Below are 56,587 nucleotides of genomic sequence, written 5' to 3' on the forward strand. Positions count from 1 at the left end.
GTTGACCGGAAACAGTTCGGGACTTTTGCCCGGTCGCTGCTTAAAGACTACTTTGCCCATGCACTTATATACTGCTTGCAAAGCAAAGATAATCAATTAATTAGAGGCTATCCAGACTTTTCGGACAGCCTCTTTTGTATATGCCTCTGAATTTGTGATTGGCTTATGAGGCTTCCAACTCTTCTTTTCGCTTTTTCAAAGCTGTAAGTTCATCGCGCAGGCGGGCAGCTTCTATAAAATCCAATTCTCTGGCTGCGCGCTCCATATTTTTTTGTGTTTGTGCAATCAGTTTTTCCAATCCTTTGGCATCCATCATAGCTACAATAGGCTCTGCTGCAATGTTGAAGCTGCCTTCGTCCGGCTCGATGTAAAAGTGTTTCCCTTCTTTGCCCTGTTTTTTCGAGTCGGCTACCTTGGTTTGCTTAATAATTGCCTCCTTAGATTTGCTGACAGTCTTAGGCGTAATGCCGTGTGCTTCATTGTATGCCTGCTGGATGCTTCGCCTGCGATTGGTTTCGTCAATTGCCTGTTGCATGGAATCCGTAATAGTATCGGCATACATGATTACTTTCCCCTCGGCATTGCGTGCAGCTCTGCCAATTGTCTGAATGAGTGAGCGCTGGTTGCGTAGGAAACCTTCCTTGTCTGCATCCATAATGGCAACCAACGATACTTCGGGCAAATCAAGCCCTTCGCGCAGAAGATTGACCCCTATCAGTACATCAAAAACACCCAGCCGCAGCTCGCGCAGAATTTCTACGCGGTCAAGTGCTTTCACTTCCGAGTGAATATAGCGGGTTTTAATCCCCATTCGGCTCAGGTATTTGGTGAGTTCTTCTGCCATTCGTTTGGTAAGCGTTGTTACCAGTACTCTTCCTCCGCGTTTGATGTGTTCATCAACTTCTTCCAGCAAGTTGTCTATCTGATTTTGCGAAGGGCGTACGCTGATTTCAGGGTCTAATAATCCGGTAGGGCGAATAATTTGCTCAACCACTACACCTTCGCAGACTGCCAGCTCATAGTCACCCGGGGTAGCGCTTACATAAATGACCTGATTAATTTTTTCCTCAAATTCATTGAAAGTAAGCGGGCGATTGTCCAGAGCGGAAGGCAGCCTGAAACCATAATCCACCAAAGTAATTTTACGCGAGCGGTCGCCTCCCCACATCGCCCGAATTTGCGGTACGGTAACGTGGCTTTCATCTATCACTATCAGATAGTCATCGGGAAAATAATCTAACAAACAAAAAGGGCGAGTTCCCGGCGGGCGGCGGTCAAAATAGCGCGAATAGTTTTCAATGCCGGAACAGTAGCCGAGTTCGCGCATCATTTCTAAGTCGAACTCAGTTCTTTCCTGAATGCGCTTCGCTTCTATGTACTTATGCTCCGACTCAAAAAATTTGATTTGAGCCACTAAATCATCTTGTATTTCTTTGATAGCTGTTTGCAAAAGGTCTTTACCCGTAACAAACAGATTGGCGGGAAAAATTGTGATTTTGAACTCGTCAGAAATTTTGCTGCCACTTTCGGGGTCAATCCGCTGAATGCTTTCTATCTCATCGCCCCAGAATAAAATTCGGTAAGCGAAGTCCGCATACGCGGGGAATATGTCCACCGTATCACCTTTGACACGAAACGTGCCGCGCTTAAACTGTACCTCCGTGCGATTGTAAAGGATATCTACCAGTTGGAACAACAGGCGATTGCGCGAAATAACCTGCCCTCTGGTAAGTTGAATCAGATGTTTACCAAACTCATAAGGATTGCCTATGCCGTAAATACAAGAAACCGAAGCTACGACAATCACATCATTTCGGCCTGACATCAGGGCAGAAGTAGCGCTAAGACGCAGTTTTTCTATCTCCTCGTTAATAGACAGGTCTTTTTCTATGTAGGTATTGGAGGTCGGAATGTAGGCTTCCGGCTGATAATAGTCGTAATAAGAGATGAAATATTCTACCGCATTATTGGGAAAAAATTGCTTTAACTCCCCGTATAACTGTGCGGCAAGCGTTTTATTGTGGCTCAACACAAGTGTAGGGCGATTGGTTTGGGCAATTACATTGGCAATGGTAAACGTTTTACCCGAGCCCGTAACTCCTAACAGAATTTGTGCCCGCTCGCCGGATTCTATGCCGGCAACTAATTGTTGAATGGCTTTGGGCTGGTCGCCGGTAGGCTCATACTCGGATTTGAGTTGAAATTGCATAGTGCAAATTAAAAGTTTTCACGTTTTTAGGAGCGAAATCTTTGGGATTAAAAATTATTTTATAGATTTGCCGACAACTCAATAACAGAAAATTAAGCAAAAGCGAACGCGAAACTTTCAAATTACCGTTACTATGCTTAGTTTTGTGTGGAATTACAATTAATAAACTTAAGAAAAACACTTACAATCCATGAAAAACGGTTTGAAAAAAGTTACTCTGTTGGCAGCCCTTGCCGTTGGTGCCTTCACTTTTGGCGCTAATGCACAAGACGCTTCTACACCTGAGAAGCAAAGCAGCTTTATTTTAGGGGTACGTACCGGCGTTAACGTGAACGATTTCTCAGTTTCTGGTACAACAAAATCTACTACTGCTCTGGCTGGTGCTCAGGCAACGGTATTTGCAATGTACAATGTAAACAGCTGGGTAGGCATGTCTCTTGAGGCAGGTTTCTCTCAGAGTGGTGCAGCTCGTTTTACTCCTGGTGCAGGTCGTGTAACTGCAACTCCCGGTGGTACTACTACAGTAGTTTCAGGTAACCTGAACGACTACCGCCTGAGCAACGTACAGGCTAACCTGTTGTCTTACTTCAAGCTCCCTGTACTGTCCGTATATGAGCCTAAAGTATTCATTGGCCCTTCTTTTGACTTCAACGTACACGCTACTAACAACGTAGAAGGTTACCGTTTCGGTTCTCCTACCAAGTATCGCGTTGATGCTACTAACCAATTCAAAGCTATGGATATCGGTATGATTATCGGTACCGGTGTTGATTTCGACCTGAAGTGGGCTACTTTGATGCTGGATGCACGCTATCGTCATGGCTTCACTGATATCAACAACGCTTATGGTCAATCTGCAAACTGGATTGGCAACACTGATGGCAGCGGCTATCCTTTGAGCCTTGGCAACCAAGATATTCGTACTCGCGGTTTGAGCTTCCAAGTTGGTTTGGGCTTCAAACTCTAATCTGAGTAATTAAGAATAACTGAAAAGGGGATTGGCTTAGGTCAATCCCCTTTTTAATTTTTATTACCATTTTGCCTATGGGAGTTATACCTTCATGGAAAATCAATGCAGCCCGCTGGATTCGGGCAATTGAGCAGAATGAAATTGTCAGTCGCCGGTTAGCTACTAATCAGGCAATTATTGATGCCATCCTGTCGCTTCAGCCCAAGTCTGTATTAGATATGGGCTGTGGCGAAGGCTGGCTTGTGCGCGCATTGACGGCACATCATATTCAATCGGCAGGAGCGGACGCCGTTGAAGAACTGATAGATTATGCTGCTGCCAAAGGCACGGAGCAATACTTTGTTGCCTCTTATGAAGAAATTTTGCAGGGCAAATTACACGGGCACAGGTTTGATGTGCTTTCATTCAATTTTTCACTTTTTGAACAAGAACTGACAGCCAATATGCTGGCTTTTGCCTCCAATCTCTTGCATGATGAGGGATATATCGTTATACAAACGCTGCACCCAATCAACATGCCACCGGAACAACCGTATGTAAGCCATTGGGAGGAAGACAGCTGGCAAGGATTGAGCACGGGGTTTGACAGCCCGCACCGATGGTATTTTCGCACAATAGCCGATTGGGTGGATGTTATTACCACCGGTGGATTCCAATTGGTAAAAGTAGCTGAGCCTCTGCATCCTCAAACGCAAAGGCCACTTTCACTCATATTGACAGGAAAATATCTTAAACAATAATTGTATATACAACTATTTGTTATACTTTCGCGTATAATCGGTTGGCAGCAATGGCTTGCAGCGAAAAGTCGTACTTTTACTGCATCAATACCAATTCATACAATACATGGATAACATAATGGTGCATATCGGGCGCGACTTGTATCGCACCCTGTTGAGTAATGGCAGACACGAAGTCATCGCCGATGAACCGCCCGAATTTGGCGGAACTGATTTGGGATTCAGCCCCAGTGAGTTGTTGCTTAGCTCTTTAGGGGCATGTACCGGCATCACGCTGCGGATGTATGCCGACCGCAAGGGCTGGCCATTGGAAGAGATAAAAATTTCGCTCAGTTTTGATTACGACAAGGCAGCAGGAAAGAGTATTATCGGCCGTAACATTGAGCTGACAGGCGAGCTGGACGAAGAACAACGCAATCGGCTGCTGCAAATTGCTAATGCCTGTCCGATTCATAAAACCTTACAAAATCCGATTGAGATTAATACGCAACTCACAAAACTATGAATCAGCAAGTGCTTGGTTTACACCATATTACGGCCATATCGGGCAATGCACAACGCAACTATGACTTTTATACGAAGGTTATGGGGCTGCGTTTCGTCAAAAAAACAGTCAATTTTGACGACCCTTTTACCTACCATTTCTACTATGGCAATTACGATGCTTCGCCCGGTACTATCCTGACGTTTTTCCCATGGTCGGGCATCAGCAAAGGCAAGCGCGGTGTAGGGACTGCCTCTGAGATAGGTTTTGCAGTGCCGGAAGGGAGTTTGGGCTTCTGGAAAGCACGTTTGGAAAAAGCAGGCATCATATTTAACAATCCTGCCAAAAAATTTGGTGAAGAATACCTGACTGCCTTAGACCCCGACGGTCTGAAATTGGAACTTACGGTAGTTAAAACATCCGCCACCGACAGCCGTGTACCTTTTGAAACGCCTGAAATAGACGCTACAAAGGCAATCAGAGGATTTCATAACACAACATTGACATTGCGCAATATCAAACATACGGCAGATGTACTGACAGATATTATGGGTTACAGGTTGTCAGAGCAGCATGTCAATCGCTACCGCTTTGTAACCGATGCCGTGGCTGATGCAGCGGTAATAGACTTGGTGGAAGCGCCCGGGGAAGCGCAAGGCGTAGTGGCAGGAGGTTCTATTCATCATGTGGCGTTTCGCGTAAAAGATGACGCGACGGAAATGGCGCTCCGTGAAAAAATTGCGGCTAAGGGTTTTAATATCACCCCACAAATTGACCGCATGTATTTTCATTCGCTGTATTTCCGCGAGCCGGGAGGCGTACTCTTTGAAATTGCCACCGATAACCCCGGCTTTACGGCAGATGAGCCTTTGGAGGCTTTGGGAACGGCATTGAAACTGCCACCTCAGTATGAGCCGCGTCGTGCGCAGATTGAAACCGCACTGCCCCAACTGATTCTCTGATTATTGCACCAGATAAGGCGCTTCCATCAGTTGATTGCCTTGTGGTGTATGCAGGGCATAGGTAAAGCCTTTTTGCAGCGCATAAGCCCCTGTTTGTCCTTGCAGGTTGATGGCAAGAAAACCCGCCTGAATGTCTTTATAGTTAGGGTTCTTTTGTATGAGGCGCTCTACGGCAAGTTTACAGGCTTGCTCGGGCGTATTTCCTTGCCGCATTAATTCCACAATCAGGTGAGCAGCAGCAATGCGCACAATGGATTCGCCAAGCCCTGTGGCTGTGGCAGCGCCAACGTCCCCATCTACGAAAAGTCCGCCGCCGACAATGGGCGAATCACCGACGCGCCCGTGCATTTTATAGGCCAAACCGCTGGTAGTACATGCGCCTGCCAATTTGCCGCTGTTGTCTAACGCCAGCATACCGATAGTATCGTGGTTTTCGGCATTGATGCGGGGCTTGTATTCTTTCTTTTCCAACCATTTTTCCCACGCAGCTTTGGCTTGGTCGGTCAGCAGGTTTTCCTTTTTGAAACCGTTATCAAGGGCAAATTGCAGTGCACCTTCGCCAACCAGCAGCCAGTGAGGGGTTTTGTCCATTACCAATCTGGCAACGGAAATGGGGTGCATGATGTGTTCTAAGCAGGCGACAGCTCCGCAGCGGCTGTTATGATCCATAATGGCGGCATCCAGCGTTACGCGCCCGTCGCGGTCGGGCAGGCCGCCGTAGCCGACGCTATCTACCTTGGGGTCTGCCTCCGTGATGCGCACTCCGGCCTCCACAGCGTCCAGCGCAGAGCCGTTATTACCTAAAAGTTTCCAAGCTTCGGCATTGGCCGGCAATCCGTGGTCCCAAGTGGAAATTACGACAGGCTTAATAACAGCCGAAGTGTTTTGTTTGGCTTCCCGATTATCGGTCGTACAGCCTGTACCTATGGCTACACTGCTCAGAGCGGTCAGTTGCAGAAAATTACGGCGGCGCATAAATCAGTCATTTTGCGCCAAAATAAGCATTTATTTATTCTCCCACGTGGTGTCAATGATGCGTGCACGGCTTTTGCCCGGCTTTATCCGAAAATTTTTCCATTTAAACAGTTTCATGGGTTGTGAAATAGCCAGAAAAGCACCGCCGATAATGGCTGACTCGCGTTGGTCGTACATGCGCGTAGGAATCAAGTCGGCAACGGCTGCCGCAAAAAGAAACCCACAGCCAACAAAAACTGCCTGATTGGAAAGCATGGGAATGTGTTTCCTTGGGAAATGAAATGATTGAAAATCGCGCAGGGGGATAGCCTGTTTGCTTTGCACCAAATAAACGGCAGTGTCTTTTTCCCATATTTCACCGATGTAATCGCGCGTTTTTCTTTTTTCTCCGACTAATTTGAAGTAAATTTCACTTCCTTCCGGCAGGCGAATGCGCTTAGCGCTGTATCGGTCGAGCATAATGTACTTACCCGACACAGTGCCGAGTTTTTGTGCAGCCACAGGCAGCGCCAATCCTGCCAACCCAATGGTTAAAACAATCCTGCCAATCAACAGCTTTAATTGTGATGAGAGCTTCATAGGTCAAAAATAAATGAAAACCCAATACGGGCTATGCGAAAACTAATCTTCATTTTCTTGTACGTAGGGATGGCTGCTACTGTTCAGGGGCAATATGCCCTGATTGGCGATGCAGCCTACATGAATAACGACTGCATCCAACTTACGCCCGATGTTGCTTACAGCGAAGGCATAGCCTATTACAAAACCCGCCTGAACTTGCAAAATTTCTTTCAGGTTGATTTTGACATTTACTTAGGCAATAAAGATGAGGGCGCAGACGGCATTACTTTCGTGATACACAACGACAGGCGCGGATTTGAGGCGTTCGGCACTTGGGGCGAGTGCATGGGCTATGGCAGGTGGAGTAAGAACTACCGCGCAGGGGCTTACATTGCCCCATCCGTTGCCGTAGAGTTTGATACCTATGAGAATTGGCGACAAAACGACCCGCCGCACGACCATGTGGCCTATTTAGAAGACGGCACGAATTATCACGAAACCTACTGGCACGATAATAACCTTGAATTTAATTTGGAAGATGACATGCTGCACAGTTTCAGCTTCCGATGGGAGCCTGATAAGCAGCGGATTACAGTTTGGTTAGACGGCGAAATCGTACATCAAGGCATCCGCGACCTGATTAACGGCGTTTTCGGCGGAGAAACCCGCGTTATCTGGGGTTTTACTGCCTCCACAGGGCGCGCCAGCAACCTGCAATACTTCTGCCTGCGAAATTTGGCGTTAAAGGATTAATGATAAACAAATTCCCCGTAGGGGCTGCGAACCGTTACCTGCGCTTTTTCGGCGGCTTCTACGCGACCGATGATTTGTGCCTGAATACCAAATGATTGTGAAATTTGGATGACGGTTTCGGCGAACTGTTCCGGCAGGTAGAGTTCCATGCGATGCCCCATGTTGAACACGCGGTACATTTCGCGCCAATCCGTACCGCTTTCCTGTTGAATCAGTCGGAAAAGCGGCGGACATTCAAAAAGGTTGTCTTTGATAACGTGCAGTCGGTCAATAAAGTGCAGCACTTTGGTTTGTGCGCCGCCGCTGCAGTGTACCATGCCGTTGATGTGCGGGCGCAATTCGGCCAGCACTTGGCTGATAACGGGCGCATAGGTGCGGGTAGGGGAGAGCACCAACTGCCCAATGTTCACGGGCACATCTTCAAAGCACTCAATTAGGCTGCGGCTGCCGCTGTAAATCAGGTCGGCAGGGACTTGCGGGTCGTAGCTTTCAGGGTATTTTTCAGCCAGCAGTTTGTGGAAAACATCGTGGCGGGCAGAGGTCAGTCCGTTGCTGCCCATGCCGCCGTTGTAGCGGTCTTCGTAGGTTGCCTGCCCAAAAGAGGCAAGCCCGACGATAACGTCTCCGGCTCGGATGCGGTCGTTGCTGATAACATCGCTGCGCTTCATGCGGGCGGTAACGGTGCTGTCCACAATGATGGTGCGCACAAGGTCGCCCACGTCTGCCGTTTCGCCGCCGGTGCTGTAAATGCCGATGCCGTGGCTGCGCAGCATTTCCAATACTTCTTCCGTGCCGTTGATAATGGCGGCGATAACTTCGCCCGGCACCAAGTATTTGTTTCTGCCAATGGTAGAGGAAAGCAGGATGTTATCCGTTGCGCCTACGCAAAGCAGGTCGTCTAAGTTCATCACAATGGCGTCTTGCGCAATGCCTTTCCATACCGAAAGGTCGCCCGTTTCGCGCCAATAGACATAGGCAAGCGAAGACTTGGTGCCTGCGCCGTCGGCGTGCATAATGTTACACCATGCCGGGTCGCCACCCAACAGGTCGGGGATGATTTTGCAAAAGGCTTTCGGATATAAGCCCTTGTCTATCAGTTTGATAGCATTGTGCACATCTTCTTTGCCCGAAGAGACACCGCGCATGGCGTAACGGTCTTGCATGAATAAATTGCTTGGCTGTACTGTTATAAATCCAGTGTATATACAAGATTCTTTGTGCACTTTGCGTCAAACCTTTGCGCTCTTTGTGGTACAAAGGTAAACCGCAATGTGCGCTGAGTGTCAAACACAAAGGACACAGAGACTCATTTGCTAAACTTAATTTTAGCCACTATTTCATGTTGTGGAAAACGGCGGTAACGTCGTCTTCCTGTTCAAATTTGTCCACAAGTTCTAAAATTTCTTCTGCCTGTTCGTCGGTAACTTCGGCGTAAGAGGTCGGGATGCGCTGCAATTCTGCCTTGATGATAGGGATGTTGCGCTCTTCTAAGGCTTTTTGCATGGCACCAAAGTCGGTAAATGAGGTTTGCACAATGATTTTGCCGTCATGTTCGTACACTTCTTCGGCGCCGAAGTCAATCAGTTCCAACTCCAATTCTTCCAGATTCAGCCCTTCGGCATTCAATTCAAAAATGCCTTTGCGCTGGAAAATGAAGTCTAACGAACCTGTTTTGCCCAATGAGCCGCCCGAACGGTTGAAGTGCATACGTACCATTGCCACGGTGCGAGTAGGGTTGTCGGTAGCAGTTTCTACGACAATTGCCACACCGTGCGGGCCGTAGCCTTCATATACTACCTCTTCAAAGTTGCCTTCGTCCTTAGAAGAAGCCCGTTTAATGGCCGCTTCTATGCGGTCTTTGGGCATGTTGGCGTTTTTGGCGTTCTGAATAATCAGGCGCAACTTAGTATTAATTTCAGGGTCGGGGCCGCCGGCTTTTACCGCCATCGCGATTTCGCGTCCGTAGCGCGTAAATGTTTTGGACATCCAGTCCCAGCGTTTTTCCTTTTTGCCTCTTCGGGCTTCAAATGCTCTTCCCATGATGTTATATTGCGTTGTGTGATTTGGCGTATATGCGTGTATTTAAGGTGCAAAAGTAATAAAGGCTTACTGTTTACCCAGTTTTTGAATTTCCGATGCCGTAAGCCCTGTAACCTCACTGATTTCGGCAGGTGTGAAGCCTTTGGCTAACATGCGTAGGGCAACAATCTTTATACCCTCTTGTAAGCCCTCTTCCCGTGCCGTGTCTAAACTGTTTTTTACATCGCGGTAATATTTGAGACTGTCCTCATAGGCTTCGCGTTCTTCGGGGTTGAAGCGGGCAATTTCGGCAGCTTCAAACAGTCGGTCAAATACTTTATCCTGCAAACGCTGCGGGCGGTTTTGCAGTTCTGCCAAATGCCGCAAGAGGTAAAACCATTTGTCTTCCAAGGTTTCCAATTCTTCTTCCGTTTTTCGGAAGTTGGGCATTTGCAAATAAACAAAAGTCAGTTTGTCGTAGAACACCGTTTTTTGTTCGGTATCCATGAGTTTGACCTGTACTTTGACTTTGTCGCGGTCTTCGTCGTCAAAACAGAAGTCCAGCACGGCGACGGTATAAACGGCTTTCAATTCGTAATTCCAATCGCCTTGCTGTGCCTGTTCCTGAATGGGAAAAGTAGCGTAGAACAGTGTTCTGTCCTTAAAAAAGGACTGCTTGGCTTTTTGCAGTTCTACGATAAACTTTTCGCCGCGTTCATTTTCGCAGTACAGGTCATAAATGACTTTACGGTCAAGGTCGGTTTGCCCCAGATGCTCGGTGCGCAGGTAGTTAATCACACTAATCTGATTATCAGGCAGAATCTGGTTTAGGAAACTGATGAGCAATTCTTTGTTCTGTTCATTGCCAAACAGTTTCTTAAAACCAAAATCCGTGAAGGGGTTCAAATAGCGTGCCATCGCTGCTTGGGGGATTACAACTTCTCAAATACGCGGGCAAACGAAACGGCATGTCCGATTTCATCGCGCAGAGCGGCAATAGGCACGCGGCGTTGCGCGGCTGTGTCGCGGTCGCGGATGGTTACGGTGTCATCTTCCAGCGTTTGGTGGTCAACAGCGATACAGAACGGCGTACCAATCAAATCCTGACGGGTATAGCGCTTACCGATGCTGTCTTTTTCTTCGTACACTACGCGGAAGTCGGTTTTCAGGGCTTTGTAAATCTGCTCTGCTTTTTCGGGCAGCCCGTCTTTTTTGGTCAGCGGGAATATTGCCGCCTTCACGGGCGCAATGGCAGGATGCAGTTTGAGGAAGGTGCGCTCTTTGCGGTTTTCACCTTCGCCCGTTACCTCTTCGGTGTAGGCATTGCAGAGGTGCATGAGGAAAATGCGGTCGGCACCTACCGAAGTTTCAACTACATAGGGGATGTAGTTTTGGTTGATTTCGTTGTCAAAATACTGCTGTTTCTTTTTGGAAAGCTCCTGATGGTTACGCAGGTCAAAGTCGGTACGGCTGTGGATGCCCTCAATTTCTTTGAAACCGAAGGGGAATTGGAACTCAATATCCAGCGCAGCGTTGGCATAGTGCGCCAATTTTTCGTGGTCGTGGTATTTCAGCTTGCTTTCCGGAATGCCAAGGGCTTTGTGCCACTTCATGCGCATTTCCTTCCAGAAGTTATACCATTCCATCTCCGTGCCCGGGCGCACGAAAAACTGCATTTCCATTTGCTCAAATTCGCGCATACGGAAAATGAACTGACGCGCAACAATCTCATTGCGGAAAGCCTTGCCGATTTGCGCAATGCCGAACGGGATTTTCATGCGTCCTGTTTTTTGCACGTTCAGGAAGTTTACAAAAATACCCTGTGCGGTTTCGGGGCGCAGGTAAATGGTGTTGGCTTCATCGGCTACCGAACCGATTTGGGTAGAGAACATGAGGTTAAACTGACGTACCTCTGTCCAGTTGGCAGTGCCCGAAATGGGGCATTTAATGCCTTCGTCGGTGATGAATCGGTGCAGCCCCGCGAAGTCTTCGGCAGCCAGCAGGCGGTTCATTTCGTCCAGAACGGCCTGTGCTTTGTCGGCTTTGCCTTCGGCAGCCAACTGGTCGGCGTATCCTTCAATGAGGTGGTCTACGCGGTAGCGCTTTTTGGAGTCCTTGTTGTCAATCATGGGGTCGTTGAAGCTGGCCACGTGCCCGGAGGCTACCCATGTGCTGGGGTGCATGAAGATGGCCGCATCAATGCCCACAATATTTTCATGGATTTGCGTCATGGTTTTCCACCACAACTGTTTGAGGTTGTTTTTCAGTTCTACGCCGTTTTGTCCGTAGTCATAAACAGCCTGAAGTCCGTCGTAAATTTCGCTGGACGGAAAAACAAATCCGTATTCTTTGGCGTGTGCGATTATCTTTGGAAAAACGCCTGCATTTTCTATAGACATAGTGTTGATTGCCTGTAAATTAGGTCTTATGCTTGATTTTCAGGCAGCAAAGTTAGCAGAAAAATGCAGGATTCGTTTTAGACAGTTTGCATTTGGAAAATTTCTCCCAATTTGGCAATGGTGTAGTCAATCTCTTCCTTGGTGTTATACTTGCTGAAAGAGAAGCGCACGTTGCCTCTGCCTGCCGTATTGGGCAAGGCGGCGAGCACATGAGAACCTACGCTGCTGCCACTTGAACAGGCACTGCCACCCGAAGCCGAGATGCGATGGATATCCAAGTTGAACAACAGCATATCGTTAGCCTCTGATGGCGGAAAGCTGACATTCAATACAGTGTAAAGGCTGTTATCAACATCTCCCGAAGTACCATTGAATTGTACGTCATCAAAAGTAGCTTTCAGGCGCTCTATCATGTAGGCTTTCAGCCCCTTAATGTAGCTGGCGTACTCATCTAATTGCTTATAGGTGAGTTCTATGGCTTTTGCCATACCTACAATGCCGTACACGTTTTCAGTGCCGCCGCGCATGTTGCGCTCCTGTGCGCCGCCTGTAACAAACGGATGGATTTTTTTGTCATTGCGTACATACAGGAAGCCGACTCCTTTGGGGCCGTGAAATTTGTGTGGCGCGCCTACAATGCTGTGTACTTTAATTTTCTGCAAATCAATGCGATAGTGCCCTACGGTCTGTACGGTGTCGGAATGAAAGAATGCGCCGTATTGTTCGCACAACTCGCCGACTGTTTCAATCGGCAAAATGTTGCCGATTTCATTATTGCCGTGCATGAGCGATACCAAGCTGTTGGGATTGGCTTGCAGCAGTTCTTCCAGATGGTTTAAATCTATGTTGCCTTGTGCATCGTGCCTTACAATGCTTAGGCGAACCACATTTTGTTTGGCCAACTCTTCCAGCGTATGTAAAACCGCATGGTGTTCCAATCGGCTGGTAATGGCATGTTGGATACCATGCGTTTGAATAGCGCAACGAATGGCAGTATTGTCAGACTCTGTGCCACCGGACGTAAAAAATATTTCGGAAGGCGAAGTATTGAACGTAAGAGCAATTTTTTTGCGCGCCTGTTCAATGGCTGCGCGTACCTTGCTCCCATGTGAATGGATGGAAGACGGGTTGCCGAAATGCTCCAACATAAATGTTGTCATGGCTTCATATACTTCACGGTCTAACGGCGTGGTGGCGGCATTGTCTAAGTAAACATGCATCTTTCAAAATATTTTAGTTGGCTTTATAGGCGATAAATTCTTTGATGTCGCTGATGATTTTGTTAGCAAGAAAATCGGCAGTCGCCTGCGATTCCGACTCGGCATAAATGCGAATGATAGGCTCTGTATTGGATTTGCGCAAATGCACCCATTCGCGGTCAAATTCAATCTTCACTCCGTCAATCAAGTTGATGGGCTGCTTGCTGTATCGCTCTTGTACTTTGGCAAGGATGGCATCTACATTGATTCCATTGTTGAGTTCTATCTTATTTTTTGAAATGTGATAGTTTGGATAGGTAGCCCTTAACATTTTGGCAGATTTGCCGAATTTGGCCAAGTGTGTCAGGAAAAGGGCAATGCCTACGAGTGCATCTCTGCCATAGTGAAGTTCGGGATAGATAACCCCCCCGTTTCCTTCGCCTCCGATAATGGCGTTGTGCGCCTTCATGGCTGCAACTACGTTTACTTCGCCAACGGCTGCTGCAAAATACTGTCCTCCCCTTTTTTGGGTGATATCGCGCAGGGCACGAGTAGAGGAGAGGTTGGAAACCGTATTTCCGCCTCCGTTTTGGCTCAGCACGTAGTCTGCTACTGCTACCAGCGTGTATTCTTCGCCAAAAGGTGTACCGTCTTCGCAAATAAGCGCCAACCTGTCCACGTCGGGGTCTACTACGATTCCAAGGTCGTAGTTCCCTGCTTCTAATTTGTTGCAAATGTGTGTCAGGTTTTCGGGCAGTGGTTCGGGGTTATGCGGAAACATGCCGTTGGGTTCGCAATAGAGTTTTTCTATTTTTTGAACACCCAATGCTTCCAATAACATGGGGACGGCAATACCGCCGGTAGAATTAACGCCATCTACCACAATTTCAAAGTTGGCGGCTGCTATGGCTGCTTTGTCCACCAAAGGCAAAGCCACAATTTTTTCTATGTGTTTTTGCAGGTATGTATGGTTCAGCGTGTAGCTGCCCAAACTGCCCGCGCGTGCATAGTCAATATTGTTGTTTTCGGCAATTGCCAGCACCTCTGTACCGTCTTCCGATGAAATAAATTCACCTTTGCTGTTTAACAGTTTCAGTGCATTCCAGTTGCCGGGGTTGTGGCTAGCTGTGATAATCATGCCTCCGCCTGCCTGTTCCTCCTGAACGGCAATTTCTACCGTAGGCGTTGTGGACAGTCCTAAATCTATTACATCTATACCCAGACTTTGCAAGGTAGAAACGACTAATCGGTTAATCATTTCTCCTGAGGTACGTGCATCTCTGCCCACTACTACTTTGTGTTCCGTGGAGTGCTTCATTACCCAAGTGCCAAATGCAGCAGTGTAGCGAACTACGTCCGGTGGGGTCAGCGATTCTCCCGCTCTACCGCCTACAATTCCTCTGATTCCCGATATTGATTTTATAAGTGCCAATTCTTTCTTCAATTTTGAAACACAAAATTAGCGGTTTTTTGCTATGGAATGGGCTGAAATATTTCGGGGAATAATAGGATTTTTACAATAGCGGCGGCTCTTCAAATTCCGGCAGTGCATCTATGGCACGCGGTGTATCTAAGAAGAAACCTGCCTTAATGCGGTCGCAAGGATACCCGAACAGGCATTTGTCTTTGATAAGTCTTGCCACTTCTTCGGGCACCATGGTTTCCCAGCCCTCTTGTGCCTGTTTAATCATTGCCAATACGTGGTCGGAAATGATATGCAGGTTCTTCAAATTCGCATTTTTGATGTCGCGGATGCGCTGGTTAGCCATCAGGTGTGTAAACAAATGGCGTTGCGATTCGGCGAGTTGGAAGTTTTCGCAGGTATGCAGCACCTTGGTTTCCTGATTCAGGAAGGGGTACACGTAGAGTCGTACATTCTTTTTGAACAGTGTACTGAATGCTTCCAAAATTCCTCCCGGCAATTGCTCATACAAACTTTCGTCAAAAATGTTTTGCAGGTTGTAGATGCCCAAAATAACACCTATTTGCTGCTTGGTTTGTGTTGCCAGATAGCCAACCAATCGGTGGTAGCGCTGATAATTGGAAATCAGTACGGTAAGTCCTTGGGAGCAAAGAATATCTACGCGGTCGAGAAAGTCTTTTTCGTCAATATCGGGGTCGGCTGCCTTTAAATCTTGCAGGGTCAGTTCGGCTATTTTCAGGGTGTTGTCGGGTTGTACGCCCTGTTCGTGGATGAACATCTGATAGCCCGTTTCGAGCATGTCCATATTGACGTGCGTCAGCGGGCGGAAGCGGCCGCGCAGTACAAGGACGTTTTTCTTGTAAAATGCTTCGGAGGCTTGCAGCACGTTGCCGTCGGGGCCGAAAAGCGCTGCTTCGGTCAGTCCGTGCTGCACCAATTGCAGACTCAGCAGGCGGTTGTCCACGTGCTTGAAGTTAGGCCCTGTCAGGCGGAACATATCTACCTCTATGCGGTCGCGGTGCAGGTTGTCCATCAACGACTTAACCATTGCTTCGGGGTCGTCGTGCAGGTAAAAGCAGGCATACAGCAGATTTACGCCAATAATGCCCAAGGCTTGCTGTTGCAGCAAAGCGTCGTTATCGTGCATTTTTACATGGATGACGGCATCGTTAGGGGTGCTGCGCGGTGAGAGTTGGAATCTTACACCAATCCAGCCGTGTCCTTGGTTGCTTTTCTGGTAGTTGAGCGCTTCAACAGTATTGGCAAATACAAAAAAGTTAGTGTGGTCGCCGCGTTTTTTGTCGAGACGCTCCACTAACAAATTGTACTCATGTGTAAACATTTTATTCAGTCGCGACTCGCACACATAGCGCCTGTCTTCGCCGTAAATGGCATTACTGAAAGTCATATCGTATGCCGACATGGTTTTGGCAATAGTGCCCGAAGCTCCGCCCGCTTTAAAGAAAATGGAGGCCACTTCCTGCCCTGCGCCAATTTCGGCAAATGAGCCGTAAATACGCCTGTCTAAATTGATTTTCAGCGCTTTCTGGCGCGTTCCCAACAAGGTTTCGTCAATCATGTGTATTTATAGTCTTTGGAACTATGGTAAGTGTTGCTGTGTTATTTTTGCAATTAAGTTGCACCAAGGGTGAATCAAAAAAAAGTGGCAACGCTGTAGTTGCGGCTTAAAATTACACCCTTTTGCCGACATAGCGGCAGGCAACAGTATAACTTTACAGCCGTTTAATTATTAACGTTCCATTGTCCAAACCATTATTTCACCATGAAAAAATTTATTCCGGTGCTTTTGCTGGCAGTTTTTACGGTTTGGGGGTGTGATACACCCCAGCCTGCGGTCAGCAATCAAATTGCACTCAATTTAGCTATGCAGTTTGACGGGCAGCCCTTGGTACTTGCCGACAAGCAGTATCAAAATGCAAATGGCGATTTGTTTACCGTTGAGCGGTTTCAGTTTTATCTGAGCAATGTCAAGTTTAAAAATTCTATCACACGCGATTCGTTTGCTGTGCCCAACAGCTATCATTTGGTGGTGCGCAAAGAAAATACTCATTTGTTTGAATTACCTTTTGAGGTGCCGGCAGGTAAATACGACATGGTGGAATTTGCCGTTGGGGTAGACCCTAAACGCAACCTCTCAACCGACCAAGTAGGCGACTTAGACCCGTCTAACAACATGGCATGGGATTGGAACACGGGTTACAAATTCGTATTATTGGAAGGCCGCCTGTTTCCTCCTTCAGGCAGCCCGCGCGGGCTTGTATTCCATATAGGCGGCGATGAAAACTACCGCATCATCCGCTTGCCGTTGAGCACTACGATTGACACCCGCAACCGTGCGCAAAACAATATAGCCATAGACGTAGAAGTGAGTGCCATGTTTAATGCACCGAATGTGATTAATCTCAACAGGCAAAGCACCGTGATGATGGGGCCAATTGCGACACAAGTAGCCAACAACTACGCCGCCAATATGTTCCGCATTCGGGCGGTGAATCCTTAGATGACAGGTTGTGCCGAAATACGAAAAACCCGACAGAAGCAAAAAGTTCTGTCGGGTTTTTTTAATCAAATAAACAGTAAGCGGTTGCAAACTTACCTGATGGGACGTTAAGAATTGTCAGTTTATTGTATAATTTTTGCAGGTCATACAAAAACCCGACAGATTTTTAAAACCTGTCGGGTTTCAATTGCCTTTCTCAGCAAATTATATAATTTTTTTGCAAATGGCTTGTGCTTCCGTGCAATCAACTGTAAAAGTCATTACAAAGTGCAATCAGCTTGCTGCGGATGACACAATTTTTTGCTGATTTTTAATTCGCAGTCCGCATTCCGAAATTTACCTCTGATTGCTTGATTCATTACGTCAGCATACCGCCGTTCACCTGCAATACCTGCCCGGTGATGTAGCGGGATAAGTCGGAGCCAAGGAATACGGCACAGTCGGCCACTTCCTCGGGAGTGCCGCCGCGCTTCATCGGGATGGCTTCTTTCCAACTTTCCACTACTTTGGGGTCTAACTGCGCGGTCATTTCTGTTTCAATAAAGCCCGGCGCAATGGCATTGCAGCGAATATTGCGTGAACCGAGTTCCAAAGCTACCGATTTGGTAAAGCCGATGATACCGGCTTTGGAAGCCGCATAGTTAGCTTGGCCGGCGTTACCTTTGATGCCTACAACAGAAGTGATATTGATAACAGAGCCGAATTTTTGCTTCATTAGGTGTTTGGTAGCTGCTTTGGTGAGATTAAATACCGATTTGAGGTTGGTATTGATAACTGCATCCCATTGCTCTTCGCTCATGCGCATCAGCAGGCCATCGCGTGTGATACCGGCATTATTGACCAGAATGTCCAAAGTGCCGAAGTCGGCAATGAATTGTGTTATCAGTTGTTCGGCAGCCTGATGGTCGGAGGCATCGGAGCGGTAGCCGATGGCTTTTACGCCCAATGCTTCCAGTTCTTTTTGCAGCGCTTCGCCTTGTGCCACGCTGGAAAGGTAGGTAAAGCCTACGTTGGCACCTTCTTGCGCAAAGCGGATTGCCATAGCGCGTCCGATACCCTTAGAAGCGCCCGTAATCAGCGCATTTTTGCCTTTAAGTAAACCCATAATTTCGCTAAAAATAGAGTGTTTGCAGGTGCGATTTTACGCACGAATTTCGAGAAATCAGCAATTTTTATACAACGGCCAGTAAGTTATTCATCATCAGGCAAATGCCAAACAACGCGTGGGACATTGCGGTTATAGTACAAATAACCGGCTAATGAAAATGAAAAACATGCCCTTTTACAATGAAACAGAACGATTGTTTCACTACGTCAGCACACACAATTTCAATGACCTCGCCGAGCTTTGCGATGACGATTTCGGCATTGTGGATTTAGGCCCGGAAGGCAATAATGTGATGATTCGCACACGTGCCGAATGGGAAAATTGGTTTAAGACGCTATTTGCCCAGTTGGATGCCATGCAGGCAGAAACTTTTACCGACATATTGGACTACAAAGCCCTGCAAGACGGTAATCTTGGCTACTCGGTAGTAGAATTTTGTCAGCACCTGAAAACGGCCGATAAACACGGGCGCTTTTACTGCGTGGTAACTATCATCTGGAAAGCCGTTGGCAGCGGTTGGAAAGAATCAAGATGGCATGTTTCGCTGCTCCGCACCGAGTGGGAATAATTGCTTATTTTGCATTCATGTTACGATGCTTTTTGTTTTTATTCATTGGTAGTGTGCTGCCTTTTTTTGCGGCAGCGCAATCACTACCTGCCGATTGCCGCCAATTGATAGTTGTACAAACCGACGGTTGGCACAAGATAACGGCCACACTGACGCGTTACCAACGTACCGATGAACGCTCCGGATGGGTACAGACAGGCAAACCCTATCGGGTAGCCATTGGCAAAAACGGCATTGCATGGGACGGCAGGCAGCCTTTCAGCCCCAAAGACAAAACAGCGCCTATTAAAAAAGAAGGCGACGGCAGGTCGCCCGCAGGTATTTTCCCATTGCTGTATGCCTATGGCTACGACCAGCCACAGCCCTCATGGGAGTTTCCGTATATGCGTGTAAACGAACAAACGCTCTGCATAGACGACCCTCAGTCGCGTTATTACAATCAGATTATCAGCCGCGACAGTATTGCAAAAGCCGACTGGAAAAGCCATGAAGATATGCGGCGCAAAGATGAACTTTACCGCTTTGGCATTGTTGTAGGCTACAATACACAACCCGTACAGCCGGGCAGCGGCTCTTGCATTTTTATGCACCTCAGCGCCGGAACACCGCAAAATCCGAAAGGTACGGCAGGCTGCACGGCCATGCTGCGCGAGGAAATGCTGCAATTGCTAAACTGGCTGAAAGCAACCCATAAACCCATGCTGGTGCAAATGCCTGTGGCTGAATGGGTTGCCATCAAAAACAACCTGAATATACGTTAGTGAGCTTTTTAAAATCATCAGGAATGCGTTAATTTGAGCATTAACCCAATATCCTCAGATTATTTGCTACCTCAAAAAGCCTTCTTGTTTCTTGCTCTTTGCTGCCTTTGCGTTTTAGGATGTGCTCTGCCCGGCATAGCATACAGCCAAAACTTTGCCGATAGCCTCCACCGTATCTTGCAGCAACAGTTGTCCGATACCACTCGGGTAAATGTACAATTGCGACTTGCCAAGTTTTACTGGTACAGGCAGCCCGACTCTGCCGAATATTATACCAATTTGGCATCAAACCTTGCCCGAAAAATCAATTACAAAAGAGGTGAAGCGCTTGCCTACAACAGCATAGCTGCCATTCGCCTGCTGAACGGTGAAGACCCGAGCGCATTGGAATATTTTTTCAAAGCACTTTCCATCAGGCAGCAACTCAACGATAAACGAGGCATTGCCTCTTGTTTGAGCAATATAGGTTTTGCCTACCTGCAACAAGACAATATTTCGCTGGCGCTGGACTATTTGCACCAAGCACTGGCCATTAATCGCAAATACGGCTACACTGAGGGGTTAGGCTATACGAAGAACAATCTGGGCGAAGCAAAATTTAAATCGCACGAATACGACTCGGCAGCGTGGTATCTCTACGGTGCGCTTGCCATGTGGCAACAGGTTAATAACGACCAAGCGCGGATTATTACCGAAAACAATATCGGTTTTATCCACTTGCACAACAACAACATAGACAGCGCAAGGTATTATTTTGAAAAGGCCATTCGGGTGGCGGAACAACTGCAAGACAAGCGCGCCCGTTCGCGCTCGCTGATAGGCTTGGCAAGCATTGCACAGCAACAAAACCGACAACAAACAGCCATTCAACTTGCTGAAGATGCCTATCAAACCGCTAATCAGATTCATGAAGTGCGCCATGCCATACAGGCCGCCGAGTTACTGGCCAATGCCTACGAACAAATCGGCGATTTGGCCAATGCCATCAAGTACCTGAAAATCGGTGCCACTGCCAACGACGAAGTTCTGCGCATGGAAAAAAACAATAAAGCCCTTGCGCTTTCCTATGAATACGAAAAAAAGGCGGCCGAGAAAGAGTTAGAAAAAGAATTTGCCAATGCCAAAGCCCAGCGCTATGCCATTATGTTATTGGTTGTCTTTCTGATAGCCGTTATTTTAGTAGCCTTCATACTTTGGCAAAGAAGCCAAACAGCAACCCGCAACAATGCTGTTTTGCAGCAAAGCCATCAACAGATTTCGGAGTTGAACGCACAGTTACAGCAAGCGCTTACCACTGCCGAGCAACAATCCCATCGGCTGCAAGCCATAGACCAAACCAAGAATAAACTTTTTGCCATTATCAGCCACGATTTGCAATCGCCTATCAACAGTCTTTATTCCATTCTGCTGATGCTTGACAACAAAGAAATCAAGCCTGCGGAAATGAAAGTACTGCTCAAACATTTGAAAAACAACATTAAAGGACTTTCCGAAACAATGGAAAACCTGTTGGCTTGGGCAAAAGTACAAATGCGCGGTCAGGAAACACAGCTTTCGGAAGAATGTGTAAATGTGCATGAAACCGTACAGTTGCAGTTGCAACTGTTTGCCGAATTGCTGAAACGTAAAAAAATACATGTGAATAATTGCATTCCCGCCGAACTGTCCGTCAGAATAGAACCTGAGCATCTGCGTATCATACTGCGCAACCTGATTGGCAACGCAATTAAGTTTACCCATGCCTTCGGTGAAATTATGCTGTATGCCAAATCAGGCGAAGATCGCAAATCTGCCACCATATTTGTTCAGGATAACGGCATAGGCATAGCCGAAGAAAAACAGGCCACCGTTTTTGGTGATATTGCCCGCCTGCCCCGCCGCGGTACGGCAGGAGAGTCGGGCAGCGGGCTGGGTTTGGCATTTTGCAAAGAACTCGTTGAAAAAAGCGGAGGAACTATCGGCTTCTACTCCGTACAAGGCAAGGGCAGTACATTTTATATCTCCCTGCCATTCGTTTGTACAGCCGCCCCATCGGCAGAGTACCAACAAAGCAGCACGCCCGTGCGACAAAAATCATAGCTTTTCATCAAACAATTTCCTCAAAAGGCTTGTTCTAAGGTAGATGGAATGATACGGAGTAACACGTTTTCCGTAAACTTTCAACAAACTTTAACTATTTAACAACCAGCAGCTTATCGCAGATAAGCCATGTTATCTACCATATACCCGATATGAACGTGAGCAGTTACTCTATCAAAGATTTGGAAAACCTGACCGGTATCAAAGCGCATACCATCAGGATGTGGGAGCAGCGATACGGGATTCTTAAACCGGACCGAACCGATACCAATATAAGGCTGTATGGCGCATCAGAACTGAAAATGATGCTCAATATTGCTTTGCTGAACAATCACGGCATTAAAATATCTAAAATAGCCCAAATGAGCTATGAGGAAATTTGTGCCAAAGTAATGGAAACCATCCATCAGGCAGGCAATTTTGAAAATCAGATTAATGCCCTGACGCTTGCCATGATAGATTTGGACGAGGCACAATTTGAAAAAATCATGGCTACCAACATCCTGCAATACGGATTTGAGAAAACCATGATTAATATCATTTACCCGTTTCTCATCAAAATCGGTACACTTTGGACTACGGATGCCATCAATCCGGCTCAGGAGCACTTTATTACCAACCTGATTCGTCAGAAAATCATTGTTGCCATTGACGGCCAATTTGAACCGCGCCCGAACCAAAAGAAATTCATGCTGTTCCTTCCCGAAGGAGAGTTGCACGAAATCAGCCTGTTATTCAGCTACTACATCATCAAATCGCGCGGCCACAAGGTGATTTATTTGGGACAAAGCACCCCGCTAAGCGATTTGGCACAGGTGTATGACATCCACAAACCCGATTATATTTTAACCATTATCACTTCCGTTCCACCCGAAGACGATGTGCAGTCCTACGTCAATCTGCTTTGCAAGCGCTTCCCTGATGCGCATTTGCTGCTAAGCGGTTATCAGATAGTCGGACAGGACATCCAAACATCGGACAACGCCACCATCATCAATCAGATTAAAGACCTGATTGACCTGATTGACGGGTTGAAGTATGCAACCGCCTAATAGGCAAATACAGGCATAGGCACACCTTTAACCGTTGCTAATTTGATTTTGAACAAATGCCCACTGTTTGGGTATTGTTTCTTTTGGTCTTCGGTTAAGCCAATGGAGGCTGTGGTAATGTATAATTCATCCAATTGCTCGCCGCCAAAAGTACAGGACGTAACGCGCCATGCGCCGGGTGTATGTACTTTCATCAGCGGTTGGCCTGTTGCAGGATTGTAGCGCATAACTCCGCTGCCCTCCCACAGCGCAACCCATATCATGCCTTCCGAATCAATCGCCATGCCGTCGGGGTGCCCCATACTTTGGGGAATGCTGACGGCAACTCTGTTAAATTGGATATCTGCCGTTGCAGCATTGTAGTCATAGGCACGCACCTCGCCGGTGGGGGTATCAATGTAGTACATCCGTGAGGCATCGGCCGTCCAAACAATCCCGTTGGAAATACCTACGCTGTCAATTTTTTTGGTGATTTTACCGTCAGCTTCCAGACAATACAGTGCACCATGTCTGCCTGATGCGTTAATGGCCATCGTACCTGCCCAGAGCCTGCCTTGCGGGTCGCATTTGCCGTCGTTAAACCGATTGTCGGGCTTGTCTTTTTCGGGGGCAGCCAGTAGGCTAAATGTTTGCTTTTCAATATTATAGCGAAAAATGCCGTCTTGCAGCGCAACTACTGCGTTCCCTGTTTTGTCGGGAACGACCGTGCCTATTCTGCGCCCCATGTCGTAGGTTTGCAGGCTGCTGTCGGAGGGGTTAAAAACATGCAGTTTCCCTTTTTCAATATCAATCCACCATAGTTTTTGTTGCTGCCCATACCAGTAAGCCCCTTCACCCAACAATGCCCCTGCCGGCAGTACAACGGCGGCATCTACAACAGGATAGCTTGTTTCCGTATTCATTGCCAAAGCCTCATCAGATTGTTTGCTGTTGTCCGAGGGTGTAGTACAAGCTGCCAATAACCCTGCAAGCAACAGTTGCGTAATAGCATAAAGAAAAGTATATTTTCGCATAGTTGTAACGTAACCTAAACTGAGTTAATCGCATTCAATCTACAAAAATCCGGTGAACATTTTAGAAACAAACCAATTAGTCAAACGCTACGCAGGGCACACAGCCTTACAAGATGTGAGCATTGCTGTTCCGGAAGGTCAGATTTATGGGCTGCTGGGGCCAAATGGTGCAGGAAAAACCTCACTGATTCGGATTATCACGCAAATTACGGCACCCGATGAAGGCACTGTCAGTTTCATGAATGAGCCTTTGGCGCCTGTCCATCATCAGAAAATCGGTTATTTGCCCGAAGAGCGCGGGCTATACCGCAAATCCAAAGTAGGGGAGCAACTGATGTATTTGGCACGCCTTCGCGGCATGAGCGAAAGTGAAGCCCGTCGGCGCATCCGTGCATGGTTAGAGCGGCTCAATCTGATGGATTGGGCTGCCAAGAATGTGGAAGACCTTTCCAAGGGTATGCAACAGAAGGTGCAATTTATTGCTACCGTTGTGCATCAGCCGCCGCTGATTATTTTGGATGAACCTTTCTCGGGTTTTGACCCCGTAAACTCTAACCTCATCCGCGATGAAATTCTGGAATTGCGGCGGCAGGGCAGCACTATCATTTTCTCAACCCACCGCATGGATACCGTAGAAGAACTCTGCGATTATGTGGGCTTAATTAACCGTTCCCGAAAGGTATTGGAAGGCAAAAAAACAGATATCAAGAATGCCTACAAAACCCATACATTTATTGTAGAAACCGATGCGCCCATTGCCCTGACAGAGAACGGCTATGAAGTGTTGCAATCGGAACCGACCGAAGACGGTATCTATCGGCATTTGGTGAAGATTCATCAGGGAACTAACAACGGGCTTTTACAGGCATGTATAGCTCAGTCAAACGTGGTTTCTTTCAGAGAACAGATACCCGATATGCACGAAATTTTTATCCGCGTAGTAGCGGCTCACAGCAACTAAAACCCTGAACCTGACTTATGAACAACATATGGTTGATTGTGCAACGGGAATACCTGATTCGCGTGCGCAAAAAAAGTTTTCTGATAATGTCTATTCTCGGCCCGATTCTGTTTGGGGCTATCATGTTTGTACCTGCGCTGATTACCGTTTTCGTATCGGACGACGAAAAGCGCATTGCAATTGTTGATGAGAGCGGCCTGTTTCGCGACAAGTTTGAAAGCAGTAAATCACTGATTTTCAGTGTGGTTCCTATCAACATAGATGAGGCAAAAACTGCCCTGAAAGAGAAAAAATACGACGGCGTTCTGCTGATTCCCGATATTGACCTCAGTAATCCGCAGGGCTTTACCTATTTTTCGGAAGAGAGTTTAGCACCCATGACCAAGGCTAATTTGGAACGCACCATTCGGCAGGAGATAGAAGAACTCCGCATGATGCGCTCCGGCATTAAACAGGAGCAATTAGATAGCATTCGCGCCAAGGTTGATATTACCACCATTAAAATCGGCGAAGAAGGCGAAAAAGCCAGCAGTTCAGGCGCGGCCATGGTGATTGGCTATGTGGGCGCATTTTTTATTTACATCTTCATTTTCCTTTACGGCTCTCAAATTATGCGGGGAGTAATGGAGGAAAAAACCAACCGCATTATTGAGGTGCTGATTTGCTCGGTTCGCCCCTTTGACCTGATGATGGGCAAAATTATAGGCATCGGAGCAGTTGCGCTCACACAGTTCCTGATATGGGTGGTGCTGAGTTTGGGTATTACAACCGGCGTTTCAATGGCTTTTGGTTTGGATAAAGTGGCAGAAGCCCGTGCAAAAGGCCAAATGGAGCAATTGCAGCAAAACCCTGAAATGGCGAATGCGGTGGAGGTAAGCAATGCAATGGATGCCATTGCTTCCATCAATATGCCTGTTACGATAGCGGCTTTTCTGTTCTTCTTTTTTGCGGGCTATCTGATGTATGGTGCCATGTTTGCCGCTATCGGTGCGGCGGTGGACAATGAAACTGACAGCCAGCAGTTTATGCTGCCTATTACCATCCCGCTGATTTTTGCCATTATTTCACTTTCGGCAGTTATTGCCAATCCTAACGGGCAACTGGCTTTTTGGCTGTCGGTTGTGCCGCTGACTGCTCCCGTAGTAATGATGGCACGTGTACCGTTTACGGGAGCCAATTGGGAGTTATTTCTGTCTATGGGTATTTTGATTGCCTCTTTCATAGGCATGGTTTGGCTGGCAGGCCGCATTTACCGTGTCGGCATCCTTATGTACGGGAAAAAGCCCACTTATAAGGAAATCGGCAAGTGGCTTTTCTACAAGGCATAGGTTTTCTCTGATTTTTGCGCTAAAATAGCACTATGAAAATAGTGCTATTTTTTATTGCTTTTGTATGGTTTTCTGTGCCTTTACAGGCGCAACATACTGCATCGGCCGACAGCAGTACGGCAGTGCAATTGGTGGATTTTGCGGAAAACTTTCTGGGCGTGCCTTATCGGTATGCGGGCAAAACACCCCAAGCATTTGATTGCTCGGGTTTTGTGCAATATGTCTTCAGCCGTTTTGGGGTTTCCATGCCAGCTTCTTCTTCGCTCTACGCCCATTTGGGAAAGGAAATACCGCTTTCAGAAGCACGCCCGGGCGATATTTTGGTTTTTACGGGTACAAATTCTGCCATTCGCAGCCCCGGGCATGTAGGTATTGTTACTGCTTCCGACGGCCAAAATCCGTGTTTTATTCATGCCTCGTCTGCACCCAAGACCTATTGCGTAACCCGTAATTATTTAACTGACGGCCACTATCGCAAGCGTTTTCTGAAAGTAATACGGGTTTTGCCGTAAGCAAAAAAAGAGCTCACATTTCTTTGAAAAAAATGTGAGCTCTCACAGGCAAAAACTTCTAAGGCCGCTGTGTATTTGCGGTGTGCTACATGATATCGCGCAGCACCTGCAAGGCTTCATTCAGGTACACATCTTTTTTCAGCGTACCAATCCACTCCTTGTTTTTGCGGATGCGGGTAGAGTCCAGATTAATTTCGGGTAGGTCTGCTTTGGCGTTGATAAATTCCAAATCGGAATTGAAGCGCAGGTTAGCATCTGCTTTGCGGGCTTCTTCGCGGTCTTTGGCCTGTTGCGCACGGAATTTTTCCAAATTTAAAGACACCTCTGTTTCATCGCGCAGGCGTTTGAGTCGGTTAGCTGTTTGCTCAATCAGCGAGAATTGCGGGTTTTTGGCAACGCGTTCTTTGCTGTTGTTTTTGGCTTTGGCAAACTTGGCTTCATTTTCAATAAGTGCCTTATATTTCAGCGGTGCAATCTCATCGGGAGGCAGCGGATATAATTCCTGTTTCTCTCCTATTTTCAAGTAGCTGTAATTATCGGGCAATACAATGTCTGGTATGACACCTTTCAACTGGTTGGTTGTGCCATTGACGCGATAAAACTTCTGGATGGTAAGCATCAGCGAGCCCAAGGGCTTAACGCTGTTAAATTGCGCAGGCAACATGCGGTCTAAGTCCATAATAGTTTGCACGGTGCCTTTGCCAAAAGTGGAGTTGCTGCCGATAACAATGCCGCGCTTGTAGTCCTGAATAGCCCCTGACAGGATTTCGGAAGCCGATGCGCTGAAAGAATTGACCATCACCACCAGAGGGCCTCCATAAACAACCGAAGGGTCTGTATCTTCCAACACAATGGGCGCTCCCGATTTGGCTTTTACCTGCACCACAGGGCCTTTTTCAATAAACAGGCCGGTCATTTCAATCACGTCTTGCAGCGAGCCGCCGCCGTTGTTGCGTAGGTCTAATACAATGCCTTCTACGCCTTCTGCTTTGAGTTTTTCCAACTCCTTGCGCATATCTTCTCCGCAGTTGCGTCCGCCGCTGTTGCTAAAATCAGCATAGAAGCCGGGCAGGTATATATACCCCATTTTTCGGTTGTTCTTATCGCTGATGATGGAAGATTTTACATAAGCCTCTTCACGAATCACCACGTCGCGAATGATGGGAATAACTTTTACGGTTCCGTCAGGTTTGCGCACAGTCAGGCGCACTTCCGTGCCTTTTTTGCCTTTGATGAGGCGCACAGCATTATCTAAACGCATCGTGGTAACATCCACCGGTTCTCCACCGGCCTGTGCCACTGCCAATATGTAATCTCCGGCGCGCAGCTCGCCTTGTCGCCACGAGGCACTGCCCGGAATAATTTCAACGACTTTAATCAACCCGCCGCGTTCTTGCTGCAATTGTGCGCCAATGCCCTCAAAGCGACCTGAAAAGTCTTCATCAAATCGTTCTTTGGCTTTCGGAGCGTAGTAGTTGGTGTGCGGGTCAAAGGTGGCGGTAATAGCGTTGATGTAGGTAGAAAGCTGCTCGGGTTTTTCAGTTTCTCTCAAACGCTTGAAATATTCTTTAAAGTCTTTGCTGGTGTTGTCGCGGGCATCGCGCTCCAACTCTGCAAGGCTTTTGTTGCGAATGGCTGAGGTATCGTTCGGATTTTTCTTGGCCTGTTCCTGTATGTCGAGCGTGTTGCTCAGGCGCGTCATGGTGTAGTATTTCAGGTATTTTTGCCATTGCAATTTCAGGTCTGCCTCGTCTTTGGCAGGTTTGGTTTTTTCGGGGTCGGTTTGATAGGTTTCGTTCAGGGTGAAATCAAAAGGCTGTGCCAAAATTTCATCGCAGAATTGTTCGGCTTGTGCAATGCGTTTGTTGAGCAACTGATGAGCAAGGTCGTAGAACTGATAGCGACCATTGTTGATTTCATCATCTAATTGTAACTCATAAGCTGCCAGTGTTTGCAAGTCGGTTTGTGTGAAAAATCGTTTATTAAAATCCAACTGGTCAATGAAAATCTTGTACATTTTTTTGGAAAAATCATCATCGATTTTCACGGCTGCATAGTGGCGAGCTTGCAGGCTTTGCATCACTAAGCGCAATAATACCTGTTCACGGTCTAAGTCGTCCCCCGCATTGATACGGTTTGGGCTGTAAGACATGAGCAGTAACAAGCCCGCACAAAGGGTAGCTACTTTCAGCGACTTTTTCATGATACTGATGGGCGTTATTTTCCTCATAGCCCTTATAGATTTAAAGTTAGTGCAATTAACGTAAAAAAAGTGCAAGGATTATGCCCTTGCACTCTTAACATTAACGTAAACTGAAAAGTTTTTGTTGGCTACACGTATTCGGAAGTAGCTTTTGCGGTCAGATACTCGCGGTTGAGTATCGCGATATTGGCCAGAGAAATCTCTTTGGGGCACTCTGCCGCACAGGCTCCTGTGTTGGTACATGCACCGAAACCTTCCTCGTCCATTTTGGCAACCATTTGTTCCACGCGTTTTTTGCGCTCTATCTGTCCTTGCGGCAGCATGGAAAGTTGTGCTACTTTGGCAGATACGAAGAGCATGGCAGAGGCATTTTTGCAGGCAGCCACGCACGCTCCGCAGCCGATACAAGTAGCCGCATTAAATGCCGCATCGGCAACTTCCTTGGAAATCGGAATTTCGTTGGCATCGGGTGCGTTGCCTGTGTTTACGGAGATGTAGCCTCCTGCCTGAATGATACGGTCGAAGGCGCTTCTGTCCACCACCAAGTCTTTCACTACGGGGAAAGCCTTGGCACGCCACGGCTCAACAACGATTGTATCGCCGTCTTTGAACGAGCGCATGTGCAATTGGCAGGTGGTAGTTTGCTCCGGGCCGTGCGGATGGCCGTTGATATACATGCTGCACATACCGCAAATACCCTCGCGGCAGTCGTGGTCAAAAGCAATCGGGTCTTCGCCTTTGAGCAGCAACTCCTCGTTCAATACGTCAAACATTTCCAGAAAAGACATATCGGGCGATACATCTTTCACGTGATAAGTTTTCAGTTCGCCCTTGCTGTTGGCATTTTTTTGCCGCCAAACTTTAAGTGTCAGGTTCATATTTTGAGCGTCTTTTAATCGTTACACAAGGATTTTCTTATTTGTAGCTGCGTTGGGTCAGTTTTACATTTTCAAAGATGAGGTCTTCTTTATGTACAACTGCCTGCTCGTTAGGGCCTTTGTATTCCCATGCAGCCACGTAGGCAAATTTTTCGTCGTTGCGAAGTGCTTCGCCGTCCGGTGTTTGATATTCTTCGCGGAAGTGGCCGCCGCAACTTTCTTCGCGATGCAGCGCATCATCTACCATCAGTTCGCCCAGCTCGAGGAAGTCGGCTACGCGGGTGGCTTTTTCCAAGGTGATGTTTAACTCTTCGTTGCTGCCGCCTACGCGCACGTTTTGCCAGTATTCTTCGCGAAGTTCACGGATTTTTTGCTTTGCACCTTTCAGACCTTCCGCATTGCGCGACATGCCACAGTAATCCCACATAATTTTGCCCAATTCTTTGTGGAACTGGTCAACGGTTTTCTTGCCGTTGATGCTCAATAGGGTGCTGATTTGATGCTTAACGGCTTGTTCGGCTTCGGTGAAGGCAGGGTGGTCGGTGCTGATTTTATCGTTCCAACCGATGTTTGCCAGATAGTCGCCCAGTGTGTACGGAATCACGAAGTAGCCGTCTGCCAAGCCTTGCATCAAGGCGGAAGCACCGAGGCGGTTGGCACCGTGGTCAGAGAAGTTGGCTTCGCCCAGCGCATACAAGCCCGGGATGGTCGTCATCAGGTTGTAATCTACCCACAAGCCGCCCATGGTGTAGTGTACGGCAGGGTAAATACGCATCGGGGTTTTGTACGGGTTTTCACCTGTGATTTTTTCGTACATATCGAACAGGTTGCCGTATTTGGCGCGGATGGTTGCTTCGCTGTCGCGCTTGATGGCATCGGCAAAATCCAGATAAACGGCAAGTTTGGAAGCCCCTACGCCGCGACCTTCGTCGCATACGTATTTTGCGTTGCGGCTGGCCACGTCGCGAGGCACGAGGTTGCCGAAAGACGGATATTTGCGCTCCAAGAAATAATCGCGCTCATCTTCCGGTATTTCATAAGGCGGCCGTGTGTCGCCTGCCTGCTTGGGCACCCATACGCGACCGTCGTTACGCAGCGACTCAGACATCAGCGTCAGCTTGGACTGGTGGTCGCCCGTTACGGGGATACAGGTTGGGTGGATTTGTGTAAAGCAAGGGTTGCCAAACAAAGCACCTTTTTTATGTGCACGCCATGCAGCGGTTGCATTGCTGCCCATTGCGTTGGTGGAAAGGAAGAATACGTTGCCGTAACCGCCCGTACACAGCAATACGGCATGAGCCGAGTGGCGCTCAATTTTACCCGTAATCAGGTTGCGGGTGATGATGCCGCGGGCTTTGCCATCGTGCACCACCAAATCGAGCATTTCGGTACGCGGGTACATTTTTACTTTGCCGGCAGCTATTTGGCGGCTCATGGCGCTGTAAGCACCGAGCAAAAGCTGCTGTCCGGTTTGCCCGCGGGCATAGAACGTACGAGACACCTGCGCACCACCGAAAGAGCGGTTTGCCAGCAAGCCGCCGTATTCACGGGCAAAAGGTACGCCTTGCGCCACGCATTGGTCAATAATGTTTACGCTCACTTCTGCCAAGCGGTAAACGTTGGCTTCGCGCGCGCGATAGTCGCCGCCTTTGATGGTGTCGTAGAAGAGGCGATACACACTGTCGCCGTCGTTTTGATAGTTCTTGGCTGCATTGATACCACCCTGTGCGGCAATGCTGTGCGCACGGCGGGGGCTGTCCTGAAAACAGAAGGCTTTTACGTTGTAGCCCAATTCTGCCAGTGAAGCAGCTGCAGATGCGCCTGCCAAACCTGTACCCACTACGATAACTTCGTATTTGCGCTTGTTGGCAGGGTTTACTAATTTGAGATTGAACTTATGCTTGCTCCACTTTTCGGCTAAGGGGCCTTCCGGTATTTTGGCATCTAATTTCATAATCGGCTGTGGATTTATTGTCTGAATAATTTGTGAATCAAATTTGTTTGCATAATAGGCTGAAAAGCCGCAAGAAAAAATCCTAAGAGTTGCCGGAACCTTAGGATTACATGCTTCGCAGATACATCATCACCGGAATAACGGCATAGCCCAGCGGAATGAGGATGCAAAAAGCCAATCCCAATTTTTGGATGAGCGGGGTGTATTTTACATGGTTCAGTCCCAGCGTTTGGAAAGCACTTTGGAAACCGTGTGACAAATGGAATCCGATAAAGCCCATGCTCAATACGTAAAACGCTACAATTTCAGGGCGTTTAAATGCCTCACTGACAACCAGATAGAGGTCTTTTACTTGAACGCCGTCAATACCTGTTACAGGCATTTGTCCGAATTTCATCTGCCACCAGAAGCCTGCCAAATGGCCTACGATAAACAACAATACGAAACTTCCCAAAAAGCCCATGTTGCGGGAAGCCCACGAAGAGCGGTTTTCTACAATGGCATATTGCACGGGGCGCGCCTGACGGTTTTTAATCGTTAAAATAGTGGATTGGATGATGTGCAGCAGGATAAAGGCAAAGTTGCCAATGGAAATGGTTTGAATAATAGGGCTGGTGGTCATGAATTTAGCATACAGGTTGAATGATTTGCCGCCGTCGTTGGCAAGCAATTGCAGGTTGCCCAACAGGTGAACCACCAAAAACAGACATAAAAACAGGCCTGTAAGCGCTACTACCACCTTACGGCCGATTGTGCTGGTAAGAGTTTTGGTAAACCAGTTCATAGAATAAGCGGGTTTATGCTTGAAAGATGTCCGAATAACTAATGGAATTTCCTCAAAGCTAATCGCAAATGCTTTTTAAAACAATTTGCACGCAAATAAGGCCGTAAAAAAGCAAAAAAATCAGGCTGTCAGCGCGGTATAAGCCGTGTAAATGAGCGCAAGCAGCAGTGGCGGCAAAAACACATCCCGCTCAAATTGCCAGAATCGCAGTTGCCAAAACCGATAGCTCAGGCCGGCACAATAGGCATTGTAGAACAACAAGCAACTGATAATGGTGGCCAGCGGTTGTGCCAAAATGCCTGCATACGGAGCGATGATAACCGCCGCCACAATAAAAATAGTGCCTGTAATGCCGCTGACAATGTGCCATACAACGCGGTTACTGATGGTGAACAAATGCAGATGCATGGCACCGTGCCTTTGCAGCAGCCCGCCCATGCCCAACAATGCCCACAGCAGCGGTTCGGGGAACTGCACGTTGCTGCCGATAAACGCCAATGCCTGCCTGCCTGCTATGCCTGCACCCATCCAAGGCAGCACATACGCCCAATAGGAACGCTGCATTCCTTGCCTTGCAACGCCCATCAATACGCCTAAGTCCTTAGCGGCAAACAATGAAGCCAAACGCGGCAGTTTGCTGTAAAACGGTGCCTGCGAAAAATCGGTAATGATTTGCAAAAGGCGCATACCTGTTGTGAAGGAAGCACTTGTTGCCACAGGCATCATGCGGGCAAAAACGAGTACAGAGATTTGTGCCGTGCCAAAGGCAAACAGCACGCCCAACCCCGAGCGCCATGCAATTTGCCACACTTCGGAGAAGAGTGCTTTGTCAAAAGGCAATCTCTGTCGGGTGTAGGTGCTGCCCAAGTGATGCGCCAGTTGGCGGTTGCGCCATACGCCAACCAGTGCCCAAAATTGATTGGTGGCAATCAGCCCCAGTACGCCACCTTCGGCCAGCAGTACCGCCAAATTGGTAAGCGCCGTGCCAAGTCCTGTCAGAATTTCCCAGCGCCGCAACACCGGCACGTGGTTCAATCCTTCCAGAAATGCTTTGTAGCGGTTGCCCTGCAAATAAACCAGCGAAACCGTTAAAACAACTACCCATGCTGCCCAGCCTTCCTTCGGATTAGCAAGTGTGTTGATAAAAGGTTGCAAATAATAAGTGCCTGCCAAAAGCAATAAACCAAAAGCGGCAAGGCTTAACCACGTGTAGATGCGGCGCATGTTGTTGTAAAGCCGTACGATGCGCTGCTCATCGTTGTGCCCTTTGGCAAGGGCAATGAGGCGTGAAAAAGTAGGGGTAAACCCCAAATCAATGGCAGTTTGCAGGCTAACAATAAACAGCAGCACATTCCAAAGACCTGTTTCTGCCACATCCAAACGGCGCAATGCCAAAGGCAGTACCAGCATGGAAAGCGCTCGAGCCGCAAAACTCCCCCAAGTGGTCAGTGTAGGGGAATTCCATAAAAACAATAGAAACCGTTCCACCAATAATTATTCAGCCGCAAAGAAAGGACAAGGGCGGTGAATTTCAGCGAACATGCTCCGTTCTTTGCGAAGGGTCGGGTGCGCCGGGTGGGAGGATGTAAACTCCGGGCGGAAGGTCTAATTTTGGGAAATCCTTAGGCCACGAGCCTTCGCCATCGTCGCTTTGGTTAGAGTTGCGGCCAAATTTTCGCAAACTTTCGGGATAGGCAGCGGCGCGAGCCCCTCTGCGCAATATGAAAAAAAGAACGGCATAAACGCTCAGAAACAGCAAAATTTTGATGGCTACAAGTATCATGGCGCAAAAAATTCAGGCGGTAACAGGATGAATGCAGGTAATCCAAAATTAACAAATGATTTGCAGAATCAGTTAATTCGCAGGAAGTTTTTACCGTCTTTTAACATTTTGTTACCAACACATGAAAATGAAACCGAACAAAACGCTGCGCAACAGGCTGCTGTTGCCCCTCACGGCTGTTTTCTGCCTCACGCTTGGCGCTTTTATGGGGCGGCAGTGGCGCGCCGATGAAGCCCCGATTACGCCTGCCGTTGTAGCCGAAGCAGCTAAAATCATTGGGTTGGACTTTGCACCCGCCGAGCGCGATTCTATGATTGACGAGTTGGTGCGGGCAAGGGAAAACTACGTGCGCATGAGAACCGCCCCGCTGCCCAATCAGGTCGTTCCGGCATTGGACTTTAACCCGCTGCCCGTGGGCTTCAGCATGGATATGAAGCAACTGCCTTTCAAAGTGTCGCCGCAGGGCAAAGTAACGCTGCCTGCCAATCGCGAAGAACTGGCTTTTTATTCCGTAACACAACTGGCCGAACTCATCCGCACCCGTCAAATCAGTTCGGAAGAGCTGACAAAATTTTTCATTGAGCGGCTGAAAAAATACAATGAAAAACTTTTCTGCGTAGTAACGCTCACCGAAGAACGCGCGCTGGCAGAGGCACGTCAGGCAGACGCGGAAATTAAAGCCGGACGCTACAGAGGTCTCCTGCACGGCATTCCATACGGCGCAAAAGACCTGCTGGCTGCCAAGGGCTACCCGACCACGTGGGGTTCGCCTATCTACAAAAATCAGATGATTGAGCAAGACGCTGCCGTTGTGCGCCGCCTGCGCGAGGCAGGCGCAGTGTTGGCAGCCAAACTTTCCGTCGGCGAATTTGCATGGGGCGATGTGTGGTTTGGTGGCATGACACGCAACCCGTGGAATCTCAATCAGGGCTCGAGCGGCTCCTCGGCGGGGTCGGCATCGGCCGTAGCAGCGGGCTTGCTGCCTTTTGCCATCGGCACGGAAACACTGGGTTCCATCGTTTCGCCTTCGACGGTTTGCGGAACTACCGGCTTGCGCCCGACCTACGGCAGGGTGAGCCGCGACGGCTGCATGGCGCTCTCATGGTCTATGGATAAAATCGGCCCCATTGCCCGCACGGTAGAAGACTGCGCCGTTGTATTCAATGCTATCTATGGCCCCGACGGCAAAGACCAACACGTCCGCAATTTTCCTTTTAACTACGACGGCACACAAGGCATCAAAGGTTTGCGAATCGGCTATGTGAAGGCTGATTTTGAGCGCAATTATCCGTTTAAACAGCAAGATTCGCTTGCCTTGGCAAAAATGCGGGAAATGGGCATAGAACTGATTCCGATGGAGCTGCCCACATTACCCATCCGCGAGCTTTCCATGATTATTAGTTGTGAAGGCAGCGCTGCCTTTGATGAACTGACACGCACCAATATGGACGACCAAATGGTGCGTCAGGTAAAAAATGCTTGGCCGAATGTTTTCCGCGCAGGGCGTTTCATTCCGGCGGTGGAGTATATTCAGGCCAACCGCATCCGCACGCTGCTGATTGAGGAAATGGCGAAGAAGTTGCAAAATATAGACGTTTACGTAGCTCCCTCATGGGCAGGCAGCAACCTCACGCTTACCAACCTGACAGGGCATCCGTCGGTGGTTGTACCCAACGGTTTCCGCAACGGTACGCCCGTAAGTATCACCTTTACGGGGAAACCCTACAGCGAAGGTGCACTGCTGCGAGTAGCAAAGGCCTATCAGGATGCTACGGATTTTCATAAAAAGCATCCTTCGTTGTAGTTCAGATTTTCCTATCTTGCCCGAAAAGTGATTTTTGTTATGAAAACCTTTTCGGAAGAACCTGCCGCGCCGCGCCGCCATTTTTTGAAACGTGCGGCGGCGGCGCTTGCTTTATCATCGCCTTTGGGCAGTTGGGGCGCACGGTTAGCTGCCAAAGACCTGAACAAGGCACTGCTGGCTGCCAACAGCCAATCGGTGGACGATACCGTCCGCGATGAGGAGTTCTGGTATCAGATTAAACAGGCTTTTACCGTTTCGCCTAACATTCTGAATCTGAACAACGGCGGGGTTTCGCCGCACCCGCGGGTAGTACAGGAAGCCGTGGAACGCTACAACCGCCTGTCTAACGAAGCGCCGAGCTACTACATGTGGCGCGTGCTGGATGCGGGTCGCGAGCCGCTACGTGCCCGTTTGGCGGATTTGGCGGGCTGCTCTTCCGAAGAAATCGCCATTCACCGCAACGCCACCGAAGCGCTGGAAACCGTCATTTTCGGCTTGCGGCTGCAAAAAGGCGATGAGGTGGTGCTGGCACGGCAAGATTACCCCAACATGTTGCACGCATGGCGGCAGCGCGAAAAGCGCGAAGGCATCGTGCTGCGCTACGTAAACCTCAATTTGCCGATAGAAAACAAGGAAGAAATTGTGCGGCAATACACGGCTTTATTTACGCCCAAAACCAAAGTTGTGCACATTACGCACATCATCAACTGGTCGGGGCAAACGCTGCCCGTGCGCGAAATTGCCGACATCGCCCGTGCGCGGGGCATTGAAGTCGTGGTGGACGGTGCGCACAGTTTCGGGTTGCTCAACTTCCGCATCCCCGACCTGAACGGCGATTATTTCGGTACAAGCCTGCACAAATGGCTCACCGCACCTTTCGGCAGCGGGATGCTCTACGTGCGCAAAGAAAAAATCCGCAACCTCTACCCCCTTTTCGGTGCGCAAGACCCTGAAAGCGAAGACATTCGCAAGTTTGAAAATTTGGGGACAAGACCTTTTGCCAACGAACAGGCCATCGGGCAAGCCATTGATTTTCATTGGATGATAGGAGCGGAACGCAAGGAAAAAAGATTGCACTACCTCAAAAATTATTGGGCAGAAAAAGTGATAGATTTGCCCAAGGTGCGCCTGCATACTTCCCTCAAACCCGAATTCGGTTGCGCCATCGGCTTGTTTTCCGTTAAAGGCAAAACAGTGGCGGAAGTGGACGGGGCGCTTTTCAACAAATACAAGATACATACAACCGGTATTGAGTGGGAAAATATCAAAGGGGTGCGCGTAACGCCTAATGTCTATACCACCACCCGCGACTTAGACCGCTTAGTGAATGCCATTCGGCAGATAGCGCAAACATGAATCAACCTGAATCAGCGATTACGGAAAAAAATAAAGGCAGTATCGGCAGACGCATCTATCCTTTGCGGGTAGTCGGCTACTGGCTGGCTATTGCCACCATTTTGCTGACCCAATGGCATTACAAGGCTGAAATTTCTACTGTTGCCCTTGTTTTTTGCGGCTGGGCTTTGGTTTATCCGCATTTGGGCTTTTTGTATTACCGTCGGCAGCGCAGCAGCCATGCCGCCGAACAGCACGTACTGCTTGCCGATATGTTTTGGATAGGCTGGATTTCTGCCCTTGTGTTCTATTCCCCTGCCTTGGCAGCACCCTTTGCTATTGCCAACTCAGCCACCAACTTTTCCATGGGCGGCATGAAACTGTTTTTGTTGGGTTTGATAAGCTATGCCCTTGGCGTATTGTCGGCAGGTTTTTTCACCGATTGGGAATACATCGCCGTGGCAGAAAGTTCTTTGATGATTCCCGCATTTGTGTACCTGTTTGCAGGCAGCCACTACATCGGCTTCCTTTCCTATGTGTACGGAACGAGTGCGCGAAAAAGTAAAAAGCACATAGCAGAACAAAATTCGCGCTTGCTGGAACAAACAAGCGAACTGATGGTGCTCAACGAGGAAATTTCGCAACAGGCAGAAGAAATTTCGGCACAGCGGCAAAACATAGAAGAACAAAACCGCCTGCTCAGCCGCCGCAACCGCAATATCAGCGAAAGTATTGCCTATGCCCGCCGCATTCAGCAAGCCATTATGCCGCAGCAAAGCGAAGTCAGGGCTGCATTGCCGCAGTCTTTTGTGTGGTTTAGCCCGAAGGAAGTCGTTTCAGGCGATTTTTACTGGTTTGCACGCACCGAGCAGCAAGTGTTGATTGCGGCTGCCGATTGCACGGGGCACGGCATCCCCGGTGCATTTATGAGCCTGATTGGCAACGATTTGCTGCACGAAATTGTCAGCGTGCGCGGCATCACCCGCCCCGACTTGATTCTGGAAGAACTGCGCTTAGGCATTGGCAAAGTTTTGCGCCAGCATGAAACCCTCAATCAGGACGGCATGGAAATCGGCATTTGTGCGCTTGATATGGCCGACGGTAAACTTTCCGTTGGCAGTGGCAACTTGTATTATGCAGGTTCCGGCATCCCCTTGTACTGTGTCAATCAGGGCAAAGTACAAATCATACGCGCCGATAAAATCCCCATTGGCGGACGCAATCGCTTTGGCGCGATGCAATTTCAACTGCACCAACTGCCCCTGCGCGAAGGCATGAGCTTTTACCTGTTTTCCGACGGCTACACCGACCAATTCGGCGGCAGCAGCAACCGCAAGTTTGGCAGAAAGCGATTGGAACAACTTTTGGCAGAAATTCATTTGCTGCCTATGCCTCAACAAGAAGGTCGCATCAAACAAACCATTGAAGATTGGCGGCAGGCTGCCGACGAGAAACAATTGGATGACATTATTGCCATTGGTGTACAAATCTGAACTTTGGCAACTCTTTTGCCCGATAATGTCTGAGAAAGGATAAACTTGCATTTCTAAAACCCTTTCCCATTGCTTATGTTTGCTTTTTTGCCGATTTCTTTTTTGTTGATTATCAGTAGTTTATTTCATCCGATTCACATCAGCCTGTGTGAGATTAACCACAATACGGCTGCCCGACAAATAGAGATTACTCATAAAATTTTCATTGACGACTTGCAGGATGCGCTGGAAAAGCACTACAAAGTACGCACCCACCTTGCCACCCCCAAAGAACACCCCGATGCCGAAAAATTCATTGAGCAGTATTTGCAAATGCAGTTTCAGTGCAAAATCAACGGGCAGCCGGTGCGCTGGAAGTACATCGGGCGCGAGTACGAGGTAGATGCCTGCTGGATTTATCTGGAAGCCGAACAGATACTGCCCGTGCAGTCGGTAGAAGTCAGAAATGCCGTTTTGTTGGAACTGTTTGACGACCAAGTAAACTTTGTACACATTAAAACAGGCAGCGCCCGCAAAAGCCTGCGCCTGAATGGCGACAATGACAAAGGCACGGTGGCGTTTTAGCAGTTGCAGCGGATTTTATGCCGTTTGCATGTTACCCAATACCCAATCGGAGTATCGTTTTTGGGCGTGCATTGAGTTGCTCAATGGCTTATGAGGCGCAAGTGGTTTGTGAAAAATATTTTGTGCAAAACTTTAAAAATCAATGGTTTAATACTAACGGGTCTTTGAGACCTGTTAGTATTTTATATAATCAATTGACAAGCAGTCAAAGAAATTTAGGCTTACAATCAACGGTTGTTGAATCGCGCTATCACGGCAGGAAAAATCTGATTGAGCCGGAAATCGGCAGACACCATGCCTCCGGACATTCCGATTTGAGGAAAACGGCTGATGCGGATGATTTTATTGGCCTCGAGCAGTTCGCCCGTGAGTTCGCGGAACAAATTGTGCAGGATATGTTCCAGCTCTTCCGACGTATCGGGGAGTGGGATTTGTTGGGCTGCTGCTTGCATCTCTTCCCATAGGTACGGGTCGCCGCGCAGCCCCCATCTTGCGGGCTTGACGAACAGGTCGGTAACAGATACAGGTTGGTTCATGGCTCAGGAAAGCAGGTCGCGCAGAATTTGGAACTCTACAATCGGGGATATTTTTTCGTATAGAATGTTGTAAACGGCCTGCGTAATCGGCATTTTCACCTGATATTTTTTCATAATCGGGTAGATACAGGCAACGGCATAGTAGCCTTCGGCAACCATTTGCATCTCAAACTGTGCCGATTTGACCGAGTAGCCGCGCCCGACCATGCTGCCGAATGTGCGGTTGCGGCTGAATTGCGAGTAGGTAGTAACTAACAGGTCGCCAAGGTAGGCAGAGGCGTTCAGGTCGCGTTCTATGGGCGCTACTGCATCCAGAAATCGTCGGATTTCCTGCATGGCATTGGCAACAAGCACCGCCTGAAAGTTGTCGCCGTAGTTCAAGCCGTGTGCAATGCCGCAGGCAATGGCAATAATGTTTTTCATTACGGCGCAATATTCGGCACCTGCAAGGTCTTCAATGGCGGTTGCCTTCAAGTAGCGGCAACTGATAAGGTTGGCAAAGGCTTTGGCTTTGGCGATGTTTGCCCCGCAAATGGTCAGGTAAGACAGTTTTTCCAAAGCAACTTCTTCGGCATGACAGGGGCCGGCAATGGCCAGCAAATCATCGGCAGCGATACCGAACCGTTTGTTTACATAGTCTGTAACCAACACGTTTTCGTGGCGAATCATGCCTTTAATGGCCGAAACAATGATTTTGCCTTGCAAAGCATGGTCGGGCAGCGAGTCCAACACATCTTTAACAAAGGCAGAAGGAACAGCCAACAACACAATATCCGCGGGTTCAATGGCCTCCCGCAAATCTTGCTGTGGCTTGATTTTTTTCAGGTTCAGGTGTATGCCGCTTAAATAGCGGGGGTTGTGTCCGTAGTTGATGATATGGTTCAGGTCGGTTTTGGAACGCAGCCACCAGTTGATAACTACCTCATTTTCAGACAGTAGTTTAACTAATGCAGTTGCCCAGCTTCCGCCGCCGATAACAGCTACCGTTGTTTCCATTTCAATTGTTTAATCGCTTCATCAGTTTTGAGTAAAGGCATACATAAGGATATTGGCTCCCATTTGCAGTGCCTTTTGCCGTACTTCTTCGGGGTCGTTGTAAATGATTTGGTCTTCCCAGCCGTTGCCCAAATCGCATTCATAGCTGTAAAAAACGACTAACCGCCCCTCATAAATCAGTCCGAAGCCTTGCGGCGGTTTGCCGTCGTGTTCGTGTACTTTGGGCAGCCCGTTGGTGAAAATAAATTTCTGTCGGTAAATCGGATGGTTGAACGGCAACTCTACCAATTCCAACTCGGGAAATATTTTTTTCAGTTCGGGTCGGATGAACTTATCCATGCCGTAGTTGTCGTCTATGTGCAAAAAGCCCCCCGAAATGAGGTATTTCCGCAGGTTTTGTGCCTCCGACGGGCTGAAAACCACGTTGCCGTGCCCGGTCATGTGGATGAAGGGGTAAGAAAAAATTTCGGGGCTGCCCGGCTCAACGACTTCTTCTTCGGGGGCAATGTTTGTTCCTAAATTGCGGTTGCAAAATGCAATCAGGTTGGGCAGCGATGTTTTGTTGGCGTACCAGTCCCCGCCGCCGTTGTATTTCAGCTTGGCAATTTTGAGCGGGCGCTCTTGGGCTTGGGAGGGGAGGCTTGCCAACAAGCAAATGCTAATGAATATCAGGTGTTTAATCATAGCCGCAATTACTTAACTTCATTCAACAAATGTAACGCATGACAGCCTAAAATGGCTGCCGTTTCGGTGCGGAGGCGCGTATTGCCCAGCCCCGCGACCTGAAAACCTGCGGCCTTTGCCGCTTCCAACTCGGCAGGGGTAAAATCGCCTTCGGGGCCTATGAGCAGGCAAACATCCGTAGCAGGCTGCGCCAGTTGGAACAAGTGCAGCGGCTTTTCCTTGTCCGCATGGGCAATAAAACGCCCCGTTTCGCTGACTTTTTGCAGAAAATCGGCCAAGGGCAAGGGCGCGCATATCTGCGGCAGCCAACATTGCAGCGATTGTTTCATGGCGGCAAGTGCTTTCTTTTCCATTCGTTCCGTATTGAAATGTGCCCGTTCGGTGCGTTCAGTCAGTACAAAACTGATGCGGTCAATGCCTGTTTCGGTGCATTTCTCTACCATCCATTCCATGCGCTCGGCATTTTTGGTAGGTGCAACGGCTAAATGGATACTGCCCCGATAAGGTTTGGGTTGCTGTGTCAGTTTCATAATGCCGACTTTGCAGCGTTTGGGGTGCGCATCGGTAATCATGGCTTCGGCAAGCGTCCCTTGGCCGTCGGTGAAGTGAATGGCATCGCCTTGCATCATGCGAAGCACGCGCACACAGTGTTTAGATTCTTCTTCGGAAAGCACAAATTCCTGATGAACGGGCGGAAGTTGTACGGCATAGAACAATTGCATGGCTCAAATTTGCGCATAAATGTGTAACTTACCGAAAAATTTACTGCCATGAGAATTACCCGATTTTATTTTTACGCCATTGTCATTTTTATCATGTCGGCAGCAGCAAGCAATGCTGCATGGGCTCAAAATCCGAAAAAACACCGCGTAGTGATGCAATTTACAACCAGCGATACGGCGGCTCATCGGGCACTAATGAACCAATTGAAAAATGTGTTAGAAGGTTTTGGAGAGGAAAACCTCGAGATGGAGATTGTTTGCCACAACAAAGGGATGGATTTGTTGATGAAAACAAGCCCCTTTGCATCCAAAGTGGTTGATTTTCAACAGAAAGGCATCAAGTTTTTAGCTTGTCGCCAAACCATGACCCAGCGCAACATCAAAGAGGAAGATATCATCAGTTGCCCAATTATTCCGCGGGGGCTGATTTGGATTATTGAGCGACAAGAGGAAGGATGGAGTTACCTCAAAGGCGGATTTTAGTATGCAGATTTTGGTAGCGCCCAATGCTTTTAAAGGCACCATTGAGGCTGACCATGCCGCACAAATTATAGCGGAAACCCTGCAAGCCAAATATCCGCAGGCCGATATTACGCAATGTCCCATTGCCGATGGCGGCGATGGGACTTGTCGTTTATTGGGAGAGGCTTTGCAATGGCAATCGCATACTGTTTTGGCAACAGATGCACGTGGACGCGATATAGAGGCCACATGTTATTTTGATACTGCCGCCAATACAGTCTGTGCCGATGTCTCATCCGCTTCCGGTATCCGTCATTTATCCCTTGGCGAAAAGGATGTATGGAGTGCCTCCACGTTTGGTACAGGGCAAACAATAGCCGATGCTCTCAAAAAAGGCGCGCAGGAAATCATTTTGGGTTTGGGCGGCAGCGCTTCGGTAGATATGGGCTTGGGCATTTTGCAGGCATTGGGGCTTGAACTGTACGATGCTGATAATCAGTTGATAAAGCCGTTTAGTTTCCGATGGTTGGAGCGGATAACCCGCCTGTCAGCCGAGCAGCTGATGCCTCTTGCAAAAATTACCTGCCTTTGCGATGTGGATAATACTTTCTTCGGTGCGCAGGGGGCTATCCCCGTTTTTGCCCCTCAAAAAGGGTTGCAGGCTGCCGATATGCCCGCCTTTACGGCCAATGCAGAGCGGATTTTTCAGTTGTTACGGCAACTGAACCCGACCCTGGCCGACCGCCCTTGCTTTGGCGCAGCAGGTGGTATTGCTTTGGGTTTGTCTGCATTTTATCCCGTAGAAATTCGCAGCGGGTCGGCGTATTTCTTTGAGGCGGTGCAAATGGAGCAGCGCGTTGCGCAGAGCGATTGGATTATCACGGGTGAGGGGCGCTACGACTTCCAGTCGGAAAGCGGCAAAGGCTGCCATGCTTTGCTGCTGCTGGCAAAAAAACATGGTAAGCGCATCAGCCTGATTAGCTCCGGCAGCGCGGAGATGTTAGCAAATACCGGTTTTGATGATATATATCTGTTGCCGCCGTTGGATTTCGGGACGGCGGATGTAGCAGTGCAGGCTGTGGCGAATTTGAGGGAGGTTTTTTACTCAAATACCTGATACCAATCAGGGCTACGAACAACTACTTCACTGTCGGAAAAATACTCGGCAATTCGGTACAGGTGGTTACATGTAAACCTGACAGGTTTTTAAGGACTGTCAGGTTTAAGTGTTTGTTTTTCAATAATTTACACAAAACATTTTTCGCAAACCTCTTACGCTTTTGTGTAAAGCGGATAGGGGCTCATAACTCTATACCGCTACACCGTTTTCACGCAGGGCATCGTTGAGCGAAGTTTTCAGGTCGGTGCTTTCTTTGCGCTGCCCGATGATGAGCGCACAACCCACCTGATATTCGCCCGCAGGGAATTTCTTGGTATAGCTGCCCGGCACAACTACCGCACGCTCAGGTACATAGCCGCGATACTCTACCGGCTCACTGCCCGTAACGTCAATGACTTTTGAAGAACCTGTAATAACTACGTTTGCGCCCAGAACGGCCTGCTTGCCAATGTGCGCCCCTTCTACGATGATACAGCGCGAACCGATGAAAGCGCCGTCTTCCACAATCACAGGGCTTGCCTGCACAGGCTCCAGCACGCCGCCAATGCCTACGCCGCCGCTCAGGTGCACATCTTTACCGATTTGTGCGCAACTGCCTACGGTTGCCCATGTATCCACCATTGTGCCGCTATCCACATATGCGCCAATGTTTACGTAGGAAGGCATCATAATCACCCCTTTGTTCAGGAATGCGCCGTAGCGGGCAATAGCATGAGGTACTACGCGCACGCCCAACTTGGCATAGCCTTTTTTCAGGCGCATTTTGTCGTGAAATTCCATCGGGCCAACCTCAATAGTTTCCATTTGACGGATGGGAAAATACAGAATCACGGCCTTTTTAACCCATTGGTTTACCTGCCACTTGCCGTCTGCCGTTGGCTCGGCCACACGGATACGGCCTTTATCCAATTCTTCAATGGTATATTCAATTGCCTGAATGGTTTCAGTACTTTTGAGCAGCTCGCGGTTGTCCCATGCTGCTTCAATGATATGTTGCAAGTTGGTCATGATACAAATGTTTTGAGGCAGTAAAATTAGGAAGATATCAGCGTTGCACGGAAGTTTTGCGGCAAATTCCCTAACTTTTGGCTCTTCCATGAAAATGAAAACACGCCATTAAAAATGACTTACCTGAATATCAAAGCCAAACAGCAAAATACCTTTGACGCAATTGTCGTGGGTTCCGGCATTTCGGGTGGCTGGGCTGCCAAAGAACTGTGCGAGAAGGGCTTGAAGACCCTTGTACTGGAACGCGGGCGCAGCGTGGAGCATATCAAAGACTATCCCACCGCGAACAAGTTTCCGTGGGAACTGCCCCACAGAGGTCGGCTGACGGCCGCCGAGTACGACAGCCACCCTATACAGCGCAAATGCTATGCATTCGGAGAAGATACCAAGCATTTTTTTGTCAATGACGGCGACCAACCCTACACACAGATAAAAGGCTTTGACTGGATTCGCGGCTATCAGGTGGGGGGCAAGTCATTGCTGTGGGCGCGGCAGTGCTACCGCCTCAGCCCGATGGACTTTGAAGCCAATGCCCGCGATGGGGTAGGGGTGGACTGGCCGATTCGGTATGAAGACCTTGCGCCGTGGTATGACTATGTAGAGCGTTTTGCTGGCATCAGCGGCAACCGCGATGGGCTGCCCCAAATTCCTGACGGGCAGTTTTTGCCGCCAATGGAGATGACCTGCGTGGAAACCCATTTTGCCGATTTTTTGCAGCGCAACTTTGAGAACCGCCGCATGATTATCGGGCGGTGTGCCAACCTGACAAAGTCGCATTTGGGGCGCGGCCCTTGCCAATATCGCAATCTTTGCCACAGGGGCTGTCCTTACGGCGGCTATTTCAGCTCCAACTCGGCGACTATTCCCGCAGCACAGAAAACGGGCAATTTGACCCTACGCCCCGATTCGGTGGTACATTCGGTTATTTATGACGAACAGAAGGGCAAGGCCACGGGTGTGCGTGTGATAGATGCCAATACCAAACAAATGACAGAATACTACGCCCGCATTGTATTTCTCAACGCCGCTACGCTGAATACTACGTTGATTATGCTCAATTCTACATCCTCGCGCTTTCCCAACGGGTTGGGAAATGACAGCGGGCAGTTGGGGCACAACCTGATGGATCACAACTATCGCGTGCGTATTTATTCGGAGATAGACGGCTACGAAGACCGCTACTACACCGGTCGTCGCCCCAACGGTACATACATTCCCCGCTATCAGAATTTGCAAAAAAATGACCGCCCCTACCTGCGCGGATTTGCCTATGGCGGCGGCAGTTGGCGCGGCGGTTGGTCGCGCGGCATCAGCGAAGGCGGCTTTGGTGCAGACCTGAAAGACAGACTTTCCGAACCCGGCAAGTGGGGCTTTGCCATGCACGGCATGGGCGAAATGCTGCCCGATTACAGCAATAAAGTATCCTTGGATACCACAAAGTTGGACAAATGGGGTATGCCAACCCTGAAAATAGATTGTGAATACAAAGAAAACGAGCTGCTGATGATAAAAGACATGATGGCAGATGCGGTAGAAATGTTGGAAGCGGCAGGCTTCAAAAATGTCAAGGCAGAAGACAGCAAACAGTTTCCGGGGTTGGGCATCCACGAGATGGGGACAGCACGCATGGGACGCGACCCGAAAACATCAGTACTCAACAAAAACAATCAGGTTTGGGGAGTGCCCAACGTATTTGTAACCGATGGTTCCTGTATGGTGTCATCTGCCTGCCAGAATCCTTCACTTACCTACATGGCGCTCACGGCACGTGCCTGCGACTTTGCCGCCGGTGAATTGAAGCGCGGCAATTTGTAATATTTACGCAAACTGTTTTTCAGTAACTTACACAAAAAAATTACAAATCACTTGTGCTTTTGTATAATTCGCGTTCGCATACAACGATTGCTGACAAGTTAGGTTTATGAGTTTTGTCTGCTAAAACTTAGCTTTGTTGGCAATTGCAGTGTATCTGCAAAATCACAATATTATCCAAACATAAAGGCAAATAGCCCATGAAGCGTTACACATTGAAATACTGGATATCATTCACATTCTTATTCACCATCGTTATTACTGCAATAGCCCATGAATATGTGTTTTTAGCAGCTAAATACCGATTGAAAAAAGGAGAACTTTTACAACTGCATTTGTTTGTTTCCGACGGTTTCAATATTGAAATGGAGCGTCAGTTGCAAAAGAATATGACACGTCGTTTTGAAATGCTTACGCATAGTGGTAAGGAGGACTTACTGTCTAATTCGGCTGACAATGCTTTTCCTGTATTGAATAAACAAGTAGATTTTGAGGGTACAGCACTTGTGCATATGGAGCGTGATTATGCTAAGATTACTCTTGCCAACGACAAGTTTTCAGCTTATCTGAAAGAGGATAACATAGAAAACATCCAAATTAGCCGTGCTAAACCTGAGCAGCGTGAACGTTATTCAAGGTATATTAAATGCCTGATAACAAGTGAAAATATCAGCACTGCTGATACCATTCACAAGGCACGTGTAGGGCATCGCTTAGAGTTTATCTTTTTAGAAAATCCGTACTTGCTCAAAGTAGGCGACAAATTCAGAGTTCAGGTATTTTTTGAAGGTAAACCATTGGCTAACAAAGTCATCAAAGCGCGCAATCGTATAGGCAATAAACCTGCAACTCAACAAACTGCACGTACCGATGGTAATGGTATCTGTCGTTTTTCGTTAAATCGGAAAGGCGAGTGGTTTGTTCATGCCACGCACATGATACCCTGTCCCGAACCTACGGAAGCAGACTGGGAAAGCTTTTGGGCATCTTACAGCTTTGGGTTAGAGGAAGACGAGTAATTTTCCGAAGGCTTCACTTTAAACCTCAGCATGATTTCACCCGTTTCGGGATGGATTTCAAAGTAATTTTCCTGCATCACAACCTCAGCACCTGTGGTGATTTTCAGCATATCGCCGAGGAAATCCATACCACTTTGCAATACCTGACGGAGTTTTTCATCGGTAACGGGCAACAGGGGAGTTGTACTTTCGGCGGCTTCCTCCTCCACGGCAAGCGGTGTTGCAGTAAGTTCATCGGTCGGCAGCAAGTCGCTGATAGAACCTGCCAACTGTTCCAGAAATTGTGCGCGCCCTTCGGCAGATAAGTCCACTGTATCGGGTGTTGTGCCTTCGCCCAGTACCCCATCCATCAGGCTTTGTTTGAGCAAAAGACCGTTGGCAATTTTTTCTTCTATGCTGTTTTCCGCATATAAATTGATAACGGTCAGATGGCGTTGCTGTTGCCCGATGCGGTCTATCCTGCCGATGCGTTGCAACTTTTTGGCCGGATTCCAAGGCAGCTCAAAGTTGATGACCGTATCGGCTATTTGTAGGTTCAGCCCTGTGCTGCCTACATCGGTACAAAGTAAAACTTTGCAGCCCGCATCGTGGGTAAATTTACCAATGGCCTCATCGCGCTGCTGAACGGGTACATAACTGTTCAGTTCGGCAAAGCCGATGCCATAGTCAAACAACATCTTGCCAATCAAATCGCCCATGCGCATCCATTCGGAGAAAATAATAATTTTACGGGGCTGATGCAGGATGTCTAATTTTTCAAGCAATATGTGGCGCAATTCTGCCAGTTTGGGCGAGTGGTTGGTTTCTTTGTCAATCAGGAAAGTAGAGTTGCAGGCCATGCGCATTTTAGCGAGCAACTGCATCAACTTCTGATGGTCAAAAGGAGTCATCAGTTTTTTGCCGAGAATGGCCGCCACGCCTCTGCCAAACTCCTGATGATAGTTTTGTTGCAGTTCGTGCAGCGTAACGGGCACGTTTACTTCGCTGATTTCGGGCAATTCGTCCAGCACATCGGCTTTGGTGCGGCGCAGCAATATAGGTTTCAGGCGTTCATGCAACTCATGCAAGTTGTAATAGCCTGTGATTTTGTTGCGCTGTTTTTCATCAAAAAAGCAATATTGATAAGAAAATTCCCAAAGCGGCGAAAGAAAATGCGGGTCTGTAAACTCAACAATTGAGTACAAGTCAATCAATCGGTTTTCTATGGGCGTACCCGTGAGTGCCAGCGTATGTTTGCGCTGAATTTTTTTGAGCACTTGTGCGGTTTGCGTAGCAAAATTTTTGATGCGCTGTGCCTCATCCACAACGAGCAAATCGGGCGACCAAGGGCTTTGTTGGCTGAAATAGCCAATGTCTTTCAGCAAAACTTCATAATTGACAATGACAAAAAAGGCGGAGGTGTCTTGATAAGCCGACAGCCGTTTTTCCGGCGAACCATTGGCAATGATTGCCGTTTCGTTGGTAAATCGTTCAATTTCCTGCTTCCACTGTTGTTTGAGTGAGGCAGGGCAAACAATCAACGTGCGTTTAAAGCCAAGCAGTTGTTTTTTTAGGACTGCCGCACCAATGGCTTGTGCCGTTTTGCCCAATCCCATTTCATCAGCAATAACGGCCGCTTCGCGGAAGGCGGCAAAAAGGACTCCTTTTTTCTGATAATCAGGAAGTTGTGTGCGGAGTAGGTTGTCGGGTATTGTTTGGTACTGTGCGGCAAGCTCGGTCAGGGCGCGTCGGTTAAAGCCCCTTTCTAACTTGTCGGCTACTTCGGGGCGAATCAGAATTTCTTTGAAACGCGCAGCCGTTTCCAGAAAAGGCAGCAGGCCAAAAATAGCATTGTCGGGCAGGCTTGGTTCAGGGAAATATTGCTTGACCAAACTGCGCGCTTCATCAGATGCCGACGGGGCAACGGCTGCCGTAACCCGATACTGATTGAGCGGGTCTAAGAAAATTTCGGTAAAAGGGAATAATTCGGGTTTGGCGGCTTCGTGCAAGCCTTGTTTTTTTGCTGCACCAAAGGCAAACATCAGGTGTTTACAAGTTCCCAGCTTATTTACCTGATAATCAGGGCATGAACAGTAGCCAATTTCTTTGTCAAAATCGCGGAAAGTGATGCGGTAGGTTTTGTTCTTTTCGTTGCGGAGCAGGTGCTCACCAAACGGATTGGCGGCCAACTCTAAGTGATACTGCGCTTGCTGTGCCTTTTCTTTGCGTTCTGCCAACACGCGTTTAGCCATGCCTTCATGGGTATAGCGAATCCCCTTATTGGCAGCAGTTGTTACCGATTGTCGGCGGCTCATCAGGTCAATGGCTGCCATCAAAGCAGCAATGGCAGGCGCATCCCAGCCTTTTACCTGATTGTCAGCCTGTTTGTGAACTTTGTCCTCATGGATGCTGATTTTTACCTCTGTATCCTGAAAAGTATCTTTTACTAACCAGTGAAAAGTTTGTTCCGACTGCGATAGCAGTTGCACAGCACCATTGGCAAACAGACTGTGCCCCTGACGGAACGTCCATTCGGAAACATTGTTTTTGATGTGATGAAGAAATGCTCTTGCGGTTTCAAGCATATGAAAGAAGCCAATTGACCGCAAAAGGTAACAAAAAAACGCTTCTTACGGAAGAATATGCAGCTCGATACCGCGGTCGCGTGCACCCGAATTAGGGATAACGGCTGTGCTTAAACGATTGGCTGCTACGCCTCTTTGTGTAAGATAGGCCTGCACAATTGCTGCGCGTTTCTCACCCATTCGCGCGTTCCCGTCCGGGCATCTGATTTGTATTTGCAGCGTACCGTTTTCCAGCAAAAATGCACCGACTTTGTCCAGCACGGGTTTTGAAGAGGCGCTGAGGTTGCCTTGTCCGTCAAACTCTATGGAAGGAATCTGCCAGTCTGTGCCGTTGGCAATCGGTTGCAGCGCTATGGCATATTCATTTTTGCCGATTTGTTCGCCTAATTGCCAGTGCGAAAGAAAGCCGCGCGCCATCACTTCTATAAAATAGCTGTTCACAGGCTTGTCTAAGTAGAAATTAAACCTGCCGTTGGCATCGGTAGAGGTGAACTTGACCGTTTTTGAGGTTTCAATGTCTATCAATTTAATGGTAGCCCGAAGCGGCTGTTTGCGTGTCGCATCTTTTACGTTGCCGTTAATGGCAAATACAACGGCGGGGGCTTCCCCCGTATTTTCGGTGATTGGTTCAGCAACTACTTCCATGCTGCCTTCTATCTGCATACTGAAGTTGCGCTGAATGGTTTTGCTGCTACTTGCATCTATGCTGCTGATTCTGAAAATTTCCTGATACTGTATTTTGCTTTGCTGCCATATGCGCAGTTGTATATCGGTTTCTATGGGTACTTCAACCCTGTAATTCCCGTTTGCATCGGTTTTTGTTTGTATGGTTTTGCCTTGAAACACGAACTGAATTTGTGAGGCTGCAAGTGCTTCGCCTCGCTTCCCTAATATTTTGCCGGTCAGCAGCGGTTTTGAAAGCGGGAAAAACTGATAAATATCGTCGCCGCCCACCCCGCCGGAGCGGTTAGAGACAAAGAAACCTTTGTCGCCGTAAATTTGCAGCCAGTAGTCATCGCCCGTGGAACTGATAGGGAAGCCGACATTTTCAGGCAGGCTCCAGCGTTTTTTCACAGGGTCGTATTGCGTTTTGAAAATGTCAAACCCGCCGATGCTGTTCCAACCTTTGGAGCTGAAATACAGGGTTTTAGTATCGCTTGCAAAAAAGGGCGTGTATTCGTCGCGTGTGCTGTTGATTTCTAAAATGGCGGTAGGCGCACTCCATATACCATCGGTTTGGAGTTCTGTGTAGAACAAATCCAAACTGCTTGTTTCGGGGTTAAAAGCAGAAAAAATCAGTTTGCGGCTTTGGTCATACAGCGTAGCGGCCAATGGACGACTGGCTTCTTTAAATTTTACGCTCAGCTCGCGTGCAACTTGCCAACCTGCCGCAGAGGGTTGCATAAGCCAGAGTTTCCCGCCTTTCAGTGCCAGCATTGCGCGTTCGCTGTCTATCCACTGCAAAGCCGTAAAGTTGTTTTGCTCGAGATTCTCTTCCGAGACCCGCTTCCAACGCGCATCGGGTTGTTTTTGTGCCAAAAACCATCCTTCTTTTTCTGCGGAAGTTTTTGCAGGCGCACTGTTGCCTTTACCTTTTCGGATGAACCACAGCCGCTGTGTACCAATATAGCTGATGGGAATACTTTCATTGGCAATTGTATTGATGCCTTGGGCATTTTCTACGGTAAATGCGGCAGGTTTTTGCATCAAATCCGTTGCATAGCCAAGCAAGGTAAGCAGGTTGGCAGCCTCTTTGGCAAATTTTTTACTGCCGCGTTCAGCAAGGTAGGCGTTAATGGATGCTTTGCTCTCCTCAAACCGATGGTTCATGTAGCCTGCCCTGCCTAACCAGTAGAAATAATCATCTAAAAATGCGGCTTGTGCTTTGGGGATAAGTTTGAGGTAATCGTAGGCGGTGCCGCCTTGTTGCAGTTGTAGATAGCACAAAGCGGCATAATACAAAGCCTGCTCGTCTTGTCGGTTTTCAGCCAATATTCCTTCCAGAAGAAGGACGGCATCGGCATACTTTTTTGCCTTGTAGGCTTTCATAGCTTCTTCAAACGGGTACACCTTGGCAGGCTGTTGCGCGTGTAAAGCGCCTACAGTTGCTAACAAAGCAATAACCGAATAGCATAACCGATAAATGGTTGCCAATATCAGCCGCCTGCTTTTTTTACCTTGTAGCCTTCTTTGAGAAGCCATTCGTAGATTTTTTCTCTGAAATCGCCTTGAATAATAATAATACCGTCTTTGGTGCTGCCTCCCACGCCGCATTTGGTTTTGAGTTGTTTGCCCAGTGTTTCCAAGTCCGAGGAACTCCCGACAAACCCTTCCACAATGGTGGCAATTTTGCCTGCTCTTTTGCGGTCTAATAACAGTTTAAGTTGCTGTTGTCCGGGTGCCAGCGTTTCCGGCTCGGCAGGGTCGTTTTCCTGATAAACAAAATCAGGGTCGGTGCTGTAAACAACGCCGGAGCGGTTTTTATGTGATTTGGCCATGATTAACGTAAATCAACCTCGGTTACTTTGGGATATTGCGACTTATCAAAGTTGAAAAAACTGTCTGCCACTACAATGTCTGGCTGAAATTTGTTGATGCTGTAAAGCGAACGCCGCCCGTTTTTTTCAAAAATCTGCCAACTTTTCAGGTCGCGGGTACGCTTGTTAATGGTCAGCCTGATTTTGAAGTAGTTAAGGTTTTTATCGTCAGGAGTCAGGTCAATAACATCAAACACTTCATTGTTTTCCTTCTTTTCCTCCATATAGTTGTACTTAAAACCTTTTTTGTACATGTTGTAAACCTCGGCAGGATTAATATCGCCGCTGTCGGGGTCATATTCGGTAATGGTTACTTCATTGTCTTCCTTAGAATATGTCCAAACTGTGGTTTGATTATTATAAACCTCCTGATTACCCAATTTAAGGCGAAATTTTGCCCCCTTGACCGTAATGGTTCCGGTAAACGTTTCGTCTAATTTCTCCTGAGGGCTGCGTAAATTATAACTGAACTCTGCGCGAAAGGCGCTCATCTTCTTATAACGCTCACTCATGGCGTTTAAAATGGCTTCTGCCTTAGGGTCGCGGGTATTTTGGGCTGCCGCAAAATGAATATATGCAAATAGAGTAATGAGTAATGATGCGAAAATTTGCTTCATAAAAATCGGGGTATGAAATAGACTATGATAGCGATTTCAATAATTGTTCCAAAGCGTATTCATCTTGGATTAAAACCTTGCGGGCTTTGCTGCCTTCAAATGGCCCAACTACTCCTGCGGCTTCCAACTGATCCATAATGCGCCCGGCACGGTTATAGCCCAAACTGAGTTTCCGTTGAATCAGCGAAGTACTGCCCTGCTGATGCGCCACCACCAATCGTGCTGCGTCTTCAAACATGGAATCGCGGTTGTTTAAGTCCACGGTTTTGGTTTCTGCGCCTTCATCCTCATACTCAGGCAGCAAGTAAGAAGTATCGTAACCGCGCTGTTCACCAATAAATTCGCAGATGCGTTCTACCTCATGAGTATCTATAAAAGCACATTGCAGGCGAATGATATCCGACCCGTTGGAAAGCAACATATCACCCTGTCCTACGAGTTGCTCGGCGCCGTTGCTGTCTAAAATCGTGCGGCTGTCCACGCGTGAGGAAACTTTGAACGATAAGCGTGCAGGGAAGTTTGCCTTAATAATACCTGTAATAACATTGACCGAAGGGCGCTGTGTGGCAACCACCAAATGAATACCAATGGCACGTGCCAACTGTGCCAAACGAGCAATCGGTGTTTCAACCTCTTTGCCCGCTGTCATCATCAGGTCAGCCAACTCATCAATAATCAGCACAATATACGGCAGGAAGCGATGTCCGTCCTGAGGATTCAGCATCCTGTGGGTGAATTTATGGTTGTACTCCTTAATGTTGCGACATCCCGCATCTTTAAGCAGGTTATAGCGCACGTCCATTTCTATACAAAGTGAGTTCAGCGTGTGAATCACCTTGCGGGTGTCAGTGATAATAGGCTCTTCCGCATTAGGCAATGTTGCCAGAAAGTGGCGTTCAATCCGATTGAACAAAGTAAGTTCTACCTTCTTAGGGTCTACCAGCACAAACTTTAATTCCGAAGGATGCTTTTTATATAGTAAAGATGTCAGCAATACGTTCAAGCCCACCGATTTACCTTGTCCGGTAGCACCCGCCATCAGCAGGTGCGGCATCTTAGCCAAGTCGGTAACGAATACCTCATTAGAGATGGTTTTACCAAGTACTATGGGTAGAGCCTTATCGCTATTGACAAATTTTTCATGTGTGATAATAGAGCTCATGCTCACAATCTCACGGTTCTTATTAGGAACTTCTATACCGATAGTACCGCGTCCCGGAATAGGTGCAATAATCCGAATACCTAAAGCCGAAAGGCTCAGCGCAATATCATCTTCCAGCGTTTTGATGCGCGATATCTTCACACCCGCTTGTGGAACAATCTCATAAAGTGTAACCGTCGGGCCGATAGTTGCCTTAATGCTTGAAATCCCGATGCGGAAATTGCTCAAAGTTTCTACAATTTTATCCTTGTTTTGTTCAAGCTCTTCCTTTGTTACCCGTACTTTACTTACCTCCGGCTGGTCAAGCAAATCCAACGTTGGGTATTTGTATGAACTCAAATCAAGTGTATGGTCATAAAGCCCATAGCGAACATAAGCAGGCTCATCCGAGAGTGGTTGTTGCTCCTCCTCATCTTCTGCCATAGCAAATGCATCCGACTTTTCGGCAGGCACTTCAATACTAAACGAAGGAGAAGGCTGTGCCGATGGAACAACAGGCTCTGTTAATTCATCAAAATCATCTTCTTCATAAATCACTCCGCCTTTGGGCGTATTCGCAACAGGTTGCTCCGGCACATATACAGGTGCAACTTGTTCGGCAGAAGGCTGTTCGCTGTTTTTAGCTGATGTCTGCCGTAAGTTGTTCATAATCACTTCCGCCGGATTGAAGTTGCTTCGCACCTCTTCGGTAGCGGCGGCGGCCTTACTCTTAATTTGTTGCGCTGTTTTTTGAGCCTTCTGCTGGAAATTCAAAAGCGTGTCCAAGTCAAAACTATACACCATAAATACGATGAAAGCTATCAACAGTAGCAGCAAAACAGCCCACCCCATAAAGTTGTACAAACCCTGAGCAAGGCCATAGCCTATACCTCCACATAAAAAACTATACTGGCTTTCTGTTTCTGTTACCAAAACCAGATAACCGAAGGAAGTACTCAGCCAAAACAGGAAAAAGGTGAAGATTTTAGCTGATTGCCAACCCGTGAACAGGCTTCTTCCAAAAACAAGCAACCAGCCTCCGTTCAGAAATATAGGTATAAACAGAAAGGAGGCTATGCCAAACCAGCGATAAATAAAGTAGTAAGAAAGAACAGCCCCAAAGCGCCCCAACCAGTTGCGCGCAACGGCGTTAGAAGTAACAGTATTATTCCACGACTCTACAATGCTCTGGTCTGCTTCCCCCGTCGAGAAATAAGAAACAAATGAAAGAGCCAGCACGATAGAAAAGGCTATCATCAGCAGACCAAGCGTTATAAAAAAACGCTTGTCCTGAAAAAATGCGATTAGGTCATTCAGGCGAAATATCGGAGTAGTACTATTGCTTTTCTTCTTCTTATACAGATTGCGTTTGCCTGCCATTTGGATAATCTTTGTTTACCAATTCATTTAAATCTAATGACAAAGTTACTGTTTATCATATAAGTAATGCGATACCCGCCAACATCTTTCAACGGTAGCTCAGGTGGCTTCAAACAAATAATTAAAAAAATTGGAGCAAGGTATTGCATAATTAAAATCCGTGCCTCAATTTTGCACTCCCAATTCGGCAGTACAGCAAAGAGCCGTACAAAACGAAAAGGAAAAAGTTCATTAAAATTTGTTTTTGAATTAAAGGCTGCTTAATTTTGCATCCCATATTTCAAAAAACAATTTTTGCAAGAAAACAAGTTCTTTCAAATTTTTGAGAATTTTATGCGAAATAATTTAGATTGTAATTGATAATTCCCTATATTTGCAGCCCAAAAGTTAAAGTCGCAGAATTAATCAAAAAAATTTTCCAACCAAATGTTGGATAAATGAAAGAGGTTATCTAACTTTGCAGCCTCAAAATAGTGGAGGTTATTAGGGGTACAAAGCTAATCGGAAGGATTAGCGGAGAGTTCATTGACAGGATGGCATACAGAATGAAGTACTGGAAGAGGTAGTCATTCGGGTAAGTTTGTTTTAGAGCGT

49 protein-coding genes are annotated in these 56,587 nt (G+C 47.9%); 21 read left to right on the forward strand and 28 right to left on the reverse strand.

Annotated elements, in window-relative coordinates; translation table 11 throughout:
- Window positions 1-163 precede the first annotated feature (163 nt).
- A complete protein-coding gene (gene uvrB / locus NDK19_RS15660) occupies window positions 164-2,209 on the reverse strand; it encodes an excinuclease ABC subunit UvrB (protein WP_250632849.1) in 2,046 nt (681 codons plus the stop codon).
- Window positions 2,210-2,399: 190 nt separating this feature from the next.
- Between uvrB and NDK19_RS15665 the strand changes: the two genes are divergently transcribed.
- The 4 genes from NDK19_RS15665 (at window position 2,400) to NDK19_RS15680 (ending at window position 5,365) form a co-directional block, all read left to right on the forward strand.
- Window positions 2,400-3,176 (forward strand): porin family protein, encoded by a 777-nt coding sequence (locus NDK19_RS15665; protein WP_250632850.1) that lies wholly within the window; start codon window positions 2,400-2,402, stop codon window positions 3,174-3,176.
- A gap of 77 nt (window positions 3,177-3,253) precedes the next feature.
- Complete coding sequence (locus NDK19_RS15670; RefSeq protein ID WP_250632851.1) at window positions 3,254-3,919, forward strand: class I SAM-dependent methyltransferase; 666 nt, start codon at window positions 3,254-3,256, stop codon at window positions 3,917-3,919.
- Between the two features lie 106 nt (window positions 3,920-4,025).
- A complete protein-coding gene (locus NDK19_RS15675; protein WP_250632852.1) occupies window positions 4,026-4,424 on the forward strand; it encodes an OsmC family protein in 399 nt (132 codons plus the stop codon).
- Window positions 4,421-5,365, forward strand: coding sequence for a ring-cleaving dioxygenase (locus tag NDK19_RS15680; protein ID WP_250632853.1), 945 nt, complete (start codon window positions 4,421-4,423; stop codon window positions 5,363-5,365). The genes NDK19_RS15675 and NDK19_RS15680 overlap by 4 nt, the downstream gene beginning before the upstream one ends.
- Here NDK19_RS15680 and NDK19_RS15685 read toward each other — a convergent pair whose 3' ends face one another.
- Together NDK19_RS15685 and NDK19_RS15690 are read right to left on the reverse strand one after the other, a co-directional pair.
- Entirely contained in the window at window positions 5,366-6,340 is a 975-nt protein-coding gene (locus tag NDK19_RS15685; RefSeq protein WP_250632854.1) for an isoaspartyl peptidase/L-asparaginase family protein, read from the reverse strand.
- 30 nt (window positions 6,341-6,370) lie between these two features.
- A complete protein-coding gene (locus NDK19_RS15690; RefSeq protein ID WP_250632855.1) occupies window positions 6,371-6,919 on the reverse strand; it encodes a hypothetical protein in 549 nt (182 codons plus the stop codon).
- Between the two features lie 33 nt (window positions 6,920-6,952).
- On the opposite strand from NDK19_RS15690, the gene NDK19_RS15695 reads away from it, so the two are divergent.
- Window positions 6,953-7,654: an L-type lectin-domain containing protein gene (locus NDK19_RS15695; protein ID WP_250632856.1), complete on the forward strand. Its 702-nt coding sequence runs from the start codon at window positions 6,953-6,955 to the stop codon at window positions 7,652-7,654.
- On the opposite strand, the gene NDK19_RS15700 is transcribed toward NDK19_RS15695, so the two are convergent.
- The 7 genes from NDK19_RS15700 to NDK19_RS15730 all read right to left on the reverse strand — a co-directional run bounded on the left by NDK19_RS15700 (window position 7,651) and on the right by NDK19_RS15730 (window position 16,273).
- Complete coding sequence (locus tag NDK19_RS15700; RefSeq protein ID WP_250632857.1) at window positions 7,651-8,817, reverse strand: AIR synthase related protein; 1,167 nt, start codon at window positions 8,815-8,817, stop codon at window positions 7,651-7,653. The genes NDK19_RS15695 and NDK19_RS15700 overlap by 4 nt on opposite strands.
- Window positions 8,818-8,986: 169 nt before the next feature.
- Entirely contained in the window at window positions 8,987-9,694 is a 708-nt protein-coding gene (locus tag NDK19_RS15705) for a YebC/PmpR family DNA-binding transcriptional regulator (RefSeq protein ID WP_250632858.1), read from the reverse strand.
- Window positions 9,695-9,760: 66 nt separating this feature from the next.
- The gene (locus NDK19_RS15710; RefSeq protein WP_250632859.1) at window positions 9,761-10,591 is read right to left on the reverse strand and encodes an Rpn family recombination-promoting nuclease/putative transposase; all 831 of its coding nucleotides are present in this window, start codon (window positions 10,589-10,591) and stop codon (window positions 9,761-9,763) included.
- A 14-nt stretch (window positions 10,592-10,605) separates the two neighbouring features.
- Complete coding sequence (locus NDK19_RS15715; RefSeq protein ID WP_250632860.1) at window positions 10,606-12,072, reverse strand: glycine--tRNA ligase; 1,467 nt, start codon at window positions 12,070-12,072, stop codon at window positions 10,606-10,608.
- A gap of 77 nt (window positions 12,073-12,149) precedes the next feature.
- On the reverse strand, window positions 12,150-13,292 hold the full coding sequence (locus NDK19_RS15720) for a cysteine desulfurase family protein (RefSeq protein WP_250632861.1): 1,143 nt from the start codon (window positions 13,290-13,292) through the stop codon (window positions 12,150-12,152).
- 13 nt (window positions 13,293-13,305) lie between these two features.
- On the reverse strand, window positions 13,306-14,703 hold the full coding sequence (gene glmM, locus NDK19_RS15725) for a phosphoglucosamine mutase (protein ID WP_250632862.1): 1,398 nt from the start codon (window positions 14,701-14,703) through the stop codon (window positions 13,306-13,308).
- Between the two features lie 82 nt (window positions 14,704-14,785).
- Window positions 14,786-16,273 carry a TonB-dependent receptor gene (locus NDK19_RS15730; protein WP_250632863.1) on the reverse strand — a complete coding sequence of 496 codons (1,488 nt, stop codon included), beginning with the start codon at window positions 16,271-16,273 and terminating at the stop codon, window positions 14,786-14,788.
- Between the two features lie 204 nt (window positions 16,274-16,477).
- Here NDK19_RS15730 and NDK19_RS15735 point away from each other — a divergent pair, with 204 nt between their 5' ends.
- Entirely contained in the window at window positions 16,478-17,215 is a 738-nt protein-coding gene (locus NDK19_RS15735; RefSeq protein WP_250632864.1) for an MbnP family protein, read from the forward strand.
- A 358-nt stretch (window positions 17,216-17,573) separates the two neighbouring features.
- Here the strand turns inward: NDK19_RS15735 and fabG are convergent, their stop codons facing one another.
- Complete coding sequence (gene fabG / locus NDK19_RS15740; RefSeq protein ID WP_250632865.1) at window positions 17,574-18,320, reverse strand: 3-oxoacyl-[acyl-carrier-protein] reductase; 747 nt, start codon at window positions 18,318-18,320, stop codon at window positions 17,574-17,576.
- A gap of 160 nt (window positions 18,321-18,480) precedes the next feature.
- On the opposite strand from fabG, the gene NDK19_RS15745 reads away from it, so the two are divergent.
- The 4 genes from NDK19_RS15745 to NDK19_RS15760 all read left to right on the forward strand — a co-directional run bounded on the left by NDK19_RS15745 (window position 18,481) and on the right by NDK19_RS15760 (window position 22,783).
- Window positions 18,481-18,891, forward strand: a complete 411-nt coding sequence (locus NDK19_RS15745) for a nuclear transport factor 2 family protein (protein WP_250632866.1) — start codon at window positions 18,481-18,483, stop codon at window positions 18,889-18,891.
- 32 nt (window positions 18,892-18,923) lie between these two features.
- Window positions 18,924-19,652 (forward strand): L,D-transpeptidase family protein, encoded by a 729-nt coding sequence (locus NDK19_RS15750; RefSeq protein ID WP_250632867.1) that lies wholly within the window; start codon window positions 18,924-18,926, stop codon window positions 19,650-19,652.
- Between the two features lie 177 nt (window positions 19,653-19,829).
- Window positions 19,830-21,731 carry a tetratricopeptide repeat-containing sensor histidine kinase gene (locus NDK19_RS15755; protein WP_250632868.1) on the forward strand — a complete coding sequence of 634 codons (1,902 nt, stop codon included), beginning with the start codon at window positions 19,830-19,832 and terminating at the stop codon, window positions 21,729-21,731.
- 158 nt (window positions 21,732-21,889) lie between these two features.
- On the forward strand, window positions 21,890-22,783 hold the full coding sequence (locus NDK19_RS15760; protein WP_394801692.1) for a MerR family transcriptional regulator: 894 nt from the start codon (window positions 21,890-21,892) through the stop codon (window positions 22,781-22,783).
- Here NDK19_RS15760 and NDK19_RS15765 read toward each other — a convergent pair.
- Window positions 22,780-23,796, reverse strand: coding sequence for an SMP-30/gluconolactonase/LRE family protein (locus tag NDK19_RS15765; protein ID WP_250632870.1), 1,017 nt, complete (start codon window positions 23,794-23,796; stop codon window positions 22,780-22,782). The two genes, NDK19_RS15760 and NDK19_RS15765, sit on opposite strands and share 4 nt — an antisense overlap.
- Before the next feature lie 52 nt (window positions 23,797-23,848).
- On the opposite strand from NDK19_RS15765, the gene NDK19_RS15770 reads away from it, so the two are divergent.
- Genes NDK19_RS15770 through NDK19_RS15780 form a run of 3 tightly spaced genes read left to right on the forward strand, consistent with a single transcriptional unit; the run spans window position 23,849 to window position 26,597 of the window.
- Entirely contained in the window at window positions 23,849-24,757 is a 909-nt protein-coding gene (locus NDK19_RS15770; RefSeq protein ID WP_250632871.1) for an ABC transporter ATP-binding protein, read from the forward strand.
- A 17-nt stretch (window positions 24,758-24,774) separates the two neighbouring features.
- The gene (locus NDK19_RS15775) at window positions 24,775-26,085 is read left to right on the forward strand and encodes an ABC transporter permease (protein ID WP_250632872.1); all 1,311 of its coding nucleotides are present in this window, start codon (window positions 24,775-24,777) and stop codon (window positions 26,083-26,085) included.
- A 32-nt stretch (window positions 26,086-26,117) separates the two neighbouring features.
- On the forward strand, window positions 26,118-26,597 hold the full coding sequence (locus NDK19_RS15780; protein ID WP_250632873.1) for a C40 family peptidase: 480 nt from the start codon (window positions 26,118-26,120) through the stop codon (window positions 26,595-26,597).
- Window positions 26,598-26,682: 85 nt separating this feature from the next.
- Here the strand turns inward: NDK19_RS15780 and NDK19_RS15785 are convergent, their stop codons facing one another.
- From NDK19_RS15785 to NDK19_RS15810, 6 genes are all read right to left on the reverse strand, one after another.
- Window positions 26,683-28,827: a carboxy terminal-processing peptidase gene (locus tag NDK19_RS15785; protein WP_250632874.1), complete on the reverse strand. Its 2,145-nt coding sequence runs from the start codon at window positions 28,825-28,827 to the stop codon at window positions 26,683-26,685.
- A gap of 101 nt (window positions 28,828-28,928) precedes the next feature.
- Window positions 28,929-29,678, reverse strand: coding sequence for a succinate dehydrogenase/fumarate reductase iron-sulfur subunit (locus NDK19_RS15790; RefSeq protein ID WP_250632875.1), 750 nt, complete (start codon window positions 29,676-29,678; stop codon window positions 28,929-28,931).
- 37 nt (window positions 29,679-29,715) lie between these two features.
- A complete protein-coding gene (locus NDK19_RS15795) occupies window positions 29,716-31,632 on the reverse strand; it encodes a fumarate reductase/succinate dehydrogenase flavoprotein subunit (protein WP_250632876.1) in 1,917 nt (638 codons plus the stop codon).
- Between the two features lie 106 nt (window positions 31,633-31,738).
- Window positions 31,739-32,416, reverse strand: a complete 678-nt coding sequence (locus NDK19_RS15800; RefSeq protein WP_250632877.1) for a succinate dehydrogenase cytochrome b subunit — start codon at window positions 32,414-32,416, stop codon at window positions 31,739-31,741.
- A 120-nt stretch (window positions 32,417-32,536) separates the two neighbouring features.
- Entirely contained in the window at window positions 32,537-33,904 is a 1,368-nt protein-coding gene (locus NDK19_RS15805) for a polysaccharide biosynthesis protein (protein WP_250632878.1), read from the reverse strand.
- 43 nt (window positions 33,905-33,947) lie between these two features.
- Complete coding sequence (locus NDK19_RS15810) at window positions 33,948-34,199, reverse strand: hypothetical protein (RefSeq protein ID WP_250632879.1); 252 nt, start codon at window positions 34,197-34,199, stop codon at window positions 33,948-33,950.
- Between the two features lie 127 nt (window positions 34,200-34,326).
- Here NDK19_RS15810 and NDK19_RS15815 point away from each other — a divergent pair, with 127 nt between their 5' ends.
- From NDK19_RS15815 to NDK19_RS15830, 4 genes are all read left to right on the forward strand, one after another.
- The gene (locus NDK19_RS15815; RefSeq protein WP_394801691.1) at window positions 34,327-36,003 is read left to right on the forward strand and encodes an amidase; all 1,677 of its coding nucleotides are present in this window, start codon (window positions 34,327-34,329) and stop codon (window positions 36,001-36,003) included.
- 39 nt (window positions 36,004-36,042) lie between these two features.
- Window positions 36,043-37,359 carry an aminotransferase class V-fold PLP-dependent enzyme gene (locus tag NDK19_RS15820; protein ID WP_250632880.1) on the forward strand — a complete coding sequence of 439 codons (1,317 nt, stop codon included), beginning with the start codon at window positions 36,043-36,045 and terminating at the stop codon, window positions 37,357-37,359.
- On the forward strand, window positions 37,356-38,831 hold the full coding sequence (locus tag NDK19_RS15825) for a PP2C family protein-serine/threonine phosphatase (RefSeq protein WP_250632881.1): 1,476 nt from the start codon (window positions 37,356-37,358) through the stop codon (window positions 38,829-38,831). Before NDK19_RS15820 ends, NDK19_RS15825 begins: the two co-directional genes overlap by 4 nt.
- A 75-nt stretch (window positions 38,832-38,906) precedes the next feature.
- The gene (locus NDK19_RS15830) at window positions 38,907-39,395 is read left to right on the forward strand and encodes a DUF6702 family protein (protein ID WP_250632882.1); all 489 of its coding nucleotides are present in this window, start codon (window positions 38,907-38,909) and stop codon (window positions 39,393-39,395) included.
- Between the two features lie 227 nt (window positions 39,396-39,622).
- Here NDK19_RS15830 and NDK19_RS15835 read toward each other — a convergent pair whose 3' ends face one another.
- The 4 genes from NDK19_RS15835 to NDK19_RS15850 are packed head-to-tail and all read right to left on the reverse strand — an operon-like array spanning window position 39,623 to window position 42,333.
- Entirely contained in the window at window positions 39,623-39,931 is a 309-nt protein-coding gene (locus tag NDK19_RS15835) for a hypothetical protein (protein ID WP_250632883.1), read from the reverse strand.
- Between the two features lie 3 nt (window positions 39,932-39,934).
- Window positions 39,935-40,927: an NAD(P)H-dependent glycerol-3-phosphate dehydrogenase gene (locus NDK19_RS15840; RefSeq protein ID WP_250632884.1), complete on the reverse strand. Its 993-nt coding sequence runs from the start codon at window positions 40,925-40,927 to the stop codon at window positions 39,935-39,937.
- Window positions 40,928-40,948: 21 nt separating this feature from the next.
- Entirely contained in the window at window positions 40,949-41,611 is a 663-nt protein-coding gene (locus tag NDK19_RS15845; RefSeq protein WP_250632885.1) for a DUF4159 domain-containing protein, read from the reverse strand.
- An 8-nt stretch (window positions 41,612-41,619) separates the two neighbouring features.
- Window positions 41,620-42,333 (reverse strand): 16S rRNA (uracil(1498)-N(3))-methyltransferase, encoded by a 714-nt coding sequence (locus NDK19_RS15850; RefSeq protein WP_250632886.1) that lies wholly within the window; start codon window positions 42,331-42,333, stop codon window positions 41,620-41,622.
- A 48-nt stretch (window positions 42,334-42,381) separates the two neighbouring features.
- On the opposite strand from NDK19_RS15850, the gene NDK19_RS15855 reads away from it, so the two are divergent.
- Entirely contained in the window at window positions 42,382-42,816 is a 435-nt protein-coding gene (locus tag NDK19_RS15855; protein ID WP_250632887.1) for a DsrE family protein, read from the forward strand.
- 1 nt (window position 42,817) lies between these two features.
- Window positions 42,818-43,912 (forward strand): glycerate kinase, encoded by a 1,095-nt coding sequence (locus tag NDK19_RS15860; RefSeq protein WP_250632888.1) that lies wholly within the window; start codon window positions 42,818-42,820, stop codon window positions 43,910-43,912.
- Window positions 43,913-44,104: 192 nt separating this feature from the next.
- Here NDK19_RS15860 and NDK19_RS15865 read toward each other — a convergent pair whose 3' ends face one another.
- Window positions 44,105-44,923 (reverse strand): 2,3,4,5-tetrahydropyridine-2,6-dicarboxylate N-succinyltransferase, encoded by an 819-nt coding sequence (locus NDK19_RS15865; RefSeq protein ID WP_250632889.1) that lies wholly within the window; start codon window positions 44,921-44,923, stop codon window positions 44,105-44,107.
- 114 nt (window positions 44,924-45,037) lie between these two features.
- Here NDK19_RS15865 and NDK19_RS15870 point away from each other — a divergent pair, with 114 nt between their 5' ends.
- Entirely contained in the window at window positions 45,038-46,738 is a 1,701-nt protein-coding gene (locus NDK19_RS15870; RefSeq protein ID WP_250632890.1) for a GMC oxidoreductase, read from the forward strand.
- Window positions 46,739-46,935: 197 nt separating this feature from the next.
- Window positions 46,936-47,754 carry a DUF4198 domain-containing protein gene (locus NDK19_RS15875; RefSeq protein WP_250632891.1) on the forward strand — a complete coding sequence of 273 codons (819 nt, stop codon included), beginning with the start codon at window positions 46,936-46,938 and terminating at the stop codon, window positions 47,752-47,754.
- Here NDK19_RS15875 and NDK19_RS15880 read toward each other — a convergent pair.
- The 5 genes from NDK19_RS15880 to NDK19_RS15900 are packed head-to-tail and all read right to left on the reverse strand — an operon-like array spanning window position 47,724 to window position 55,993.
- Window positions 47,724-50,318 carry a DEAD/DEAH box helicase gene (locus NDK19_RS15880; protein WP_250632892.1) on the reverse strand — a complete coding sequence of 865 codons (2,595 nt, stop codon included), beginning with the start codon at window positions 50,316-50,318 and terminating at the stop codon, window positions 47,724-47,726. The two genes, NDK19_RS15875 and NDK19_RS15880, sit on opposite strands and share 31 nt — an antisense overlap.
- A 45-nt stretch (window positions 50,319-50,363) precedes the next feature.
- Window positions 50,364-52,520: a hypothetical protein gene (locus NDK19_RS15885; protein ID WP_250632893.1), complete on the reverse strand. Its 2,157-nt coding sequence runs from the start codon at window positions 52,518-52,520 to the stop codon at window positions 50,364-50,366.
- Entirely contained in the window at window positions 52,475-52,816 is a 342-nt protein-coding gene (locus NDK19_RS15890; protein ID WP_250632894.1) for a translation initiation factor, read from the reverse strand. The genes NDK19_RS15885 and NDK19_RS15890 overlap by 46 nt, the downstream gene beginning before the upstream one ends.
- Before the next feature lie 2 nt (window positions 52,817-52,818).
- Window positions 52,819-53,472 (reverse strand): LolA family protein, encoded by a 654-nt coding sequence (locus NDK19_RS15895; RefSeq protein WP_250632895.1) that lies wholly within the window; start codon window positions 53,470-53,472, stop codon window positions 52,819-52,821.
- 22 nt (window positions 53,473-53,494) lie between these two features.
- The gene (locus NDK19_RS15900) at window positions 53,495-55,993 is read right to left on the reverse strand and encodes a DNA translocase FtsK (protein ID WP_250632896.1); all 2,499 of its coding nucleotides are present in this window, start codon (window positions 55,991-55,993) and stop codon (window positions 53,495-53,497) included.
- Window positions 55,994-56,587 lie beyond the last annotated feature (594 nt).

It is taken from the genome of Rhodoflexus caldus, assembly GCF_021206925.1.
Classification (GTDB): Bacteria; Bacteroidota; Bacteroidia; order Cytophagales; family Thermoflexibacteraceae; genus Rhodoflexus; species Rhodoflexus caldus.

Bases quoted from the DNA above. Each gene is read 5' to 3' on its own strand.
- NDK19_RS15825 (WP_250632881.1), top strand. From the start codon at position 37,356: ATGAATCAACCTGAATCAGCGATTACGGAAAAAAATAAAGGCAGTATC.
- NDK19_RS15830 (WP_250632882.1), top strand. From the start codon at position 38,907: ATGTTTGCTTTTTTGCCGATTTCTTTTTTGTTGATTATCAGTAGTTTA.
- NDK19_RS15665 (WP_250632850.1), top strand. From the start codon at position 2,400: ATGAAAAACGGTTTGAAAAAAGTTACTCTGTTGGCAGCCCTTGCCGTT.
- NDK19_RS15780 (WP_250632873.1), top strand. From the start codon at position 26,118: ATGAAAATAGTGCTATTTTTTATTGCTTTTGTATGGTTTTCTGTGCCT.
- NDK19_RS15680 (WP_250632853.1), top strand. From the start codon at position 4,421: ATGAATCAGCAAGTGCTTGGTTTACACCATATTACGGCCATATCGGGC.
- NDK19_RS15695 (WP_250632856.1), top strand. From the start codon at position 6,953: ATGCGAAAACTAATCTTCATTTTCTTGTACGTAGGGATGGCTGCTACT.
- NDK19_RS15730 (WP_250632863.1), bottom strand. From the start codon at position 16,273: ATGATTGACGAAACCTTGTTGGGAACGCGCCAGAAAGCGCTGAAAATC.
- NDK19_RS15720 (WP_250632861.1), bottom strand. From the start codon at position 13,292: ATGCATGTTTACTTAGACAATGCCGCCACCACGCCGTTAGACCGTGAA.
- NDK19_RS15765 (WP_250632870.1), bottom strand. From the start codon at position 23,796: ATGCGAAAATATACTTTTCTTTATGCTATTACGCAACTGTTGCTTGCA.
- NDK19_RS15860 (WP_250632888.1), top strand. From the start codon at position 42,818: ATGCAGATTTTGGTAGCGCCCAATGCTTTTAAAGGCACCATTGAGGCT.
- NDK19_RS15870 (WP_250632890.1), top strand. From the start codon at position 45,038: ATGACTTACCTGAATATCAAAGCCAAACAGCAAAATACCTTTGACGCA.
- NDK19_RS15785 (WP_250632874.1), bottom strand. From the start codon at position 28,827: ATGAGGAAAATAACGCCCATCAGTATCATGAAAAAGTCGCTGAAAGTA.
- NDK19_RS15700 (WP_250632857.1), bottom strand. From the start codon at position 8,817: ATGCAAGACCGTTACGCCATGCGCGGTGTCTCTTCGGGCAAAGAAGAT.
- NDK19_RS15715 (WP_250632860.1), bottom strand. From the start codon at position 12,072: ATGTCTATAGAAAATGCAGGCGTTTTTCCAAAGATAATCGCACACGCC.
- fabG (WP_250632865.1), bottom strand. From the start codon at position 18,320: ATGGGTTTACTTAAAGGCAAAAATGCGCTGATTACGGGCGCTTCTAAG.
- uvrB (WP_250632849.1), bottom strand. From the start codon at position 2,209: ATGCAATTTCAACTCAAATCCGAGTATGAGCCTACCGGCGACCAGCCC.
- NDK19_RS15865 (WP_250632889.1), bottom strand. From the start codon at position 44,923: ATGACCAACTTGCAACATATCATTGAAGCAGCATGGGACAACCGCGAG.
- NDK19_RS15690 (WP_250632855.1), bottom strand. From the start codon at position 6,919: ATGAAGCTCTCATCACAATTAAAGCTGTTGATTGGCAGGATTGTTTTA.
- NDK19_RS15885 (WP_250632893.1), bottom strand. From the start codon at position 52,520: ATGGCTTCTCAAAGAAGGCTACAAGGTAAAAAAAGCAGGCGGCTGATA.
- NDK19_RS15775 (WP_250632872.1), top strand. From the start codon at position 24,775: ATGAACAACATATGGTTGATTGTGCAACGGGAATACCTGATTCGCGTG.
- NDK19_RS15815 (WP_394801691.1), top strand. From the start codon at position 34,327: ATGAAACCGAACAAAACGCTGCGCAACAGGCTGCTGTTGCCCCTCACG.
- NDK19_RS15875 (WP_250632891.1), top strand. From the start codon at position 46,936: ATGAAGCGTTACACATTGAAATACTGGATATCATTCACATTCTTATTC.
- NDK19_RS15890 (WP_250632894.1), bottom strand. From the start codon at position 52,816: ATGGCCAAATCACATAAAAACCGCTCCGGCGTTGTTTACAGCACCGAC.
- NDK19_RS15810 (WP_250632879.1), bottom strand. From the start codon at position 34,199: ATGATACTTGTAGCCATCAAAATTTTGCTGTTTCTGAGCGTTTATGCC.
- NDK19_RS15675 (WP_250632852.1), top strand. From the start codon at position 4,026: ATGGATAACATAATGGTGCATATCGGGCGCGACTTGTATCGCACCCTG.
- NDK19_RS15800 (WP_250632877.1), bottom strand. From the start codon at position 32,416: ATGAACTGGTTTACCAAAACTCTTACCAGCACAATCGGCCGTAAGGTG.
- NDK19_RS15795 (WP_250632876.1), bottom strand. From the start codon at position 31,632: ATGAAATTAGATGCCAAAATACCGGAAGGCCCCTTAGCCGAAAAGTGG.
- NDK19_RS15855 (WP_250632887.1), top strand. From the start codon at position 42,382: ATGAGAATTACCCGATTTTATTTTTACGCCATTGTCATTTTTATCATG.
- NDK19_RS15840 (WP_250632884.1), bottom strand. From the start codon at position 40,927: ATGGAAACAACGGTAGCTGTTATCGGCGGCGGAAGCTGGGCAACTGCA.
- NDK19_RS15685 (WP_250632854.1), bottom strand. From the start codon at position 6,340: ATGCGCCGCCGTAATTTTCTGCAACTGACCGCTCTGAGCAGTGTAGCC.
- NDK19_RS15705 (WP_250632858.1), bottom strand. From the start codon at position 9,694: ATGGGAAGAGCATTTGAAGCCCGAAGAGGCAAAAAGGAAAAACGCTGG.
- NDK19_RS15895 (WP_250632895.1), bottom strand. From the start codon at position 53,472: ATGAAGCAAATTTTCGCATCATTACTCATTACTCTATTTGCATATATT.
- NDK19_RS15850 (WP_250632886.1), bottom strand. From the start codon at position 42,333: ATGCAATTGTTCTATGCCGTACAACTTCCGCCCGTTCATCAGGAATTT.
- NDK19_RS15670 (WP_250632851.1), top strand. From the start codon at position 3,254: ATGGGAGTTATACCTTCATGGAAAATCAATGCAGCCCGCTGGATTCGG.
- NDK19_RS15745 (WP_250632866.1), top strand. From the start codon at position 18,481: ATGAAAAACATGCCCTTTTACAATGAAACAGAACGATTGTTTCACTAC.
- NDK19_RS15900 (WP_250632896.1), bottom strand. From the start codon at position 55,993: ATGGCAGGCAAACGCAATCTGTATAAGAAGAAGAAAAGCAATAGTACT.
- NDK19_RS15835 (WP_250632883.1), bottom strand. From the start codon at position 39,931: ATGAACCAACCTGTATCTGTTACCGACCTGTTCGTCAAGCCCGCAAGA.
- NDK19_RS15820 (WP_250632880.1), top strand. From the start codon at position 36,043: ATGAAAACCTTTTCGGAAGAACCTGCCGCGCCGCGCCGCCATTTTTTG.
- NDK19_RS15845 (WP_250632885.1), bottom strand. From the start codon at position 41,611: ATGATTAAACACCTGATATTCATTAGCATTTGCTTGTTGGCAAGCCTC.
- NDK19_RS15790 (WP_250632875.1), bottom strand. From the start codon at position 29,678: ATGAACCTGACACTTAAAGTTTGGCGGCAAAAAAATGCCAACAGCAAG.
- NDK19_RS15710 (WP_250632859.1), bottom strand. From the start codon at position 10,591: ATGGCACGCTATTTGAACCCCTTCACGGATTTTGGTTTTAAGAAACTG.
- NDK19_RS15880 (WP_250632892.1), bottom strand. From the start codon at position 50,318: ATGCTTGAAACCGCAAGAGCATTTCTTCATCACATCAAAAACAATGTT.
- NDK19_RS15735 (WP_250632864.1), top strand. From the start codon at position 16,478: ATGAAAAAATTTATTCCGGTGCTTTTGCTGGCAGTTTTTACGGTTTGG.